Source organism: Pseudophaeobacter sp. 1A09344, assembly GCF_041008745.1.
In the GTDB taxonomy this organism is placed as follows: domain Bacteria; phylum Pseudomonadota; class Alphaproteobacteria; order Rhodobacterales; family Rhodobacteraceae; genus Phycobacter; species Phycobacter gallaeciensis_A.
In genome coordinates, this window is record NZ_JAXGFS010000001.1 from 229489 (window position 1) to 284182 (window position 54694).

57 protein-coding genes and 1 tRNA gene (2 of these 58 running past the window's edge) are annotated in these 54694 nt (G+C 62.9%); 27 read left to right on the plus strand and 31 right to left on the minus strand.

Annotated elements, in window-relative coordinates; genetic code table 11:
• Window positions 1–354 carry the 5' portion of a helix-turn-helix transcriptional regulator gene (locus SM765_RS01050; protein ID WP_274836787.1) on the minus strand. The gene continues 363 nt to the left of window position 1, outside the view, so 354 of the gene's 717 nt are visible here — the first part of the coding sequence; it begins with the start codon at window positions 352–354; the stop codon falls past the left edge of the window.
• On the opposite strand from SM765_RS01050, the gene SM765_RS01055 reads away from it, so the two are divergent.
• Window positions 353–583 carry a hypothetical protein gene (locus SM765_RS01055; RefSeq protein ID WP_274836788.1) on the plus strand — a complete coding sequence of 77 codons (231 nt, stop codon included), beginning with the start codon at window positions 353–355 and terminating at the stop codon, window positions 581–583. The two genes, SM765_RS01050 and SM765_RS01055, sit on opposite strands and share 2 nt — an antisense overlap.
• 144 nt (window positions 584–727) lie before the next feature.
• On the opposite strand, the gene SM765_RS01060 is transcribed toward SM765_RS01055, so the two are convergent.
• Both SM765_RS01060 and SM765_RS01065 read right to left on the minus strand, forming a co-directional pair.
• A complete protein-coding gene (locus SM765_RS01060) occupies window positions 728–1297 on the minus strand; it encodes a thermonuclease family protein (protein WP_065273219.1) in 570 nt (189 codons plus the stop codon).
• Between the two features lie 350 nt (window positions 1298–1647).
• Window positions 1648–1917: a DUF6455 family protein gene (locus SM765_RS01065; RefSeq protein ID WP_274828536.1), complete on the minus strand. Its 270-nt coding sequence runs from the start codon at window positions 1915–1917 to the stop codon at window positions 1648–1650.
• A gap of 791 nt (window positions 1918–2708) precedes the next feature.
• On the opposite strand from SM765_RS01065, the gene glnE reads away from it, so the two are divergent.
• From glnE to SM765_RS01085, 4 genes are all read left to right on the plus strand, one after another.
• On the plus strand, window positions 2709–5507 hold the full coding sequence (gene glnE / locus SM765_RS01070; RefSeq protein WP_368981398.1) for a bifunctional [glutamate--ammonia ligase]-adenylyl-L-tyrosine phosphorylase/[glutamate--ammonia-ligase] adenylyltransferase: 2799 nt from the start codon (window positions 2709–2711) through the stop codon (window positions 5505–5507).
• Entirely contained in the window at window positions 5500–5769 is a 270-nt protein-coding gene (locus SM765_RS01075) for a hypothetical protein (protein ID WP_274828934.1), read from the plus strand. The genes glnE and SM765_RS01075 overlap by 8 nt, the downstream gene beginning before the upstream one ends.
• A 79-nt stretch (window positions 5770–5848) precedes the next feature.
• Window positions 5849–7063 carry an RSP_2647 family RNA methyltransferase gene (locus tag SM765_RS01080; RefSeq protein ID WP_274836790.1) on the plus strand — a complete coding sequence of 405 codons (1215 nt, stop codon included), beginning with the start codon at window positions 5849–5851 and terminating at the stop codon, window positions 7061–7063.
• A 6-nt stretch (window positions 7064–7069) separates the two neighbouring features.
• Entirely contained in the window at window positions 7070–7612 is a 543-nt protein-coding gene (locus SM765_RS01085) for an RSP_2648 family PIN domain-containing protein (protein ID WP_274836791.1), read from the plus strand.
• A gap of 2 nt (window positions 7613–7614) precedes the next feature.
• Here the strand turns inward: SM765_RS01085 and SM765_RS01090 are convergent, their stop codons facing one another.
• The 7 genes from SM765_RS01090 to SM765_RS01120 form a co-directional block, all read right to left on the minus strand.
• Window positions 7615–8607, minus strand: coding sequence for an LLM class flavin-dependent oxidoreductase (locus SM765_RS01090; RefSeq protein WP_274836792.1), 993 nt, complete (start codon window positions 8605–8607; stop codon window positions 7615–7617).
• A 105-nt stretch (window positions 8608–8712) separates the two neighbouring features.
• On the minus strand, window positions 8713–9399 hold the full coding sequence (locus SM765_RS01095) for a M48 family metallopeptidase (RefSeq protein WP_065273224.1): 687 nt from the start codon (window positions 9397–9399) through the stop codon (window positions 8713–8715).
• Between the two features lie 31 nt (window positions 9400–9430).
• Window positions 9431–10873: an HD-GYP domain-containing protein gene (locus tag SM765_RS01100; RefSeq protein WP_274836793.1), complete on the minus strand. Its 1443-nt coding sequence runs from the start codon at window positions 10871–10873 to the stop codon at window positions 9431–9433.
• Between the two features lie 148 nt (window positions 10874–11021).
• Window positions 11022–12206, minus strand: a complete 1185-nt coding sequence (locus SM765_RS01105; protein WP_065273226.1) for a vWA domain-containing protein — start codon at window positions 12204–12206, stop codon at window positions 11022–11024.
• A 19-nt stretch (window positions 12207–12225) separates the two neighbouring features.
• Window positions 12226–12393 carry a hypothetical protein gene (locus SM765_RS01110; protein ID WP_165832664.1) on the minus strand — a complete coding sequence of 56 codons (168 nt, stop codon included), beginning with the start codon at window positions 12391–12393 and terminating at the stop codon, window positions 12226–12228.
• Between the two features lie 47 nt (window positions 12394–12440).
• Window positions 12441–13826: a DUF2927 domain-containing protein gene (locus tag SM765_RS01115; RefSeq protein ID WP_274836794.1), complete on the minus strand. Its 1386-nt coding sequence runs from the start codon at window positions 13824–13826 to the stop codon at window positions 12441–12443.
• 180 nt (window positions 13827–14006) lie between these two features.
• Complete coding sequence (locus SM765_RS01120; protein WP_065273228.1) at window positions 14007–14849, minus strand: AAA family ATPase; 843 nt, start codon at window positions 14847–14849, stop codon at window positions 14007–14009.
• A gap of 198 nt (window positions 14850–15047) precedes the next feature.
• Between SM765_RS01120 and dksA the strand changes: the two genes are divergently transcribed.
• A complete protein-coding gene (dksA, locus tag SM765_RS01125) occupies window positions 15048–15470 on the plus strand; it encodes an RNA polymerase-binding protein DksA (RefSeq protein WP_065273809.1) in 423 nt (140 codons plus the stop codon).
• A 99-nt stretch (window positions 15471–15569) separates the two neighbouring features.
• Entirely contained in the window at window positions 15570–16748 is a 1179-nt protein-coding gene (locus tag SM765_RS01130) for an FAD-dependent monooxygenase (protein ID WP_274836795.1), read from the plus strand.
• Between the two features lie 31 nt (window positions 16749–16779).
• Here the strand turns inward: SM765_RS01130 and xth are convergent, their stop codons facing one another.
• A complete protein-coding gene (xth, locus tag SM765_RS01135; protein ID WP_274836796.1) occupies window positions 16780–17586 on the minus strand; it encodes an exodeoxyribonuclease III in 807 nt (268 codons plus the stop codon).
• 396 nt (window positions 17587–17982) lie between these two features.
• Here xth and SM765_RS01140 point away from each other — a divergent pair, with 396 nt between their 5' ends.
• The 3 genes from SM765_RS01140 to SM765_RS01150 all read left to right on the plus strand — a co-directional run bounded on the left by SM765_RS01140 (window position 17983) and on the right by SM765_RS01150 (window position 20521).
• Window positions 17983–18342 (plus strand): DUF6749 family protein, encoded by a 360-nt coding sequence (locus SM765_RS01140; protein ID WP_274836797.1) that lies wholly within the window; start codon window positions 17983–17985, stop codon window positions 18340–18342.
• Between the two features lie 161 nt (window positions 18343–18503).
• Window positions 18504–19565: a DUF6902 family protein gene (locus SM765_RS01145; RefSeq protein ID WP_274836798.1), complete on the plus strand. Its 1062-nt coding sequence runs from the start codon at window positions 18504–18506 to the stop codon at window positions 19563–19565.
• A complete protein-coding gene (locus tag SM765_RS01150; RefSeq protein WP_274836799.1) occupies window positions 19565–20521 on the plus strand; it encodes a DMT family transporter in 957 nt (318 codons plus the stop codon). Before SM765_RS01145 ends, SM765_RS01150 begins: the two co-directional genes overlap by 1 nt.
• A 95-nt stretch (window positions 20522–20616) precedes the next feature.
• Here the strand turns inward: SM765_RS01150 and SM765_RS01155 are convergent, their stop codons facing one another.
• Window positions 20617–20940 (minus strand): HesB/IscA family protein, encoded by a 324-nt coding sequence (locus tag SM765_RS01155; protein ID WP_065273234.1) that lies wholly within the window; start codon window positions 20938–20940, stop codon window positions 20617–20619.
• 92 nt (window positions 20941–21032) lie between these two features.
• On the opposite strand from SM765_RS01155, the gene SM765_RS01160 reads away from it, so the two are divergent.
• From SM765_RS01160 to SM765_RS01190, 7 genes are all read left to right on the plus strand, one after another.
• On the plus strand, window positions 21033–22184 hold the full coding sequence (locus tag SM765_RS01160; RefSeq protein WP_274836800.1) for a deoxyguanosinetriphosphate triphosphohydrolase: 1152 nt from the start codon (window positions 21033–21035) through the stop codon (window positions 22182–22184).
• A 155-nt stretch (window positions 22185–22339) separates the two neighbouring features.
• Window positions 22340–24085: an arginine--tRNA ligase gene (gene argS, locus SM765_RS01165; RefSeq protein WP_274831987.1), complete on the plus strand. Its 1746-nt coding sequence runs from the start codon at window positions 22340–22342 to the stop codon at window positions 24083–24085.
• Window positions 24086–24178: 93 nt separating this feature from the next.
• Window positions 24179–25435, plus strand: a complete 1257-nt coding sequence (locus SM765_RS01170; protein ID WP_274836801.1) for an SPOR domain-containing protein — start codon at window positions 24179–24181, stop codon at window positions 25433–25435.
• A complete protein-coding gene (gene nagZ, locus SM765_RS01175) occupies window positions 25432–26439 on the plus strand; it encodes a beta-N-acetylhexosaminidase (RefSeq protein WP_274833690.1) in 1008 nt (335 codons plus the stop codon). The genes SM765_RS01170 and nagZ overlap by 4 nt, the downstream gene beginning before the upstream one ends.
• Window positions 26432–27229: a segregation and condensation protein A gene (locus tag SM765_RS01180; RefSeq protein WP_274833692.1), complete on the plus strand. Its 798-nt coding sequence runs from the start codon at window positions 26432–26434 to the stop codon at window positions 27227–27229. Before nagZ ends, SM765_RS01180 begins: the two co-directional genes overlap by 8 nt.
• A complete protein-coding gene (gene scpB, locus SM765_RS01185; RefSeq protein ID WP_274828519.1) occupies window positions 27229–27906 on the plus strand; it encodes an SMC-Scp complex subunit ScpB in 678 nt (225 codons plus the stop codon). Before SM765_RS01180 ends, scpB begins: the two co-directional genes overlap by 1 nt.
• A gap of 84 nt (window positions 27907–27990) precedes the next feature.
• Complete coding sequence (locus tag SM765_RS01190) at window positions 27991–28230, plus strand: hypothetical protein (RefSeq protein WP_065273241.1); 240 nt, start codon at window positions 27991–27993, stop codon at window positions 28228–28230.
• Window positions 28231–28258: 28 nt separating this feature from the next.
• Here the strand turns inward: SM765_RS01190 and SM765_RS01195 are convergent, their stop codons facing one another.
• From SM765_RS01195 to SM765_RS01230, 8 genes are all read right to left on the minus strand, one after another.
• Entirely contained in the window at window positions 28259–29344 is a 1086-nt protein-coding gene (locus tag SM765_RS01195; RefSeq protein WP_274831992.1) for a 2'-deoxycytidine 5'-triphosphate deaminase, read from the minus strand.
• A gap of 136 nt (window positions 29345–29480) precedes the next feature.
• Window positions 29481–29557 (minus strand) — tRNA-Pro (locus SM765_RS01200).
• 72 nt (window positions 29558–29629) lie between these two features.
• A complete protein-coding gene (locus SM765_RS01205; RefSeq protein WP_274836802.1) occupies window positions 29630–31237 on the minus strand; it encodes a MerR family transcriptional regulator in 1608 nt (535 codons plus the stop codon).
• Window positions 31238–31281: 44 nt separating this feature from the next.
• Window positions 31282–31584 (minus strand): integration host factor subunit alpha, encoded by a 303-nt coding sequence (gene ihfA / locus SM765_RS01210; RefSeq protein WP_065273243.1) that lies wholly within the window; start codon window positions 31582–31584, stop codon window positions 31282–31284.
• Between the two features lie 92 nt (window positions 31585–31676).
• Window positions 31677–32648 (minus strand): beta-ketoacyl-ACP synthase III, encoded by a 972-nt coding sequence (locus SM765_RS01215; protein WP_274833696.1) that lies wholly within the window; start codon window positions 32646–32648, stop codon window positions 31677–31679.
• A 21-nt stretch (window positions 32649–32669) separates the two neighbouring features.
• A complete protein-coding gene (plsX, locus tag SM765_RS01220) occupies window positions 32670–33779 on the minus strand; it encodes a phosphate acyltransferase PlsX (protein WP_065273245.1) in 1110 nt (369 codons plus the stop codon).
• Between the two features lie 39 nt (window positions 33780–33818).
• On the minus strand, window positions 33819–34025 hold the full coding sequence (gene rpmF, locus SM765_RS01225; protein WP_065273246.1) for a 50S ribosomal protein L32: 207 nt from the start codon (window positions 34023–34025) through the stop codon (window positions 33819–33821).
• A 238-nt stretch (window positions 34026–34263) separates the two neighbouring features.
• A complete protein-coding gene (locus tag SM765_RS01230; RefSeq protein WP_274831995.1) occupies window positions 34264–34800 on the minus strand; it encodes a YceD family protein in 537 nt (178 codons plus the stop codon).
• A gap of 98 nt (window positions 34801–34898) precedes the next feature.
• Between SM765_RS01230 and SM765_RS01235 the strand changes: the two genes are divergently transcribed.
• From SM765_RS01235 to SM765_RS01245, 3 genes are all read left to right on the plus strand, one after another.
• The gene (locus SM765_RS01235) at window positions 34899–35369 is read left to right on the plus strand and encodes an outer membrane protein assembly factor BamE (RefSeq protein WP_065273248.1); all 471 of its coding nucleotides are present in this window, start codon (window positions 34899–34901) and stop codon (window positions 35367–35369) included.
• A gap of 130 nt (window positions 35370–35499) precedes the next feature.
• Window positions 35500–36261, plus strand: a complete 762-nt coding sequence (locus SM765_RS01240; RefSeq protein WP_274836803.1) for a GNAT family N-acetyltransferase — start codon at window positions 35500–35502, stop codon at window positions 36259–36261.
• Between the two features lie 67 nt (window positions 36262–36328).
• Window positions 36329–38140: an ABC-F family ATP-binding cassette domain-containing protein gene (locus SM765_RS01245; RefSeq protein WP_425537291.1), complete on the plus strand. Its 1812-nt coding sequence runs from the start codon at window positions 36329–36331 to the stop codon at window positions 38138–38140.
• 156 nt (window positions 38141–38296) lie between these two features.
• On the opposite strand, the gene SM765_RS01250 is transcribed toward SM765_RS01245, so the two are convergent.
• Complete coding sequence (locus tag SM765_RS01250) at window positions 38297–39052, minus strand: SDR family NAD(P)-dependent oxidoreductase (protein ID WP_274836804.1); 756 nt, start codon at window positions 39050–39052, stop codon at window positions 38297–38299.
• 51 nt (window positions 39053–39103) lie between these two features.
• Window positions 39104–40045, minus strand: a complete 942-nt coding sequence (locus tag SM765_RS01255) for a GNAT family N-acetyltransferase (RefSeq protein ID WP_274831998.1) — start codon at window positions 40043–40045, stop codon at window positions 39104–39106.
• 48 nt (window positions 40046–40093) lie between these two features.
• On the opposite strand from SM765_RS01255, the gene SM765_RS01260 reads away from it, so the two are divergent.
• Entirely contained in the window at window positions 40094–40231 is a 138-nt protein-coding gene (locus tag SM765_RS01260; protein WP_165832663.1) for a hypothetical protein, read from the plus strand.
• Between the two features lie 160 nt (window positions 40232–40391).
• Here the strand turns inward: SM765_RS01260 and tyrS are convergent, their stop codons facing one another.
• Window positions 40392–41645, minus strand: coding sequence for a tyrosine--tRNA ligase (gene tyrS / locus SM765_RS01265; RefSeq protein WP_274836805.1), 1254 nt, complete (start codon window positions 41643–41645; stop codon window positions 40392–40394).
• Between the two features lie 142 nt (window positions 41646–41787).
• Here tyrS and SM765_RS01270 point away from each other — a divergent pair, with 142 nt between their 5' ends.
• A complete protein-coding gene (locus tag SM765_RS01270) occupies window positions 41788–42900 on the plus strand; it encodes an anhydro-N-acetylmuramic acid kinase (protein ID WP_274836806.1) in 1113 nt (370 codons plus the stop codon).
• Between the two features lie 122 nt (window positions 42901–43022).
• Here SM765_RS01270 and SM765_RS01275 read toward each other — a convergent pair whose 3' ends face one another.
• Entirely contained in the window at window positions 43023–43442 is a 420-nt protein-coding gene (locus SM765_RS01275) for a cupin domain-containing protein (protein WP_274836807.1), read from the minus strand.
• Between the two features lie 70 nt (window positions 43443–43512).
• Between SM765_RS01275 and SM765_RS01280 the strand changes: the two genes are divergently transcribed.
• A complete protein-coding gene (locus SM765_RS01280; RefSeq protein ID WP_274836808.1) occupies window positions 43513–44931 on the plus strand; it encodes a protein adenylyltransferase SelO in 1419 nt (472 codons plus the stop codon).
• 167 nt (window positions 44932–45098) lie between these two features.
• Here the strand turns inward: SM765_RS01280 and SM765_RS01285 are convergent, their stop codons facing one another.
• Window positions 45099–46007: a DMT family transporter gene (locus SM765_RS01285; protein WP_274838984.1), complete on the minus strand. Its 909-nt coding sequence runs from the start codon at window positions 46005–46007 to the stop codon at window positions 45099–45101.
• A 148-nt stretch (window positions 46008–46155) separates the two neighbouring features.
• Between SM765_RS01285 and SM765_RS01290 the strand changes: the two genes are divergently transcribed.
• Window positions 46156–46857, plus strand: a complete 702-nt coding sequence (locus SM765_RS01290; protein ID WP_065273257.1) for an endonuclease/exonuclease/phosphatase family protein — start codon at window positions 46156–46158, stop codon at window positions 46855–46857.
• A gap of 77 nt (window positions 46858–46934) precedes the next feature.
• On the opposite strand, the gene SM765_RS01295 is transcribed toward SM765_RS01290, so the two are convergent.
• On the minus strand, window positions 46935–48266 hold the full coding sequence (locus SM765_RS01295; RefSeq protein ID WP_274836810.1) for a DEAD/DEAH box helicase: 1332 nt from the start codon (window positions 48264–48266) through the stop codon (window positions 46935–46937).
• 364 nt (window positions 48267–48630) lie between these two features.
• On the opposite strand from SM765_RS01295, the gene SM765_RS01300 reads away from it, so the two are divergent.
• The 3 genes from SM765_RS01300 to eno all read left to right on the plus strand — a co-directional run bounded on the left by SM765_RS01300 (window position 48631) and on the right by eno (window position 51511).
• Window positions 48631–49044: a Fur family transcriptional regulator gene (locus tag SM765_RS01300; RefSeq protein WP_065273259.1), complete on the plus strand. Its 414-nt coding sequence runs from the start codon at window positions 48631–48633 to the stop codon at window positions 49042–49044.
• Between the two features lie 150 nt (window positions 49045–49194).
• Window positions 49195–50076 (plus strand): DMT family transporter, encoded by an 882-nt coding sequence (locus SM765_RS01305; protein ID WP_274836811.1) that lies wholly within the window; start codon window positions 49195–49197, stop codon window positions 50074–50076.
• A 160-nt stretch (window positions 50077–50236) separates the two neighbouring features.
• Window positions 50237–51511, plus strand: a complete 1275-nt coding sequence (eno, locus tag SM765_RS01310) for a phosphopyruvate hydratase (RefSeq protein WP_274832008.1) — start codon at window positions 50237–50239, stop codon at window positions 51509–51511.
• A gap of 71 nt (window positions 51512–51582) precedes the next feature.
• Here eno and SM765_RS01315 read toward each other — a convergent pair whose 3' ends face one another.
• The 5 genes from SM765_RS01315 to mazG all read right to left on the minus strand — a co-directional run.
• Entirely contained in the window at window positions 51583–51831 is a 249-nt protein-coding gene (locus tag SM765_RS01315) for a DUF2798 domain-containing protein (protein WP_274828503.1), read from the minus strand.
• 251 nt (window positions 51832–52082) lie between these two features.
• On the minus strand, window positions 52083–52358 hold the full coding sequence (locus SM765_RS01320) for a YMGG-like glycine zipper-containing protein (RefSeq protein WP_274832009.1): 276 nt from the start codon (window positions 52356–52358) through the stop codon (window positions 52083–52085).
• A 139-nt stretch (window positions 52359–52497) separates the two neighbouring features.
• Window positions 52498–52953, minus strand: a complete 456-nt coding sequence (locus tag SM765_RS01325) for a GNAT family N-acetyltransferase (protein ID WP_274836812.1) — start codon at window positions 52951–52953, stop codon at window positions 52498–52500.
• Window positions 52950–53891: a nucleoside hydrolase gene (locus SM765_RS01330; protein WP_274836813.1), complete on the minus strand. Its 942-nt coding sequence runs from the start codon at window positions 53889–53891 to the stop codon at window positions 52950–52952. Before SM765_RS01330 ends, SM765_RS01325 begins: the two co-directional genes overlap by 4 nt.
• 32 nt (window positions 53892–53923) lie before the next feature.
• Window positions 53924–54694: the 3' portion of a nucleoside triphosphate pyrophosphohydrolase gene (gene mazG, locus SM765_RS01335; protein WP_274836814.1), read on the minus strand. It continues 54 nt past the right edge of the window; only the last 771 of its 825 coding nucleotides appear in the window; its start codon lies beyond the right edge, outside the window; it ends in the stop codon at window positions 53924–53926.

Genomic DNA, 54694 nt, shown 5'->3' on the forward strand with positions numbered 1-54694 from the left:
GTCGCCCCGGTCATAGGCAAAGAAATCCATACCGTAGCACAGGCCATCTTGCTTCAGGAAATCGTTGTAGAACTCGGTCTTGACCAGCCGGTCGTGGCGCATCACTTCGCTGACCGGTGTCGCCTTCTTGCGCTTTTGCAGGGTTGGTGTGATCGGGTCGTTGAACTGAAAATAGCTTTCGTAGCGGCGCAGGTTGTCTTCGCTCATGTTGATCTGAACGCAGGACACGAACCTCTGCTCGGCATCATCCCAGACGTAAGAGGCGAAATAATCCGCCTTGAGAAGATCCAGCATCTTTTGGCCGACACGGCGACGGACCTCGCAATGGTCAAAGGCACCACTGAGGTCTCGCATGATCGAAAAGATCAGCTCGGTTTCTGTTTCGGTTAGCTTCACTGGCACCAGTCGAAATGGAACACGTCATTACTGTTGCAGAAAGAAACATCCACAACAAGAGGAGCGCGTTGCAAGGTCGAATCCCGATGCGGGCAAGGTGGGAAAATGGGCTGTATGGGAGGCTGCGCGGCTGAAGACCACGCAGTTTTATGTTCGGGCGCAACCGGAATTCGGCATCCCGTGCTGAATGCGAAAACTCCGCACAGACCGGGTGGCGCGACTGCAAGTGGCGTCCGCGGGCGTCAATAAGGGTGCTGTGCAAGTGTAAGGCCAGGGGCGCCCGGCAAAATGCGCTGGCCCCCGGTCCGGTCTGCATACGTGGTGAGAACGGTCAGTCCTGTTCGGCGTCCCAGTTCCAGGGCGGAGCGGTTTCGGCCTGCCAGATGCCGCGCGCATTGGCCTGCGCGATCGAGGCCTGCGGGACATAGCGGCCGTCGTTCTCATGCGCCCAGGCCAGTCCTTCTTCGACCAGCAGGGCCCCGACGTCGACCCCATCGGCATCGCAGGTGGCCAAGTGTCGGCCATAGTGATCCTGATCGGTGCTAAAGCATTCCACCCGCTCAGCTTCGTTCACAATGGAGCGCACCCGTTGGCGCGCCTGGGCGGCGCAATCCCAATAGGACCCGTCCGGCGTGTTGCAGCGCTGCACCGCGAGCGGCGCATCAATATCGACGAGGCGGATGTTCAGATCGCCCATAGCCAGCGAATCGCCATCGATAACCCGAAAGTCCCGGCCCGGCGCCGACACCAGCGGCACGACCTCACCGGCCAGTTTTTCGATGCTGTGCAACTGCAGGAAGATCTTTGCGGAAATGGGGTCGCCGGGCTGCAGATCGGCAGACATGGCAGCGCTGGCGGCAAAAGTAAGGGCGATACGGGCGGCAAGGTGTTTGATTTTCATCGGCGTGGCTTCTCTGATGATATTTGTCAGGTGGTGCTGATGGTTAAAAACTCGAATGAGCAGGATCATGCCCTCAAACAGGCCAATATTTGGTTAATGGCGGTGCAGACAGTGCCAGAGCGGTTCATCAGGGGTCCGCATGGCACGCCGTTGGGGCGCCGTATTCTCCCCAAGAAATCATACCGCTATGCCCCGCATCTGACCCTGGCCGAGCGGGGGGGGAATCCGGGGAAGCCGCCCCGGGCAGTCTCAGGTGTTCAGGCTGCAGGTCTGCAGAGAGGCAGGACAAGGGCCCTTGTGGGCCGCGCCGCAGTTCGGCTGCCACAAGGCTGCGGGCATAGGTGTCGGGATTAGGGTTTCAGCCGCTCAAGAATTTCCAGGTTGGCGCAGAAGGAGGGCGCAGCGGTCGCATCGGGTTCTGCGTTGCGCCAGTGTTCGCATTGCCGGGCGCAGTTGGAGGAATTGCAGCGATGCACCATGGTGGCATAATCCACTGCGGTGATGTCACCTTTCTTCATGGCGGCGCCAAGATCGACACCGGCAGCTCTGGCGGCGGTGGACATCAGGCCGATGGATTTGCTGAGGTACCCCGGCCTTGTTAGTTTTTCTGCTGTACTCATCAAAAAAGTGTCTCCGGCCCACGCCAAAGGCGCGGCTGCTGTTGGTTCGTCGCGTGTTCAAGGCGACCATTCATGTCGAGACCGGCGGAGGAGCCGACCACGTCATCAGTTGCGTTTCCAATCTGACCGACAGCGACAGTTAAGGTGAAGAACGCGGCACGAATGGGGCACCAAAGCGCCAATCGGTAAGTTTCCGTAAAGACTAGTTACGATTTTATTCGAGCTGTCCTTATGGCGGTCACGCGACACGGCCTGAGAGAGAACCAGAGGATGGTACTCTCGCGCTCTCGGCCCGGTCTGTCCGTGTTCGGAGCAGGGGGTGTTTCTTGGACTTTTACGCCACGATGGGGGCGACCAGCCTGGTCAATGGGCGTTGCAAATGAGATAGGCTTTTCTTGCGCGCTGCCCGCCCATTCCACCGGCGCGGCCATGCTCATCGATGGTCCGGTTTGAACGACGGCCACTCGGTACGATACTCGCTACATCCGAAAGCCAAACCCTTTGGGAAGGCCCCAAAGGTGGGCATTTGGCTCTGGTTCCTGACAACGGGATACTGATTACTGGCACATTCGGGCAAGGGAGAGGAGCACAGCCACACCTCACTATAACGTGATACAACCCTGGGTGGTTATGGGGGTATTCCAGACCTCTGCGTGGTTTGCTGCTCCGCTTGGTCGTTGGCGCCAGATTACCGCGCCCTTATGACCTGGTTCAGCGGGCCGGGGAGAGGGTGGGCAGGCGCCGCCAAAAGGCGCATTGACGCCGGTTTCACGGCAGCACAGAGTCCCGATATGAATGCTGCCTTTGACATCACCCGCCTGCCGCGCCCCTTTGATTCCGAACTGGGTGCAGAAACCCGTGCTCTGGTGCCGTCGGCTTCGGTCGAAGTGGCTGAGCTTCTGGCCGGGACCGGCGGCTCCAGCCCCTATCTGAAAGGTCTGATCACGCGGGAGGCAGCCTGGCTGCCCGAAGCCCTGGCAGATCCTGAGGCGGCGCTGGAGGCCGTGTTTGCCGACTGCCGCGCCATGGCGCCCGATCAGCTGAAACCGGGGCTGCGTCAGGCCAAGCGCCGTGTGGCCCTGCTGACGGCGCTTTGCGATCTGGGCGGTGTCTGGCCGCTGGAACGGGTGACTGGCGCGCTGACCGATTTCGGTGCGCTTTGCGCCGATGTGGCGATCAAGTCGGAAATTGCGGCGCTGATCCGGCGCAAGAAGCTGCCGGGAATGACAGAAGCAGATGTGGAAACGGCAGGCGGGTTGACCATCCTCGCCATGGGCAAGATGGGCGCGCATGAGTTGAACTACAGCTCTGACATCGACATGATCTGCCTGTTTGATGAAACCCGGTTCGACCCGGATGATTTCTACGAGGCGCGTCAGGGCATGGTGCGGGCCACCCGCAATATGTGCGCGTTGCTGAGTGACAAGACCGGCCATGGTTATGTCTTCCGCACCGATCTGCGCCTGCGCCCGGACCCTTCGGTGACGCCAGTGGCGATGGCGATGGAGGCGGCGGAGCGGTATTATGAGAGCCTCGGGCGCACCTGGGAACGTGCCGCCTATATCAAGGCGCGCGCCTGCGCCGGGGACATTGCCGCAGGCGAGCGGTTCCTTGCGGCATTGCGGCCCTTTATCTGGCGCCGCCATCTGGATTTCGCGGCCATCCAGGACGCCCACGACATGCGGCTCAGGATCCGTGAAAACAAGGGCACTGGCGGTGTGATCACCGTGCCGGGCCATGACATGAAACTGGGACGTGGCGGTATCCGCGAGATCGAGTTCTTCACCCAGACCCGGCAATTGATCGCGGGCGGGCGCGATGAAAGCCTGCGCCTGCGTGGCACGGTCGAAGGTCTGGCGGCGCTGGCGGCGCGGGACTGGATCCCCGCCGATGTCGCTGCAACCCTGACCGATCACTACCGATTCCACCGCGAGGTCGAGCATCGCATTCAGATGGTGCATGACGCCCAGACCCACCGGATGCCGCAATCCGAGGATGGCATTGCCCGCGTCGCCTGCCTGATGGGGCGTGATCCGGCTGAGCTTCAGTCGGAAATCCGCGACCGGCTGACCGAGGTCCATACCCTGACCGAAGGCTTCTTTGCGCCGGACGCAAAACCGGCGGCGGCGCCTGCGCTGCCCGAGGGGCTGGATGAGGCGGTGATTGCCCGCTGGCCCACCTATCCGGCGCTGCGCTCGGCCCGGGGGGCGCAGATCTTTGACCGGCTGAAACCGGATCTTCTGGCGCGGCTGGCGCGCACCGCAAAACCGGCTGAGGCGCTTTTGGCGCTGGATGGTTTCCTTGCTGGTCTGCCCGCCGGGGTGCAGCTGTTTTCCCTGTTCGAGGCCAATCCGCAGCTGCTGGATTTGCTGGTGGATATCGTCGGCACCTCTGGTGAGCTGGCGGCCTTCCTGTCGCGCAACGCGGGCGTGTTCGACGCGGTGATCGGCGGCTCCTTCTTCGATCCCTGGCCGGGCGGCGCCAAGCTGCAGCAGGATCTGGAGGCGCTTCTGGCCGCCGAAGGGGATTATGAAACGCAGCTCGACACCACCCGGCGCTGGTGCAAGGAATGGCATTTCCGCATCGGGGTGCATCATCTGCGCGGTCTGATCGATGCCGAAGCCGCGGGCGTGCAATACGCCGAATTGGCCGAGGCGGTGATCGCCGCATTGGTGCCCTGCGTCGAGGCGCAGTTTGCCGAAAAACACGGCGCCGCGCCCGGGCGCGGCGCGGCAGTGGTGGCGATGGGCTCGCTTGGGGCCGGGCGTATCAATGCGCAGTCCGACCTTGATGTGATCGTGATCTACGATCCGCAATCGGATGAAGGATCCGGAGGCAAGCGACCGCTGGCGACGCGCCCCTATTTTGCCCGGCTGACGCAGGCACTGATCACCGCGCTGACCGCACCGATGGCGCAGGGGCGTCTTTATGAGGTCGACATGCGCCTGCGCCCCTCGGGCAATCAGGGGCCGGTGGCGACCAGTCTCGCCAGTTTCACCAACTACCAGCAGAACGAAGCCTGGGTCTGGGAGCATCTGGCGCTGACGCGGGCGCGCAGCATCGCCGGGCCTGCGGATCTGATCGCCGATATCGAAGACCTGCGTAGCGCGGTGCTGAGCCGCCCGCGTGAGCGGCTGCAGATCCTCACCGAGGTGGCCAACATGCGCGCCCGTATCGCGGCGGCCAAGGCCCCGGCGGGGGTCTGGGATGCAAAGACGGGGCCGGGCAGGATGATGGATATCGAACTCGTCGCGCAGGCTGGCGCGCTGCTCTCTGGTTCTGGGGCGCGGGATGTGGCGACTGGCCTGGACGGCGCCGTCGCATGTGGCTGGCTGGATGCCGCAGAAGGTACCAGACTGGCGCAGGCCTATCGCCTATTCTGGTCAGTGCAGACGGCGGCGCGGCTGCTGTCGGCCAAGGCGCTGGATACCGCAGCAATCGGTGAGGGCGGCGCGCAGTTCTTGTGCCGCAGCACCGGATTTGAAACGCTGCAGGGTTTGGAGCGGGACTTGGAAGACAGCTATGCGGCCTGTCGTGCGATGATCGACGGGGCGCTTGATCGGGAAGGTGCAAATGGCGCAGATGAGTGAGCAGGACCAGATGGACCCCAAGGGGCTGATCCGGGAATCCTTCCGGATCGACGGGATCGACATGTCGCAGTGCCGCAGTATCTTTCTGGACTGGGCGCTGAGCCTGCCCGGAGGGATTGATAACCGCGATGCGATGCAGCGCCTGCTTGCCAAATATGAGGACGGGCAGCCGGACCACCCGATGGTCACCGTTCTGCGTGAGGGGCTGGCCGAGGTCGTGAAGCCGCGTCGGCGCGGCGGCTGGCGCAGTCGGGATCGCTAGGCGTTCGGCACTGCGCGCTATTGCCGACTGGCGCGCTGCGGCCTCTTCCCCTCTATCTGCCTTGCAGCTATGAGGGGGCATGACAGACACAGCCTCCGCGCCGCAGCGCCCCCGCGTAAAACTGAAGCCCAAGGCCAATGCCCGTGCGATCCGGCATGGGTTTCCCTGGGTTTATGCCAATGAACTGGTCACCGACCGGCGCACCCGGAAACTGGCGCCGGGCACTTTGGCGGTGCTTGAGGATGAGGCGATGCGGCCGCTGGGGCTGGTCTCGGTCAATCCCGACAGCAAGATCATCGGCCGGATGCTGGACCGCAACCCTGAGGCACAGATTGATCAGGCCTGGTTCGAGGCGCGCCTGTCGCGGGCGCAGGAAATGCGGACACAGCTATACGATGCGCCCTTCTATCGACTGGTCCACGCCGAGGCAGACGGGTTGCCGGGCATCGTAATCGATCGGTTTGGCGACACTTGCGTGGTGCAGCCCAATGCGGCTTGGGCCGAAGCGCATCTTGAGGAGCTGACCGCCGCACTGGCCACTGTCACCGGTGCTGAGGTGATCCTGAAGAATGCCTCAGGGCGCACCCGGGGGCTGGAGGGGCTGGACGATGTCAATGCCACCCTGCAGGGCGAGACGCCGCACGCTCCGGTGCCGGTTCAGATGAATGGTGCCACCTATATGGCGGATCTGACTGGCGGGCAGAAAACTGGCCTGTTCTTCGATCAGCGCGAAAACCACGCCTTTGCTGCCCGGCTGGTGGCACCGGGCGCGCGCGTGCTGGATGTGTTCTCCCATGTCGGTGGTTTTGGTCTGGCCATGCTGGCGGCGGGCGCTGGGTCGGCGACCTGCGTCGATGGCTCGGCAGCGGCGCTGGACCTGGCGGAGCAGGGGGCTGCGGCCGCAGGTTGGCAGGACCGGTTTACCGCACGGCAGGGCGATGCCTTTGATGTGCTCGCGGCACTGGGGTCCGAGGGCGCAAGGTTCGACGTGGTAATCTGCGATCCGCCCGCCTTTGCACCGTCCAAGAACGCGCTTGAGGCGGGCCTGCGTGCCTATGAACGGGTGGCCAAACTGGCCGCGCCGCTGGTCGCGCCGGGCGGCTATCTGGGGCTTTGTTCCTGTTCGCACGCGGCGGATCTGACCCGCTTCCGCAACGCCTCGGCGCGCGGGATCGGTAAGGCCGGGCGGCGGGGACAGCTCATCCACACCGGATACGCCGGGCCGGACCATCCGCAGATGCCACAGCTGGCCGAAAGCGGTTACCTCAAGGCCGTGTTCTTCCGGCTGGACTGATCGCGCGTGAAACTGCTCCTTGATACTTGCGTTCTTTATCCCACGGTGATGCGGGAGATGCTGCTGGGCGCGGCCCGGCTGGGGCTTTATGCGCCGCTCTGGTCCGAGCGTATCCTGGAGGAATGGCGCCGCGCGGCGCTGAAACTCGGCCCCGAAGGGGCGGCGCAGGCCGCGTCCGAAGTTGCGCTGTTACAGGCGAACTGGCCCGGTGCACTTGTGGCGCCCGCACCGGGAGTGGAGGCGCGGCTGTGGCTGCCGGATGCGGCGGATGTGCACGTGCTGGCCGCCGCCATTGCGGGGCATGCCGATGGCATCGTCACCATGAACGCCAAGGATTTTCCGCGCCACACCCTGTCCGAGGAAGGGTTGAAACGCATCGGCCCGGATGAGCTGCTTTATGATCTGTGGCTCAAGGAACAGGCCGGGATGCAAACGGTCGGCACGGCCGTTCTGGATGAGGCCAACCGCCTGTCCGGCGGCGGCTGGCAGATGCGCCCCTTGCTGAAAAAGGCACGCCTGCCACGGCTTGCCAAGGCGCTGGCGGGCTGAACCTAGATCTCTTTCAGGATTTCTGCGGCGATCTCGAACGAGTGCATCCGGGCCTGATGGTCGTGGATCTGGCCGGTCACGATCACCTCATCGGGCTGATACCGTCCAATGATCTCCGATAGCTGGCTGCGCACACTCTCTGGGCTGCCCACGGCGGTGATGCGCAGTGCCTCGTTCACACCTGCCAGCACATGCGGCTCCAGGTGCGCATTGATGTCATCCACCGGGGCGGGCAGCTTGCCCGGACGGCCCAGCCGCAGCCGGGCAAAGGCCTGCTGCATGGTGGTGCGCAGCCGGATGCCTTCGGCGTCACTGTCGGCGGCAAAGACGTTTATCGCCATCATCGCGTGCGGCTTGTCCAGGAAGGCCGAAGGCTGGAAAGAGCGCCGGTAGACCTCCAGCGCCTCCTCCAGCGCCTGCGGCGCGAAATGGGAGGCAAAGGCATAGGGCAGGCCCAGATGCGCGGCGAGCTGCGCGCCATAAAGGCTGGAGCCGAGGATCCAGATCGGCACATTTGTACCCTGGCCCGGGAAGGCGCGCACCGGCGCCTGCGGGTCCTCCGGCGCCATGAAACCGATGAGGTCAATTACATCCTGCGGAAAACTGTCGCCACTGGCAGCAGCCCCCATGCCGCGGCGCAGCGCACGGGCGGTCTGCATGTCGGTGCCTGGCGCCCGGCCCAGCCCCAGATCAATCCGGTCACCATAGAGGGAGGCCAGAGTACCGAAGGCCTCCGCCACCATATAGGGCGCATGGTTCGGCAGCATGATGCCGCCCGCGCCGATACGCATGGTGCTGGTCTGGCTGGCGATATGGCCGATCAGAACGGCAGTCGCGGCGCTGGCGATGCCGGGCATGTTGTGATGCTCGGCCAGCCAGTAACGGTGATAGCCTAGGCTTTCGGCCTTTTGCGCCAGTTCGGTGCTGTTCTTTAGCGCCTGCGGAATGGCAGAGCCTTCCGGAACCGGGGCAAGATCGAGCAGGGAGTAGAGCATGAGAACGGCCTTGTGATCGGGTGTTTTCCAAGATGTGGCGCCTCTTCCTGCGGGGCGCAAGGCGTGTGGCAGAGCAGGGAGGCACAAAGGCGGTATGACCTTCCGTCAGGCCTTGGCCCAGTCCGCCTCCAGCCGTTCGATGGCGGCGATGCGCTGTTCGGTCTTGGGGTGGCTCATCAGCCAGGCTGGTGCCATGCCCGCGCGCGACTGGGTCAGTTCCTCAAGCTTGCGGAATAGACTTTTTTGCGGTTCGACCCCGATGCCTGCCTTCATCAGCAGGGCGGCTGCATATTCATCCGCCTCGTATTCATCGCCACGCGACAGCCGCGCAGCCAGAAGATTTGCCAGAAGGCCGGCAATCCAGGGGCCGACAAAAGGGATATAGCGCCCGAGGATCATCATCAACGCGGTCCTGAGGGCGTTCTGGCCGGAAAAGTCGATGATGCGTTTCTTTGAATGCCCCAGCGCCACATGGCCCAGTTCATGCGCGATGACCGAGGCGAGCTCTGCATCGCTGACATCGCCCGCCTGATACTTCGCGTAGAACCCGCGGGTGATGAAGATACGTCCATCGGGGGCTGCAAGACCGTTCACCGGGTCGACCTCGTAGATGAAGACGGGGATATCCGCGACCTCCAGCGCCGCCGCCATCTGGTCGGTCAGCCGTTTCAGTTTCGGGTCCGCAAGCCGGGTTGAACGGGCATCAAGTTCGCGGTGGGTCCGCCAGACCGAAATCCGGTAGGAGACGAGGCCATAGAGCACGGCCAGCAGAATGGGAGTGAGACGCAGCATTAGGTAGATATGGGGCGGGCAAGCCCCGCGCTCAAGCGGATTGTTGGCCGCTTTTCGTGGAAACCTGCGCGAGGCTATCCCATTCGCAGTCGCCCTGCAGGGACGTCGCAGGCCAGCCGCTGGCCGTGATCGCATCCTGTAGCGCGGCATAGCAATCCGGATCGATACCGGTGCCGGACATCTTGTCCATGATCTTATAGGCTTCCTCCAGCGGCATCGCATCGCGATAGGGGCGGTCGGCGGTCAGCGCGTCAAAGACGTCGGCAACGGCCATGATCCGCATGTCCCGCGTCAGCGCCTCTCCCTGAAGCCCATAGGGATAGCCCTTGCCATCGGGGCGTTCGTGGTGGGCCACGATCACTTCGGCCATCCGCCGGAAGGCGCCAACCCGGCTCAGCACGTCATAGCCCCAGACCGGATGCTTGCGGACGATATCCATCTCGTCCATCGTCAGCTTGCCCGGCTTGTCCAGAATGGTGTTCGAAATGCCCAGCTTGCCAATATCATGCAGGAGCGCGGCGCGGGTCATCCATCGGGTGTGGCAGGCCGCCAGTCCCAGCTGTTCACAGATCATGCGGGTATAGCGGGCGACGCGTTGGGAATGGCCGTGGGTAAAGGGGCTTTTTGCGTCGATCACCAGCGAAAAGGCATGGCTGATCTCATCAAGGTAGTCCTCGTTCACCTCTGCCGTGTGCAGGGCATGGGCGCAGGAGAACACCTGTTGCTCCAGTTCCGGTGACAGCAGGTCATGGGCGAAGCCGGGGTCACGGATCAGGCTGGTGAAGACGCGGACCAGATCGGGGTCGAACCAGACGCCCGCGCGGTTTTCCATCTCCCGCGCGGCAGCTTCGGCGCCGAAATCCAGGGTAAAAACATCCGTCACCTGCGCCATCAGGGCGATGCGCGACAGGAGCGGGATCTGATCGCCCTGCAGGCCCAGAGGCCGCCCACCGCCGTCCCAATGTTCATCAAGTGAGGCGATCGCCTCGGCCACCTCTTCGGAAAACCGCATGCGGCGGGCGATTTCCGCCCCGCGGCCGCAGCGATTGCGGACCAGCTCCTGCCCGATTTCGTCCCGGTGTCCGATTACATGGCGCAAAGTCTTCAGCCGCGTCAGCGGCGACGTCCCCCGGGCTGTGCTGCGCAACACGAAGGGCATGCCTTCACGGCAGCCTTTGACGCGTTTGAAAGTCCGTTTGAAGGCCAGATCATCCATCATGTAGAGTTCGTTGATCCGGGCCGCGTTAGAACTGCAACCGGTGTCTTTCATCAGCAGGGTGAAATACAGATCGGTGCGCATTTGCTGCGGCAGGTCCAGCGCCTCGGCCACCTGCATGCCGATCCAGGCGCAGCGGATGCAATGGCCCTTGGGCTGGCCTTCGGTCATATCCAGCGCGTGGCTGAGCGCGCCAAGGACTTCTCCAAGACGAAGCTCCGGCCCGGCGGTGCCGTCAAAGTTTGTGCCAGTGGTCATTAAATGGCTGTACTCGATAGGGATGCAGAACTGGGCATCGACGCTAATCGCGCGTGTTTGACGATTGATTAACGGTTTCCCGCGTCCGAAATCAAAATACGCAGGAATTTATTTAAGTTGGTATGAAGTGCAGCCTGCAAGCCGGAGCTTACCGGGTCAGCTCGCGCATGCCTTTTTCCAGCCCGTGCAGAGTCATCGGCACCATGCTGTCCTCGAAAATCTCGCGGATCATGCCGATGGAATGGGTATGGTCCCAGTATTTCTCTGGCACCGGGTTGATCCAGAGATTGGATTTCCAGTGTTCGCGCGCGCGTTGCAACCACACCTGTCCAGCCTCCTGGTTCCAATGCTCATTGGCGCCGCCCGGATAGGCGATTTCATAGGGCGACATCGAGGCATCGCCGACGAAGATGCATTTGTAGTCCGGCCCATAGGTGCGCAGCACCTCGTGCGTCGGCGTCTGTGCATCCCAGCGGCGGCGGTTGTCGCGCCAGACGCCTTCGTAAAGACAGTTGTGAAAGTAGAAGTATTCCAAGTGCTTGAACTCAGACCGCGCGGCCGAGAACAGTTCTTCCACCACCTTGATATGCGGATCCATCGAACCGCCCACGTCAAGGAACAGCAGCACCTTCACGGCGTTGTGCCGCTCGGGCCGGGTTTTCACGTCCAGATAGCCATGTTCGGCGGTGGCGCGGATGGTATTGTCGAGATCAAGCTCTTCTTGCGCGCCTTCGCGGACCCAGCGGCGCAGGCGCTTCAGGGCGACCTTGATGTTGCGGGTGCCAAGCTCCACGTCGCCATCGAGGTTCTTGAACTCGCGCTTGTCCCAGACCTTTACCGCGCGGCGATGGCGGCTTTCCTTCTGGCCGATGCGCACCCCTTCGGGATTATAACCATAGGCGCCAAAGGGCGAGGTGCCGGCGGTGCCGACCCATTTGTTGCCGCCCTGATGGCGCCCTTCCTGTTCCTTCAGGCGCTCTTTCAGGGTTTCCATCAGCTTGTCAAAACCGCCAAGCGCCTCGATCTCAGCCTGTTCTTCTGGCGAAAGATGCTTTTCCGCCATCTTGCGCAGCCAGTCTTCGGGGATGTCCACGGCGTCCAGCACGGCTGAGGCAGGCAGTGCCTCCAGCCCTTCGAATGTGGCGGCAAAGGCGCGGTCGAACTTGTCGATATTGCGCTCGTCCTTCACCATGGCGGCGCGCGCCAGGTAGTAAAAGGCGTCAAGATCGTAGGTCACCAGCCCCTTTTTCATGCCTTCCAGAAAAGTCAGGTACTCCCGCAGCGAAACGGGGACCGAGGCCTGGCGCAGGTTTTCGAAAAAGGGTTGAAACATCTGGGACCTTTCTGGGCAGTTACACCGCCATCCGGTGAATGATCAGGGTGGCGAGCATCCCGACAATACCAAAGGCAATGGCATAGACAGCGCCATATTGCAGCATGTCGGCGAGATTGCCGTTACGTTTCCGGGCCGTCAGCGCGCCTGTCAGCGCCCCCAGCAGCAATGCAGCGATTACGATCATCTTGTCAGTCCGCCTGTGTCATATGTTCCATGGATCCCCGGCCGGTCTTAGTGCGGGCGCAGATTTGCGACCTCCCGCAGCTTGGCCCGGACGGCCCAATCCGGGCCGAACCCGTAGCGTGCCCATCCAAGGCTGTCCAGCCTGACCGCGGAGGCGGCGTCGAATTGCCCCGCAAGGTCTAGCGCTTCGGCCTGCATCATCAAGGCCGTGGACAGCAGCGCGGCGTTTTCATAGCGGGCTGCGATCTCGGGAACAGGTTCCAGCAGCGTCAGGGCCGCATCGGGCTGGCCCCGGGCGATGGCGTAGGCCGCCATGCGTGGGCGGATGCGGGCCTGGTGCAGCTCCGTGCCGGGCTGACCGCGCAGGATTTCCATTGCGGAGGCAAACAGGGTCTGGGCGCTGTCCGGGGCATCGGCCTGTATCAGGCGGCCCAGAACATAAAGCCCCTGCGCCTGCCTATGGTCCCGCCAGCCACTGGCGCGGCCGATTTCCACGGCGGTGCGGGCCGCCAGCCTACGCTCTGACAGGCGAGTGTCGGGGCCAAGCGCGGTTTCGATGGCGGCGATCCAGCGGCGCGGCGTTGCGGGCAGCGGGCGGGGCGGGATGCCCTGGCCGCGTGGGTTGAGCCGTGCCAGGATGCCGGGCAGGCGGGCGGTGACCTCGGCACGGGTCATACCTGTCCTCAATTCCGGCGCATAGGTGGCGCGCAGGATCAGCATGTCAAAGCCGGTCAGAACGGTGTGCACATTGTCATCGTTAAAGACGGAATCCGACAGCCGGTACAGATCGTTCAGCGGGCCAAGCGCCTGCGCCAGCTCTTCGTGCAGGCAGTCGCGCAGCTCTTGCGGGCTGACGTCGCTGGGCAGGAACAGCGCCAGATTGTCCCGCTGGCGCATCCGGGTCCAGTCGGTGTCCGGGCTGCGCCGCTTACGGCGGAAATCCCTCAGCGATGTGACGTTAGGTACCACGAAACAGGCCGCCTTGGGCAGAGCCTTGCGGATCGCCTTGCGAGAGACGGTTTCGATTGTGATCCGGGCGCTGTCACCATTCACCCGGGTGATGTCGATCCCGGCCTCATTGCGCAAGCGTGCCAGAAGGCGGGTCAGTTCGTGCTCGAAACCGGGGGGCGGGGCGCCTGTTACCCGCAGCGTGATGGGGCCGTCAAACCGGGTAAAGACGGGCAGGGTGCCGCCGCCTTCGAGATTGAAATGCAGATCCAGGAAATCCCGCGCGATATCGCGGTTTGCCCGTTGTGGTGGCTGCGGGTGCGCGGCGGCGAATGCCTTGGCCGGGGGCAAAGTGCTGTCGGCGATGGCGGCGCGGCCTGGCTGGCTGCCGTCAAAGGTGCCGGTGCAGCCCACAAGCGCAGCGCAGGCGAGGGCAAGCAGGACCCGGGGCGCCCGGGCAGTGTCACGATGCGTTCTTCTGAACAAAAACGGCGGTCTCCGGAAAAACGGGCTGGCGGGATGCTGCGGTGCCATCAGGCGGCGACGCCCCGGCAAGGATAAGCTATCGCGAAAATAAGTAAACGCAGCATCAAAACGCAGGAACGACCGCCGCTACTGCCGAAATGGGCGGCAGCGGTGAGGTCAAGAGTGGTGCCCTGGTAAGCGTCAGCCTCGGCGCCCGCGTGCCATGAAGGCCAGCCGTTCGAACAGATGCACGTCCTGTTCATTCTTCAAAAGCGCCCCATGCAGCTTAGGCAGCGCATCGGCGCCGTCGCGCGCGAGATCCTCGGGGGTCAGATCCTCGGCCAGCAGGAGTTTCAGCCAGTCGATGACTTCGGAGGTCGAAGGCTTCTTCTTCAGACCCGCGGTGTCGCGGATTTCGTAGAACTGGGTCAGCGCCGTGGTCAGCAGGCTTTCCTTGATGCCAGGGTGGTGCACTTCGACGATCTTTTTCATCGTCTCGGCATCGGGGAAGCGGATGTAATGAAAGAAACAACGGCGCAGGAAGGCGTCCGGCAGTTCTTTTTCATTGTTCGAGGTGATTATCATGATCGGGCGCTGCTTGGCGCGGATCGTCTCGCCGGTCTCGTAGACGTGGAACTCCATCTTATCGAGTTCCTGCAAGAGGTCGTTGGGGAATTCGATGTCGGCCTTGTCGATCTCGTCGATCAGCAGCACGACCTTCTCGTCGGCCTCAAACGCCTCCCAAAGCTTGCCCTTCTTGATGTAGTTCTTGACGTCATGCACGCGTTCATCGCCCAGCTGGCTGTCGCGAAGGCGGCTGACGGCATCGTATTCATAAAGACCTTGTTGCGCGCGGGTGGTGGATTTCACGTTCCACTCGATCATCCGCAGACCCAGAGCGTCCGCCACCTGTTTGGCCAGCTCGGTCTTGCCGGTGCCCGGCTCGCCCTTGACCAGCAGCGGCCGCTCCAGCGTGACGGCGGCGTTGACCGCCACTTTCAGGTCATCTGTTGCAACGTAATCCTTGGTGCCCTGAAATTGCATGTCTGTCCTGCGTCCTCTGGTTACTCTGTGCCCGTTTCCGGGCTGCAATGATGCGGTTTGGTCGCTTTTAACCCGGCTGGTTTACTATTGTGTAGTGACAATCTGCGCGGCAGGGGATAAACGCTGCGGCATGGGGAGCCGCAATGTTTGGAACGATTTGAAGAGACCAGCATTATGGGCCAGACCGAAGGAGCCGAGATGAAGCAAGAAATGTTTCTGCCGGAAGACTATCGTCCGGCCGAAGACGAGCCTTTCATGAACGAAAGGCAATCTGAATATTTTCGTCGTAAGCTGCTGAACTGGAAGCACGAGCTGCTTGCAGAGAGCCGCGACACTATCGAAGGATTGCAGGACAACACCCGAAACATTCCCGACGTTGCAGACCGCGCAAGCGAAGAGACGGACCGTGCTCTTGAACTGCGCACCCGCGACCGCCAGCGCAAACTGGTCGCGAAGATCGACGCGGCCATCCGGCGCATTGATGAAGGCGAATACGGTTATTGCGAAGTAACCGGCGAACCGATCTCGCTGAAACGCCTGGACGCCCGCCCCATCGCCACCATGAGCCTGGAAGCGCAGGAACGCCACGAGCGCCGCGAAAAAGTTCACCGCGACGACTGATCGTCTCTCGGCGAAGGCAGAAACATTGACGTCGGGGCCTGTGGCTCCGGCGTTTTTCGTTTAAGGGAAACCGGACCGGAGAATCTGCGTAGGCGACCCATGGAACTGACGGATAAGAAAATCACCATTGTGGGCGCTGGTATTGGCGGTCTTGCGGCGGCGGTCGCCCTGCGCCGCAAGGGTGCGCGGGTCACGGTTCTGGAGCAGGCCGAGGCGATTTCCGAAGTGGGCGCCGGGTTGCAGATCACCCCAAACGGTCTGGCGGTGCTGCAGGCGCTGGACCTGGCCGAGGATCTGGCCTGGACTGCCCCGCGGGCCCGCGCTGTGGTGCTGCGCAGCCATGCCAAAGGGGCTGAGGTTCTGCGCCTCGATCTGGAGCAATACGCGGCGGATCTGCGATACTATTTTGTGCACCGGTCGGATCTGATCGGCCTTCTGGCGGATGCCGCTCGGCAAGAGGGCGTGAAGGTGCGCCTGTTGCAAAAGGTCGAACGGGTCGAGCCCGGTCCGGAGCCGATGGTGCATCTGGCCAATGGGGCGGGCTGTGGCGGTGATCTGGTGATCGGCGCAGACGGGCTACATTCGCGGGTGCGCGCGGCACTCAACGCCCCGCAGCAGCCGTTCTTCACTGGGCAGGTCGCCTGGCGCGCCATCGTGCCGAACCATATCGGCCTGACGGCTGAGGCGCAGGTCTTCATGGGGCCGGGCCGCCATCTGGTGGCCTATCCGCTGCGGGACGGCTCCATCGTCAACCTTGTCGCCGCGCAGGAGCGGCGTGGCTGGGCCGAGGAAGGCTGGAACCTCAAGGACGACCCGGACAATCTGCGCCGCGCCTTTACCGGATTTGGCGGCGATGCAAAGGATCTCTTGGACGCGGTCGAGGATGTGGCGCTCTGGGGGCTGTTCCGGCACCCGGTGGCAGAGCATTGGTATGGCGACTCCATGGCGCTGTTGGGCGATGCCGCCCATCCGACGCTGCCCTTCATGGCGCAGGGGGCCAATCTGGCGCTTGAGGATGCCTGGACGCTCTGCGCCGCGCTGGAAGAGGCCCCTGACATGCAGACCGGTTTGGCGCTTTATCAGAACCGTCGCCGCGCCCGCGCGGAGAAAGTGGTGGCCGCCGCCACCGGCAATGCCTGGAAATATCACCTGCGCCCGCCGCTCAACTGGCCTGCGCACCAGGTGCTGAAACTGGCTGGACGGCTGGCGCCGCAGATGATGGTGGGGCAGTTCGACTGGATCTACCGCCATGATGTGACTGCGCCGCAGCCGGGCTGATCCGGCTGGGCTGAGCCGCCGCGCCGCGGCCTCAGATGTCGAGTTCGACCCAGACGGGAACGTGATCCGACGGCTTTTCCCGCCCGCGCACGTCCTTGTCGATCTGGCAATCCGTCAGCAGATCCGCCGCCTGCGGGGTCAGCAGGAAATGGTCGATGCGGATCCCGTCGTTACGGTTCCAGGCGCCTGCCTGATAATCCCAGAAGGAATAATGGCCCGGCCCCTGATGGCGGGCGCGGAAGGCTTCGGTAAAGCCGAGGTTGACGATCCGCTGGAAGGCGGCGCGGCTTTCGGGGCGGTGCAGGGCATCCTCGGCCCAGGCCTCGGGGCGTTTGGCATCCTCGGGCTGGGGGATGATGTTGTAATCCCCGGCCATCAGTGCGGGCATCTCATCGGCCAAGAGGGCCTTGGCGCGCGCTTGCAGCCGCTCCATCCACGCGAGTTTATAGGCATATTTGCCGCCGGGCACCGGGCTGCCATCGTCGGTCAGCTCCACCGGGTTGCCGTTGGGCAGGTAAAGCCCACAGATGCGGATTGCCTGTTTGCCGACCACGGTGGCCTCGATCCAGCGCGCCTGCTCGTCACTGTCATCGCCGGGCAATCCGCGGCTGACATCTTCGAGCGGCAGTTTTGAAAGGATCGCTACGCCGTTGAAGCTTTTCTGACCATGGGTTTCGACGTTGTAACCACGTTCTTCGAAAATCTCGCGCGGGAAGGCCTCGTCGACCGATTTGATTTCCTGCAGCAGAACAACATCCGGCTGCGCCTCATCGAGCCAGTCAGGCAGGGCATTGGCGCGGGCTTTGATGCCGTTGATGTTGAACGTGGCGATTTTCATGTCGGATCTCCAGGCGCGCCCGGCGACCGCAGGGGTGCGGGCGGGGCATTTGGGGTTGCCGATCTATCGCCCAAACAGGGGGCCAGAGCAAGGGCTGGCCACGGAGGGGCGAATCACTTATGCGGGCTGGCGCTGACGGGTGAAAGGCTCGTTTTGCGACTTTGCATGTATCCACCTAGGGTTGTTGTTTTTGGTCTTGCAGGACTGCCTTTGTGGATAAGGTTTCGCATAAGGTGTGTATGGTTTTAAATACCTGTAATTAAACGGTTATTTGAAATTCAAAGTTAAAGTGATTGTCGCGGAAAAAGCAACCTGAAATTGCAGATTCCGGTTTTGGAATTGCCAACTCCGTGCCAGCGTTTTGTTGGCGATAATGCCCAACACTCGGAGGTTTCCATGACTGCTTTGCTCAAGAAAAATGACGTTCAATCTGCCGCTACTTCATCCGTTGAGGCTGCCGATGCCAGCCTGTTTGGCGGCGAAGCTGTCGAGATGTTTTCGTCCGGATCGGCGCCCTCTGCAGACCTGATGACAGGCGGCGGTGCGGAGATGTTCAGCTCCGGTTCCGCGCCGTGTGCCGCGGATAGTTTTGGCGGTGAGGCGGTTTCTCTGTTCAGCTCGGGCTCTGCACCGGTTGCGGATGGCAGCCAGTCCAGCGGCGCGCTGACCGGTCTTTTTTCCTCTGGCTCGGCGCCGCAGGCCCGGGCGCGCACCGATCAGGGGGATGTCACCGGCCTGTTTTCCTCGGGCAGCTGAGGCAGGTGCCCCTATAAAAACCGCACCATAAACAGGGGCGATGATCATGACCTGATCATCTAAAAGCGGGGGCACCGCCGATCCGATCCGGGGGTGCCCGCAATACTGATCCTTCTACTGCCCACCACCCACTGCACAGCGCACAAAAGGAGCTCGCCTCCATGGCACAGGTTCTTGCCTTTCCGACAGATCGTATCCGGCCCCCGGGGGGCAATGTGGCTGTGCTGAGCGATACCTTTGCGGGGCAACGGCGCAGCCGGGAGAATGTGTTCTGGCTGAAGGAAAACGCCGAGTTGCTGAATATTCTCGAATGCACGGGGGCAGAGGTGCCGGTCGCGGCACTTGCACCTTTCGAGGCGTTTTACGAAACAGCGGAGCGGCGATTGAGTTTCTTCCGGCAATACTACCGCTTCATTCTGTCCATCTGTCTTGATCTGGAGGATCTGGGAGTGGATGGCGGCAAGGGTGAAGAGATGGCTGCCTGGGTTGAGGGCAGCGATCTGGTGGGCGCCGAATTGTCCGACCTGCAACGGGCCGAGGCGCGGCGGCTGCTGGCGCGCCGGGGGATCATGCTGGAGCTGCCGGGGCTGGATCAGCGTCTGCATGATTTCATCGAAACCTCGCAAACCTTCGCGCTGCCGAACAAGAAGGCGGGATATGAGCTGACCCACATCGTGTTCTACCTGTCCGAATATGGCCGCCGGGATCCGGGGCTGAGCCGGGCAGCGCTGCGCAGTCTGGAGTATGCCGGGGTGGTGTCCTTTCTCGATCAGGATGCGGATCTGCTGGCCGAGGTCTGCATCGCGCTGCGCTATGCCGGGGGAGAAGTGCCTATGATCTGGGAGGACTGGCTGGCCGCGCAAACCGATGGTTTCGCCGTAATACAGCAGGGCTTTACCGGCGGGGGCGATGACTATCACTGCTATTTTGTCTGCAACTGGCTACGCGCCCTGACTGGCGGGAAGGCCTTTGACCACCGTCTGCCGCAGGGCGCGACGCACCTGAAGGCGCCTGAGGGCGCCGGGGTTCTGCGCAGCCTGTCCATGGCTCTGTATGAGGCAGACGTGGCGCGCGGCGGGGACTGGGCGTTGGCACGGGACAGGCTGGCGTCAGGGTTGGATCCGGCGCAGCGAAACGTACTGGCGCAAGCCGAAAACAGCTGTGCCTGCTTCGGGCAGTTCTTCGAAGGCTTCCTGCGCAGCGGCCATGCGGGGCGGGCGTGATGGGATTGCCCTTTGCCCTGACCGGCGCGGTGTTCGCTGTCCTTTATACCGGGTTCATCGCTTCGGCCGATGGCATTACCAAGCTGTTGGCAGGCGGCTATGCCCCGGCGCAGCTTTATGCTCTGTCCGGCGCCGTTGTTGCGGGGCTTTGCGCCGCGACCACCTTCATCCGCGGCGGTGCCCGGTCGCTACCGGACGGGCTGCGCACGGACTGCCGCTTGGCCATGGCGCTGCGGTCCGCGGCCACGGTGGCGGCGGCCTTGTGTTTCTTCTATGCCTTTCGCCTGCTGCCCTTTGCCGAGGTGTTCTTCTTCATCGGGCTGATGCCGCTTCTGGCCGGGCTGATGTCGGCACCGATCCTGCGCGAGCGGGTGCGTCCCGGCGTCTGGCTGGCACTGGCGGCGGGTTTTGGTGGGGTGATCTGCGTCTTTCCGGGCGGTCTATCCAGCCTGACAGCGGGCCACGTGGTGGCGCTGGGGGCCTCTGTGCTGGGGACGCTGTCGATCACGCTGTCACGCTATATCGGTCGGCATGAGCAGAACGTGCTGGCGCAGGTGTTCTATCCCAATCTGGCGCTCAGCCTTGTCATGCTGCCGGTGCTGCCCTTTGTCTGGCTGCCGATGCCTATGGCGGATGTGGTCTGGGCGCTGAGCTATGCCGGTCTGCTGTTCGGGGCGCGTTGGCTGCTGGTGGCGGCGCTGAGACGGTTGCCATCCTATGCGGTGACGCCGCTGATGAACCTGCAATTCGTCTGGATGGTGCTGATTGGCGCCCTTGGGTTTGGCGAACTGCCGGGGCAGGGCACCTGGATGGGCGCCGCAGTGATTGCCGCCTCGGGGATCTATCTTGTCTGGGATCAGCTAACCCCGGGTGGCAATGTCTGGAGCAAGTCGATGATTGATGCGCGTCGGCAGGTCCGGCACCGCGCAGGTGTTGCAATGCGCACGGACCCGTAATCCGGTCGTCGCCTGCCAGATCTTTCCGAGGCGTGGAAATAGTCTTTAACGATCGGGGCACCGACGCGAGCGTGGCGATGCCCCGATGAGGAGATTTACATCGAGAAGGAGGTGCCGCAGCCGCAGCTGGAAGTGGCATTCGGGTTCTCGATGGTGAAGCGCGCACCGATCAACTCTTCGGTGAAATCGATAACCGCGTTTTCCAGAAACGGCAGCGAAACCGCATCCACCACAACCTTTTCACCGCCGCCTTCGAGCACCAGATCCTCGGGCGTCGGGGTGTCGAGGCCGATCTCATACTGGAAACCGGAACAACCGCCCCCTTCGACGGCGACCCGCAAGGCCTGGCCCTGACCGGCGGCGCCGATCTCGGCGAGGCGCGCAAAGGCGCGTTCTGTGACTTTTGGGGGCAATTGCATATATTTTCTCCCAAATATGTGGTGCCGCGTGCTAACCCATATATAGAAAGTCCTGGGCGGGCGACAAGATTTGCGAAGGATAAAGATCAGAAATGAATGCGTCTTTTGCGACGATGCCAAATCGGAGCCGTGGCCGGTTGGTCGCCGAGGAAGAAAGCTACTTCCGCTCTCCCTTTCAACGGGACCGTGACCGCATCATCCACGCCAGCGCCTTTCGCAGGCTCAAGCACAAGACGCAGGTCTTTGTCGAACACGAAGGTGACAACTACCGCACCCGGCTGACCCATTCGATCGAGGTCGGGCAGGTGGCGCGGACGATTGCCGGGGCGCTGGGGCTCAATCAAGAACTGACCGAGGCGGTCGCGCTGGCGCATGATCTGGGGCACACGCCCTTTGGCCATACGGGCGAGGATGCGCTGCATGCGTTGATGGCACCCTATGGCGGCTTTGATCACAACGCGCAGGCGATCCGCATCGTCACCAGCCTTGAACGCCACTATGCCAATTTCGACGGGCTGAACTTGACTTGGGAAACGCTGGAGGCCATTGCCAAGCACAATGGCCCGGTCACTGGCCCGCTGCCCTGGGCGCTGGCCGAATTCAACGCCACAATGGATCTCGAGCTCAGCACTCACGCCAGCGCCGAAGCGCAAGTGGCGGCGCTGGCCGATGATATCGCCTATAACAACCACGATCTGCACGATGGTCTGCGGGCAGAGCTGTTCAGCGATGCGGAAATCGCCGAACTGCCCATCGTCGCACAGGCCTATCGCGAAGTTGATCTGCAGTATCCTGGGCTTGAGCAGAACCGGCGCCGACACGAGGCGCTGCGGCGGGTCTTTGGCGTGATGGTCGAAGATGTAATCGCGACCTCTCGCGGCCGGTTGCAGGAGGCCGGGGTGCAAAGCGTCGAAGATGTGCGTGCGCTGGGCGCGCCGGTAGTGGCCTTTTCCGACGGGTTGTGGAGGGATCTGAAGGAGATCCGTGCGTTCCTGTTCCAACGCATGTACCGGGCGCCGAAGGTGATGAAGAAACGCGCCGAGGTCGCGCAGGTGGTCGAAGCGTTGTTTCCCTACTTTCTGGCCAACCCTTACCAGATGCCGGAGCGCTGGCACGCCGAGATCCGCGCTGCGGGCAGTCAGACCATTCTGGCGCGTCTGGTGTCGGATTACATTGCGGGCATGACGGACCGATTTGCCCTGCAGGAACATGACCGGCTGATCCTGGGGGACCCCGCGGCCTAGGGAACGTGGCTGGGCGGCCTATGGAGGCTATTCGGGTTCTTTGGGAGGGTTTGTGGCGCTGAGGTGCGCTGCGACAGGCCTTGTGGCGGCCTCTGATGGTTGACCCCTGACGCAGGCGTGGGTATCCGCTAGGTCAAACCAATAGGACGCCCGATATGAACCTCTTCAACGATATCCGCTCGCTTGTGATCGACAGCCTGAACGCGTTGACCGCCGACGGCACGCTGCCCGAGGGGCTTTCCTTCGACAACGTGGCGGTGGAGCCGCCCCGCGATCCGGCGCATGGGGATATGGCGACCAATGCAGCCATGGTGCTGGCGAAACCGGCCAAGAAAAAGCCGCGCGACATTGCCGAGGCACTGGCGGCACATCTGGCGCAGGATGATCGGATCACCTCTGCCGAAGTGGCCGGTCCGGGCTTTTTGAACCTGCGTCTTGCACCGTCCGTCTGGCAGGGGGTGCTGGGTTCCGTTCTGGCGGATGGCACGGCCTATGGGAAGTCCGAGCTGGGGCAGGGCAAACGGGTCAACGTGGAATATGTCTCCGCAAACCCGACCGGCCCGCTGCACGTGGGGCACACGCGCGGTGCGGTCTTCGGCGACGCGCTGGCCTCGCTGCTGGCCTATGCGGGTTATGACGTCACCCGCGAATATTATATCAACGATGGTGGCGGTCAGGTCGATGTGCTCGCCCGCTCCGTCTACCTGCGCTATCTTGAGGCGCACGGTCAGGAAGTGGCGTTCGAGGATGGCACCTATCCCGGCGATTACCTGATCGAGGTCGGTCAGGCGCTGAAGGACAAGGTCGGCGATGCCTATGTCGGCAAAGGCGAAGAGGTTTGGCTGCAGGAAGTGCGCAATTTCGCTACCGACGCGATGATGGATCTGATCCGCGAGGATCTGAAGCTGCTCGGCATCGAAATGGATGTCTTCTTCTCCGAAAAATCGCTTTATGGCACCGGCAAGATCGAAGCCGCGCTGGAAAGTCTTGATGCCAAGGGGCTCATCTACCAGGGCGTGCTGGAGCCGCCGAAAGGCAAGAAGCCGGAAGACTGGGAGCCGCGTGAGCAGACCCTGTTCAAATCCACCGAACACGGCGATGACGTGGATCGTCCGGTGAAGAAATCCGATGGCGCCTGGACCTATTTCGCCCCCGATATCGCCTATCACTATGACAAGGTGGAGCGTGGCTTTGACGAGCTGATCGACATCTTTGGTGCCGATCACGGCGGCTATGTGAAGCGCATGAAGGCCGCCGTGTCGGCCCTGTCCGACGGCAAGGTGCCGCTGGATATCAAGCTGTGCCAATTGGTGAAGCTGTTCAAGGACGGTCAGGAATTTAAGATGTCCAAACGGGCAGGGACGTTCGTCACCCTGCGCGACGTGGTCGAGGCCGTGGGTCCGGATGTGACCCGTTTCATGCTGCTTACCCGCAAGAACGATCAGGGCTTTGACTTTGATCTCGACAAGGCGCTGGAGCAGTCCAAAGACAACCCGGTCTTTTACGTGCAATACGCCAATGCGCGGATCTGCTCGACCCTGCGCAAGGCGGAAGAGGCGGGAATCGCTTCTGATGATGCGGCCCTAGCCGATGCGGATCTGTCGCTGCTGGCCGCTCCGGCGCAGCTGTCGGTGGCTCGCAAGCTGGCGGAATGGCCGCGCTTGGTGGAAATTGCTGCCCGCAGCAACGAGCCGCACCGCGTAGCCTTCTACCTCTACGATCTGGCTTCGGATCTGCACGGCCTGTACCATCTCGGCAAAAGCGACAAAAGTTTACGATTTGTTAACGAGAGCAGCCAATCGGCAACACATGCCAATTTGGCACTTGCACGGGCCGTTTCCATTGTCATTTCCGCTGGTCTTGGTATTCTTGGCGTGACCCCGGCGGAAGAGATGCGATAAAAATACGCACAGACCGCCGGAACGAGGCAGTTCAAGAGACCCGAAAATGCGGCGCAGGTGATGTGGCGCATGAAACGGGCAGTGAGGCGGATAATGGCGTATTTTACGCAGGCGGGCACGCGCCCGGCCTATGACCAGAGCGGAGTCGCAGATGGCGATTCTGCCGGTGGTGTTCAGTATCAGCGACAGCAGCAGTTCGGTGCCTATGACCCGTCGGTCCAGCCGCAGGCACAGCAGAGTTTTGTTCCACCCCAAGCCACCGCAGCCCCTGCCGCGTCCTATGCACCGCAGGGTTTTGGTGGCTTTGATCCGGCGCAGGCCGATGGGACCGGCTATGAGGCAGATGCCTATATGGCCGATGATTACGGCTATGCCGAGGATGCTGCGCCTGCCGGGCGGGCAGGATTTGGCCGGATGGCCGGAATGCTCGGTGCGGTCGCTTCATTGGCGCTGGTCGTCGGGATCGGCGTCTGGGGCTACAAGCTGGTGATGCGCGATGTCAGCGGCGTGCCTGTGGTGCGCGCGGTCGAAGGGCCGATGCGCGTGCAGCCGGAAAACCCCGGCGGCCGTCCGGCAGACCATCAGGGGCTGGCAGTGAACGCCGTGGCCGCAACCGGCACTGCCGAGGATCCAGCAGAGCGTCTGGTGCTGGCGCCGCAACCCATTGAGCTGACCGAGGACGACCGGCCGATGTCGGAACTGGCGCAGCAGGCCGAACAGAACCGCGCCGACCGCGAGGCGCCCGCAGTTTCCGATCAGTCTCTGGCCGCCTATCAAAGCGGTGACATCAACGCCCTGGTGGCTGAACTTACTGATGGGGTAACGCCTCTTGGTGCAGAGCCACCGGATGCAGCGCCGGAGCAAGTTTCCAATGCCTCTGTCGCGGCCCCCGAGATCGTACAGCCGCAGCCCCTGAAACCGGTTGAAATCGCCGCTGTTTCATCCGCGCCGCAACCCTCTGCCGCGCTGTTGAAGGCCCCGGGCGTCAAGGTTTCGCTGCGCCCGAACCTGCGGCCTGCGCGGTTCACCCCCGCAGCTGCCCCGGCCGCAACTCCCAGCTCTGCTGTCGCGATCGAGGTTTCTGCCGACAGCCTGCCCGCAGGCACGCGCCTGGCACAGCTTGGCGCTTATGAAAGCGCAGAGGTCGCCCGCTCCGAATGGGACCGCATCTATGCGCAGTTCGACGACTACCTTGCCGACAAGAAACGGGTGATCCAGCGCGCCGAAAGCGGTGGTCGCACCTTCTACCGTCTGCGGGCCATGGGCTTTGACGGGCTGTCCGATGCCCGCCGGTTCTGCTCTGCACTGGTGGCAGGCAATGCCGACTGCATCCCCGTGACCACCCGATGACAGGATTTGGCGCGACCATTCTGGATGCAGAGGGGCTGCGCCTCACCCAGAATGAAAAGGCCCTGTTCCGCGATGCGGATCCTTTTGGCTTTATCCTGTTTGCCCGCAATATCAGCTCTGCAGATCAGGTCCGTGCCCTCTGCGGAGAGCTCCGCGATTCCGTGGGCCGCGATTGCCTGATCACCATTGATCAGGAAGGCGGCCGGGTGCAGCGCCTGCGCCCGCCACTGGGGCGCGACTGGCTGCCGCCGATGGAACACGCGGTTCAGGCTGGTGACGGCGCCGAACGGGCCATGTATCTGCGCTATCGCCTGATTGCGCATGAGTTGCACGCGCTTGGCATCGACAGCAACTGCGCCCCGATTGCAGATATCGCCTCTACCGACACTCACCCGTTTCTGCGCAATCGCTGCTATGGTGAGGCTTTGCCAGATGTGACCGTACTGGCTCGCGCGGTGGCCGAGGCGCATCTTGATGGCGGCGTGGTGCCGGTTCTGAAACATATTCCCGGCCATGGCCGCGCGGTGGCGGACAGCCATCTGGACCTTCCGCATGTGGCCGCATCCGCTGCCGATTTGGAGGCAACGGATTTCGCGGCCTTCCGGGCGCTGAATGACCTCCCGATGGCAATGACGGCGCATATCGTCTTTGACGCGCTTGATCCGCGCCCCGCGACCCTGTCGCCCCCGGTGATGGAGCGGATCCGCAAGGACATAGGCTTTGACGGGCTGATCATGACCGACGATATCTCGATGAAGGCCCTGCAGGGCGCACCGGCAGATATCGCCGGGCAGTCCCGCGCGGCGGGCTGCGATATCGTTCTGCTGTGCAATGCCGATCTTGCCGTGCGTACGCAGGTGGCAGAGGCTGCCGGAACCCTGGATGAGGTGGGGCAAAACCGCGCCCTGCGGGCCATCGCGGCGCGCAAAACCCCCGCTGCGCTTGACATAGAGGCTGCCGAGGCCGAACTTGCTGCCCTGATGGGCGGAAAGGTTTATGTCTGAAGAGTCACTTTTTCCGGAAGAAGTTCAGCCCTCGGTCGAGGATCGGCTGGCGGCTGAGGCGCTGATTGTCGATGTCGACGGCTATGAGGGGCCGCTCGACCTGTTGTTGACGCTGTCGCGCACCCAGAAGGTGGATCTGCGGCGTATTTCGGTTCTGGAGCTTGCACGGCAATACCTAAGTTTCGTGGAGCGTGCCAAGGAGCTGCGGATCGAACTGGCCGCTGATTATCTGGTGATGGCGGCCTGGCTGGCCTTCCTAAAATCGCGGCTGCTGCTGCCCCCCGACCCTGAAGAAGAAGGCCCCTCGGGGGAGGAACTGGCGGCGCATCTGGCGTTCCAGCTGGAGCGGCTTCAGGCCATGCGCGATGCGGCGGCGCGGCTGATGGGGCGTGACCAGCTGGGGCGGGATTTCTTTGCCCGTGGGCAAAGCGAAACGGTCGAACGTATCCGCACCGTGACCTATAGCGCCAACCTTCTCGACCTGATGCAGGGCTATGCCAGGATCCGCACCCGCGACGATTTTCGCCCCTTCGTGATGGACCGGGATTCGGTCTTCACCATGGAAGAGGCGTTGGAGCGGATGCGCGGTCTCATTGGGTTTACCGGAAGCTGGACCGATATGCTGAGCTACCTGCCGGACGGCTGGCACAGTGATCCCGTGAAACGGCGCTCGGCCACGGCGGCGACCTTTGCCGCCTCCCTGCAGCTGGTCAAGGAAGGCCAGCTGGAAATCCGACAGAACGAGACCTTTGCGCCGATCCAGTTGCGCCACCTGAACGGGAACACCTGATGGAAGATTTCAGCAACCAGGAGCCGGAAAAGGCGCAGCAGGAGTCGGACAGCCTGTTCGATGCCCCGCCCATGGCCGAACAGGAGCGCATGGTCGAGGCGGTGCTGTTCGCCAGTACCGAGCCTGTCACCCTCCGTGATCTGGAGGCCCGCATGCCGCATGGCTGCAACCCGGGCGAGGCGCTGGAATACCTGCGCAAACGCTACGAGGGGCGCGGTGTCAGGGTGGTGCGCGTGGGCGATGCCTGGGCAATCCGCACGGCGCCGGACCTTGGCTTCCTGATGCAGAAGGAAATCGTCGAGACGCGCAAGCTGAGCCGGGCGGCAATCGAAACCCTGGCTATCATCGCCTATCATCAGCCGGTGACGCGGGCCGAGATCGAAGAGATCCGCGGCGTATCGGTGTCCCGTGGCACCATTGATCAGCTTTTGGAAATGGAGTGGATCCGCCTTGGTCGCCGCCGTATGACGCCGGGCCGACCGGTGACATTCGTGGTAACACCGGTGTTCCTGGATCACTTCGGTCTGGAAAGCGCCCGCGACCTGCCGGGGTTGAAGGAACTGCGCTCTGCCGGGCTGCTGGAAAGCCGCCCGCCGCCGGGCAGCTTCCCGACGGGGCAGGGCGGTGACGACGGGGACGAGGATCCCGAGGAGCAGCCAGAGCTGTTCGAAAGCTGACGATTTCGTGTGCGGGGGCAGCCTGCCAATAAATCGTCCCATTCCGATGTCACAATGGCATGTGAACGGAACCGGAGCCTAATGATGAACGTCGAATCCATTCTCAACATGATCATGCGCCGCCTTGTCGGGCGGGCCGTCAACTCTGGCGTGGATGCGGGGCTCAACGCGCTGTCGGGGCGCAGCGGAAAACGCGGGCGGGGCGGGCAGGCGGAAAACCGACCCGAGACACCGGCAGAGGCGGAAGAACGCGCTGAACGCGAAAGGATCCGCGAGATGCGGCAGGAGCGGCGTGCGCGGCGCGCCCAGCGGGACAACCGCTGAGCTTTTCCGCCTAGGTAGGCTTCCGGCGTCAGCTAGATTGTGGCTGTTTGAAGTGCTTGGACAGTTTCAGTCCCTGTCCCTGATAGTTGGAGGCTATGCCCGCGCCATATAGCTGCTGCGGCACCTCGGCCATGCGTTCATACACGAGACGCCCGACGACCTGCCCGTGTTCAAGCACGAAAGGCGCCTCGTGGCAGCGCACCTCAAGCACGCCACGCGATCCCGCTCCGCCGACTGAGGCGTGACCGAAGCCGGGATCGAAAAAGCCCGCGTAATGCACCCGGAATTCCCCGACCATGGCCAGATAGGGCGCCATTTCGGCGGCATAGGCGGGCGGGATATGCACGGCCTCACGGCTGACAAGGATGTAAAAGGCGCCCGGGTCCAGAATGATGCGGCCCTTGGTGGTGCGCACCTCTTCCCAGTAATCCTGCGGATCGTATTCGCCGATCCGGTCCAGATCGATCACCCCGGTATGCGGTTTGGCCCGGTAGCCCACTAGATCGGTACCTGGCAGTTGCAGGTCAACGGAAAAGCCCAAGCCATCCTCGATCACCGCCTCGCCATCCACCAGCGGGCTTTCTGCGTGCAGCGCGCTGAGTTCCTGATCGCTCAGTACCGCCTGACCGGTGCGGAAGCGGATCTGATTGAGCCGCATGCCGGGGCGCACCAGCACGGAGAAGGAACGCGGGCATATCTCGGCATACAGCGGCCCGGTGTAACCCGGCTTGATGCGGTCGAATTCCTCGCCGCCATCGGTGATGGTGCGCGTGAGCAGGTCCAGCCGCCCGGTTGAGCTTTTGGCATTGGCCACGGCGGAGACGTCCTGCGGCAGGGCCAAACCTTCGAGGAGCGGCACCACGTAGACGCAGCCCTTTTCCAGCACAGCGCCGCCATCCAGATCAATGCGGTGCATTTCAAATTCAGAGAGGCGATCAGCGACCGTGTTGCCGTGTCCAGAGAGGAAGGAGGCGCGCACGCGGTAAGCCACATGGCCCAGCCGCAGATCCAGACTTGCAGGCTGGATTTGCCCGTCGATCAAAGGCTCGGACAGGGTGATCTCGCCCTGCTGCAGCATGGTTTCCAGTGTCTGGCTGGGTAAAACGCCTGTCATTGTCTTTCTCCCGTCTGGCCGGGCATCCGCCCGGTCGGGCTGCTGTTCAAGACGACCCAGATGATGGTCCCGATCTGTAACCCCAGGCTACACATACACAAAACGCCTGGGTGCGCAAACACCCAGGCGTTTTGTATGGTCGGGCTAGCAGGACTCGAACCTGCGACCTTCCGTCCCCCAGACGGACGCGCTACCAGGCTGCGCCATAGCCCGTTGAAGCGCTTTCTACCGTTTTTCCCGGCGGGGGCAAGAGGCATTGCCAAGTTTTTCCGCTGCTTTGGAAAATTAATGTGCTTCCAGCCATTGGCGCAGCTCGGCGGCGCATTCGGCAACTTCGGCGCGCACTTCGGGCCGCAGTTCCGTTGTCTGCGACAACAGGGCCAGAACACCGGGACGCAGGCTGACCTGGGCGGCCAGATTTTCGTCGGGCACGGAAATGATTCGCGGCTTGGATTCCTCCATCGGGAGATCCCCGGTCGGGGGAAAGCCTGCTTCGGGCGCATCGGTTGCAGCGTCCTGCTCCGCATTGTCCGGCAGGCCCGGAGGCGCAAATCCTTCCCGCGGTGCATCTGCATCCATGGCATCCTGCAGGGCTGCATCTGCGTCGGATTCGGCCAGGTCCTCGCCCAGTTGCTCTGAGAGTTCCTCAGGCAAGAGGGCTTCGACAGGGGCTTGCTCGGATGCGGGGTCAGGCTCGTCTTGCTCCGTAGCCATAGCCTCAGTCGGCGCTTCCTCGGCCATCAGGTCGGCGTGGGCGTCGCCCAACTCGGCGGGCTCGCTCTCACCCAATGGCGTGGGAGCGTCGAGGTGGCTGGTGAGCGGCACAGCAGGGTCAAGCGGCGCGGTCGGCGGCTCGGTCTCATCCGGTGCGAAGCTGACCTCGAAGGCAGGCTCCGCCTGATCGTCGGTTGGCACAAGCGCTTCTGCATCCGGATTCGGTGCCGACTGGACCTCGCTGTCGGTGTCATCCGTGGTGCTGTCCGCTTCGCCTGTGAAGGGGGCCGGTTCGGCTGCTGCCTCCGGCGCGGCGGTTTCCTCGATCACGGGGTCTGCCTCGCATTCCGGGGCAGGGGCGTCGTGGCCGCCAAGGTCCATCATGATCTGTGCAGGTTCCGGCTCTGTGGAGACGGGCTGCACCTCGTCGAAAGGCAGGCCTTCTTCGCCGCTCAGGTCGTCTTGTGGCGGGGGAAGCTCTTCCGACAGGTCAGAGGCAATAGGTTGATCCGCCGATGTGTCAGGCTCCGCATTGGGGGCCTCGGACAGGGCATCGTCGGCCTCCGCCTGCACCAGTGGCGACTCATCCTGATCCAGTTCCGAGATGGTCTCTGGAATGCTCTCAGCTTGCGATGCACTGGGCACGGCGCCCGCCTGGCTTTCGTCAGCGACCTCTGCAAAGGGATCAAATTGTTCCTGTTCGAAAAACGGCAGATGGCTGGCGGGGCGCGGCGAGTCTTCTTCCGCTCCTGCGCTTTCGCTCGTGATCACGGGGGCGCCCTCGACGCTGTCCCCTGGCGTTGCGCCAGCGCCGGGATGCGCTGCGGCAGATTCTGTGGCTGCATTGCTCTGGGCGAACCCACCGCCGGATCCGGTTCCGTCCGGTTCTCCGGGGGAGGCCGTATCAAGGCTATGGGACATCTCGGAGACATGGGTAATGCCAAGGTCGCGCAGAATTGCCTGAACTTCCTTGATGGACATGCCATCGTCATGCAGCAGCTTGCGAATGCCACCCAGAAGCAGCATGTCCGCAGGGCGATAGTATCTGCGCCCACCGGCTCGCTTGACCGGTTTTACCTGGGTGAATTTGCTTTCCCAGAAGCGCAGGACATGCGCTTGCACCCCCAGCCATTCCGCCACTTCGCTGATGGTGCGGAAGGCGTCTGGTGATTTGGACATGGGTATTGATTCCGTTGGTTCTGGACCGGTCGGGGCAGCCGTCTTCAGCTGCGGTTGCCGTCAGCGACTCGGTCTTTCATCAGATGGGAGGGCCGGAAGGTCAGCACACGGCGTGGCTGAATCGGAACCTCTTCACCGGTTTTGGGATTGCGCCCCACACGTGCCGTCTTGTCCCGGACGCTAAAGGTGCCGAAAGAAGAGATTTTCACCTGCTCCCCGCGGACAAGGGCGTCTGACATGTGCTGCAGCATGCTTTCAACCAGTTGCGCGCTTTCATTGCGGGAGAGGCCAACCTCGCGGAAAACGGCCTCGCTCAGATCCATTCGCGTCAGAGTTTTTTCGCTCATACCAGTCCCCGTTGTTTGCTCAAGCATAGGGGGTGGGGAATTTCACTGTCAATATCAATGAATTGCGCGCTGCGAGATTGCGCTGGCCCGTGCTACCAGCGCAGCACGACCGCGCCCCAGGCCAATCCGCCGCCGATCGCCTCGGTGACGATCAGATCCCCGGGCTTGATCTGACCGCGTTCCTTGCCGACCGACAGGGCCAGTGGAATCGACGCAGCAGAGGTGTTGCCGTGGTCCTGAACGGTCACCACAACGTTATCGAGGCTGAGGCCCATCTTCTTGGCGGTGCCCTGAATGATGCGGATATTGGCCTGATGCGGCACGATCCAGTCCACGTCTTCGGCGCCAAGGCCCGCGCGTTCCAGCGCTGTGGTTGCGGTCTTGGCCAGTTTCTCCACGGCATGGCGGAAAACCTGGTTGCCCTGCATGCGCAGATGGCCGGTCGACTGGGTGGAAACACCGCCGTCTACATAAAGCAAATCCTTGTAGCGCCCGTCAGAATTCAGATCGGTGGCCAGAATCCCGCGGTCATCGCTGGTGCCCGCGCCGGTCTGTGCCTCAAGAATCAGTGCGCCGGCGCCATCACCGAAGAGCACGCAGGTCGACCGGTCGGTCCAGTCCATGATGCGCGAGAAGGTTTCGGCGCCAATCACCATAACCCGGTCAGCCTGACCGGAGGCGATCAATGCGTTTGCGTTGCAGAGCGCATAGACGAAGCCGGCGCAGACCGCCTGCACGTCAAAGGCAAAGCCGCGGGTCATTTCCAGCTGCGCCTGCACCATGGTGGCCGCCGAAGGGAAGGTCAGGTCGGCAGTCGAGGTGGCCACGATGATCGCGTCGAGGTCGTCGGCCACAAGACCGGCATCGGAGAGCGCGGCCTTGGCCGCTGCGGTTGCCATCGAGGAGGTGGTTTCGCCCTCTTCGGCGAAATGGCGGCGTTCAATCCCGGAGCGGGAGCGAATCCATTCGTCCGTGGTGTCCAGGGTGGCTTCGAATTCCGCGTTTTCGACCACGCGTTTAGGGAGATAATGGCCGGTGCCTACAACTACTGCACGTCGCGTCATTCTGTGACTGCCTTCTTGGTCTTATTTTGTTGAGATCCGGTCGTCGTCGTCGGAGCCTGCGGCATCTTGGGTAAGCTCCACGGCGGATGCAACCCGCGCGGCCAGTTTTTCGGCAAAACCCTGCTCGGCCAGACGGAAGGCCAGTTTTACTGCGGCCGATACCCCGGTGGCATCGGCGCCGCCGTGGGATTTTACCACGGTGCCGTTTAGGCCCAGAAACACGCCACCATTGGCGCGCCGCGGATCGATCCGTTTTGCCAGCCGCGACAGAGAGGTATAGGCCAGCAGCGCCGCGATCTTGGACAGGAAGGAATATTCAAAGGCCTCGCGCAGGGCCGAGCGGACCAGGCTGGCGGTGCCTTCACCGGTCTTGATCGCGACGTTTCCGGTAAAGCCGTCGGTGACGATGACATCTGCCACATTGCCGGGGATATCGCTGCCTTCGACAAAGCCGACAAATTCATAATCGGCGATCCCGGCATTTTCGGCGATCAATGCATGGGCTTCTTTCAGCTCGGCGCGGCCCTTGTGTTCCTCGGTGCCGACGTTGAGCAGGCCAACCCGGGGGCGGGCAATGTCCATGGAATTACGAGTATAGGAGGTGCCCATCAGCGCGTATTGCAGCAGATCCTGCGCGTCGGCGCGCACATCGGCGCCCACATCCAGCATCACGTTGAACCCCTGGGGGTTGCGTGATGGCCAGAGAATCGCAATCGCGGGGCGGTTGACGCCCGGCACCTTGCGCAGGCGCAGCATGCTGAGCGCCATCAGCGCGCCGGTATTGCCGCAAGAGACGACCCCGGCGGCTTCGCCGTTCTTCACGGCGTCCAATGCGGACCACATCGAGGTGCCCTTGCCATTGCGCATGACCTGGCTGGGCTTGTCGTCCATGGTGACAACGCTGTCGACATGACGAATAACGACGCGATCCGCCAGGATGCGCCGTTTGGCAACCAAGGGTGCCAATTCGTCTTCGGGGCCATGTAGAATGAATCCGATATTCGGGTTCTTCTCGGCGGATTTCGCGATACCGGCCACCACTACGGCAGGGCCGGCATCTCCGCCCATGGCATCGACAGAAATCACAATTTTACCAGTCTGCGCTTTGGATTGATCGGGTTTGCCCGTCATAGGTAAAGCCTGCCTGGCGTTATGTGATCAAAGGAGGGCTTACGCCGCGTCCTCATCCATGTCGATTTCGTCGTTCGCTGCAACGATTTCTTTATCGTCGTAGTGGCCGCAGGACGGGCACACGTGGTGCGGACGCTTCAGTTCGCCGCAGCTGGAGCATTCGTTCGGGTTTGCAGCAACCAGGGCATCGTGCGCGCGACGGTTGTTGCGGCGCGATTTGGATACTTTGTTCTGTTGGACGGCCATGTCTCAACCTTTGTCTGCTTGGCGCCTTGGGGCCATCCCCGCCGCGCGATTTCATTGTTTTGTCGTGATCGGTGTGACGTGCGTGTAGGCCGCAGCCTCTCCGATGTCCAACCAAAAATTCCGATGAGCGCGCGAAAATACTGCGAATCCTCTGCGGCGCAAGCGGTTTTTTAGGGCAGGCGGGGCGTCAGTACCAGCAGGAAGTTCACCATACGGTATTTTTCCGCCTCATTTACCGTCAGTCGTCGCCTTTCAACTGTTCCTTGAGAGCCGAAAGGGCGGCAAAGGGGCGGGTGTCTTCGTCGCGCATGGGTTTAACACCCGGTTCAGCGAACACTGCTTCGCCCAGTTCCTGGCCTTCTTTGCGCGGGTAAGCGGGAATCGCCAGGGTCAGTGCCTCAATCATTACTTCATAGGGATCGATGCTGCTGCCCAGCGGTTCGATGGTTTCATCCTCGGTCATTTCTGCTTCGGCGTCTTCCGGCTCCTCGTAGGATGCCATGTACTGTCGCCGCACCTTCTGGTCGATACGGGTGGTGACCGGATCCAGCGTGACCACGCAGTCCTGCACCACCGTGGCGCCCAGGGTGGCGGTCAGCACCCAGTCCCGGCGCCCGCTGGCGCGGATCTCGCCTTCGAACCGCAGCTTGCGCAGGCTGTTGACCTCCAGATCCCGCGCCAAGTCAGCCAGGGCATCGGCATCGGCGCGGATATCAAAGGGCGTCGGGGCGTTCTGCGGCAGATCCGCGACCCGGAAAGCAGTGCTGTCAGCCATTTTGCAAACTTTCGTTTCTTGAACCAGAAGGCTGCATTAGGTAATCGGGATGGGCGGCGTAATCAAGCCGGGGTCGCGGCAGTCTTTCGGGGGGCATCATGGGTGCACAGTCAATCAAGCTGAAATCAGCGGCAAAGCTGGCGGCGACACTGCTGCTGTGCGGATCCTTGACCGCCTGCGCGGCCAGCTATCGCAAGCACGGCTATGTGCCATCCGAGGAAGATCTGGCAGAAGTGGTCGTCGGCGTGGACAGCCGGGACTCCGTTGCCGAATCCATTGGCATCCCGTCTTCTTCGGGTGTTTTGAACGAAAGCGGCTACTACTATGTGTCCACCCGGATGCGCCATTATGGCGCTGCAGAGCCCAAACCGGTGTCCCGCGAACTGGTTGCGGTCAACTTTGACACGCGCGGCGTTGTTAGCGGCATCCAGCGTTTCGGGCTTGAGGATGGCCGGGTGATCCCGCTGCAGCGCCGGGTCACATCCTCCAGCATCGAAGATAAGACCTTTCTGCGTCAGTTGATCGGCAACCTGGGCAACTTCTCCCCGGATGCAATCCTCGACCAGTAAACAGGGGGTGGCCATGGGCTGCGGTGTCTGTCGTGCGGTTGTGATCAGGCGATGCTAGCCTGACTGCGCCCTATGGAAACGCAGGTGGGGTGCCGGATGAGAGGTCTGGCCGCCACATGGGGGATCGGCAATGGCGCAGTCTGCAACGCTCCTGACGGAAACACTCCTCAGCAAAGGCCGTTATCTGGCCCGGTTCGCAGGGACAGATGCGGATCTTCACGCGGCGCAAGAGTTGCGCAGCCAATGCTTTGGTACTGTGAAGCCGGATCGTGATCCCTATGATTCCCGCTGTCGCCACATACTGATCGAAGAGCGGGACACCAGGGCACTGATTGGGTGTTTCCGGATGCTGACGCTGGAGAGCGGTCAGGACATTCCCAAAAGCTATGCAGCCCAATACTATGACCTGTCCCGGCTCAGTTCCTATGAGGGGCGCATGGCCGAGGTCGGGCGGTTCTGCATTCGGGAAGGCGCCGGGGATGCAGACATCCTGCGCATCGCCTGGGGGGCGATCACCGCCCTGGTGGACGCCGAAGATATCCGGATGCTTTTCGGGTGCAGTTCCTTCGCAGGTACGGAAGCTGCGCCCTATCTCGACACTTTTGCCCTGCTGAGGCAGCGCCATCTGGCGCCGGGCATGTGGCAGCCTGTGATCAAGGCGCCGCAGGTGGTGCGGTTTGACTGCCTCCCAGCGCGCGTGCCCGACCAGAAGGTGGCCCTGCGCCATATGCCGCCTTTGTTGCGGACCTATCTGTTGATGGGAGGCTGGGTCAGCGATCACGCGGTCGTGGATGAGGAGCTCAATACGCTGCATGTCTTTACCGGCGTCGATGTTGGTGCCATCCCGGAGACGCGCAAACGCCTGCTGCGCGCTGTGGCAGCCCCGGTGTAGCCGATTTCCACGGCTCCCAGCCGTGGTCGGCGTTGACGGCGCGCGCGGGCCGGTTTAGCTGGCTTTCATGGCACGAATTCCTCTTTTGCAGATGTCCGGCATATCGCTCACCTTTGGTGGCGATCCGGTGTTTTCCGATCTCGACCTCGTGGTGCAACCCGGTGACCGGGTTGCTCTTGTGGGCCGCAACGGCTCGGGTAAATCCACCCTGATGAAGGTGATGGCGGGTCTCGTCGAACCGGACCAGGGCAGCATCGTGGTGCCGCCAGGTAAATCGGTGGGCTATATGGAGCAGGACCCGCAGATGACCGGGTTTGCGACGCTTGGTGATTTCGCCGCCAGCGCTTTGGAGCCGGGCGAGATGTACCGGGTGGAGCGCGCGGGCGAGGGGCTGAAGTTTGATCCCGCGCGCCCGGTGGAGACTGCCTCGGGCGGCGAACGGCGCCGCGCGGCCCTGGCCAAGCTGATGGCCGAAGCGCCCGATCTGATGCTACTGGACGAGCCGACCAACCATCTGGACATCGAGGCGATCACCTGGCTCGAAGGGGAGTTGAAATCCACCCGCGCGGCCTACGTGCTGATCTCTCACGACCGGGCCTTTTTGCGCGCGTTAACCCGCGCCACCCTGTGGGTCGACCGGGGGCAAGTGCGGCGTCAGGAAAAGGGATTTGACGCCTTCGAGGCCTGGCGCGACAAGATCTGGGAAGAAGAAGACCAGCAGCGGCACAAGCTGAACCGGTTGATCAAATCCGAAAGCCGCTGGGCCGTCGAAGGTATTTCGGCTCGGCGCAAACGCAACATGGGCCGGGTGCGGGCGCTGCAGGACCTGAAGGCCGAGCGCGCGTCGCAGATTAAACGCCAGGGCGCGGCCGAACTGGCGCTGGATGCCGGACCCAAGTCAGGCCGCAAGGTGATCGAAGCCGAGGGCCTTTCCAAGGCCTTTGATGATAAGACCATTGTCTCGAACTTCTCGCTGAAGGTGCAGCGCGGCGATCGCGTCGCCTTTGTGGGACCCAACGGCGCGGGCAAGACGACGCTGCTGAAGATGCTGCTTGGGCTGGAAGAGCCGGACGCGGGCAGCGTTACCCTTGGCACCAATCTGGAGATTGCCCTGTTCGATCAGACCCGCGATCAGCTCGATCCCGATGCCAGCCTCTGGAAAAACCTGACAACGGATCCGGCGCTGGGAATTTCCGGCAAGGCCGATCAGGTCATGGTGCGGGGACAGCCCAAACATGTGGTGGGCTACCTCAAGGAATTCCTGTTCGATGAACGGCAGGCGCGGGCGCCGGTGCGCTCCCTGTCAGGCGGGGAAAAGGCGCGGTTGTTGCTGGCCCGACTGATGGCGCGGCAAAGCAACCTTCTGGTGCTGGACGAGCCGACCAACGATCTCGATGTGGAAACGCTGGATCTGCTGCAGGAGCTTTTGGACGCTTATGACGGCACGGTGCTGCTGGTCAGCCACGACCGGGATTTTCTGGACCGTGTTGCCACCACCACCATCGCCATGGAGGGCGACGGGCGCGCCACGGCTTATGCGGGCGGCTGGAGCGATTACCTGTCCCAACGGGCGCCAAAAGAGGCGGAGGAAAAGGTCGAAAAGTCAAAACCTTCCAAGCCAAAGCCCAAGCAGGAGGCGGCGCCGAAGGAAGGTCTCAGTTTCAAGGAAAAACACCGGCTTGAGGCCCTGCCGGATGAGATCGACCGGCTGGAGCAGGAGATCGCCAAACTGGAACAGCTGATGGCAGATCCCGAACTGTTCACGCGTGAGCCGGTGAAATTCAAGAAAGCCACCGAAGCCCTTGTAGAGCGCCAGGAAAAACTGGCGGCTGCAGAGGAAGAGTGGCTGGAGCTGGAAGAAAAGGCGGGCGATGCCTGAGCGGATTTGTTTCGTGCGCGAAACATTATCTAAAATCAGTATCTTATCGTTAACTGTTCATTCAGGGATGCGGTGACTAGACTGCCACAAGAAAAGGGGCGCCTGATACGGCGCCCCTTTAATGTTTTAGATTAACGTATTGTTAATCCGCTATTTTTAGCGCATGCGCAGGGCGCCGTCGATGCGGATCACTTCGCCATTGAGGTATCCCATCTCGACGATGAAGCCTGCGAGGCGGCCGTATTCCGCCGGATCGCCAAGGCGCGGTGGGTTCGGCACATCGGCGGCCAGTTGCTGTTGCACTTCTTCGGGCAGACCGGCCAGCATCGGGGTCATGAAGATGCCCGGTGCGATGGTCATTACCCGGATGCCCGAGGACGCCAGATCCCGCGCCATCGGCAGGCACATGCCGACGACACCGCCCTTGGAAGCGGAATAGGCAACCTGGCCTTTCTGGCCGTCAAAGGCCGCGATGGACGCGGTGTTAATGATCACGCCACGGGCGCCATCGGGCTCGGGGTCGTTCTTGGCGATCTCTACCGCGGCCAGCCGTGCCACGTTGAAGGTGCCGACGAGGTTGATGTCGATGGTGCGCTTGTAGGCATCCAGCGGATGCGCGCCGTCCTTGCCGACGGTCTTGATGCCATAGGCGATGCCGGCACAGTTCACGCAGGCGGAGATCCGGCCCATCTTCTCGGCAGCAAAGGCAATCGCTGCGGCAACCGAGTCTTCGTCGGTGACATCGGTCTGAACGAAAAAGCCGCCAATCTCGGCCGCAACCTTCTCGCCGCGCTCGGCGTCGCGGTCAAGGATTGTAACCTTGGCACCGCCTTCGGCAAAATGGCGGGCAGTCGCCTCGCCAAGGCCGGATGCGCCGCCGGTGATTACCGCGCATGTCTGGTCAAGTTTCATGAGCAGGGGTCCTCCCAGTATCTGAACATGTGTTCAAATAAACATGGGGGATCAGATCTGTCCAGCGGTACCCGCCGTCATCATGCGCCGGTCCAGCCGCGCCAGTGGCGCCAGCAGGCGGCCCATCGGCGGCCAGTAAATCCAGGTGCCGCCAAGACGGTGCAGATCGGCGCCGGTGCCAAGTTTGAACCGGGCAAGGCCAGGCGCGTCTTCGGTGTTGATAACGCCAAGATCCAGCGTTTTGCAGCCCTGGGCGGACAGCCAGCTCATCGCTTCCCACATCAACAGGTTATGGGCCGACAGCTGTTTGCCGCGGTCGCTGCTGTGGGACAGGTGGTAGGTCGCATGCTGCCCGTGGCGCAGCACCAGAATCGCCGCCACAGGCTCTTTGCCCTCGAAGGCCTGAAACAGTTTCGCCGTGCCGGGATTGGCCTGCGCATAGGCCAGAGTCAGGCCGACGGGCCAGCTGCGATAGCCGCGTTCGGTTTGCTTTGCCTGATCGGCCGCAAACAGCCAGTGAGTCGGATCCACCGGCATGTTCTGCCGCGTCAGGCGCAGGGATTGAGATTCACCGTGTTTCAGCCGGTTGCGCCATTTCTGATGAAGTGCGGCGCGGCGGGCATCGGGGCAGGGCGCCAGCCCAAGCCGGGCGACGCTTGCGGGGCCCATCAGAGGCACCGCGCCGTGGCGGGCCAGTTCGGGTGTGGGGGTTTCCGGTGACAGGATCACCGGCGTGCGGCGCAGGCCTTCTTCTTGCAGCATTTCCAGCAGGCGCAGGGGTTTGTGCACCGTGGCCCGGTTGACCATGGCGACGTCGATGCGGCCCCAGAACCGTTGCCGCAGGACGGTGGTATTGTTCATCCGCTCCAGGACCAACGGATCCTGCCCGGTCGCTTGCAGCGCGCGCAGAAATTCTTCGGATTGGGGCAGGGTGTCGTGCCGTCCGGGCTGGGTCGAGGTCTGGGCCGTTCCGGCAGGAATGAAATCAAACATGCCTATATGTTTACCGAGTGGAAACCTAATTCAGGGTTAATGGGGCGCATGAAAAAACAGTCCCAAGTTCTGGGCCGATGCGCCCCCAGCCCCCGGATCACCAAGACCGCAGCCCTTCTTGTGGCGACGGGCCTGTCGGTTCCGGTCTTCATCCTGCTGACGCTGGCGGAGTTTCTGTTCTTCTAGCCCTGCCGCCGGGTGCGGTGTGCTCTGCGCTCAATAACGGGGCACTCCCACTCCTGTTAGGAGAAGGGCCGACACGGCAGGCAAAGCAGCGCAGGCAGCAACAAAAAAGAGGCAGGAAGCCCAGCCTCTTCAATGTTCTTCATCACATAGCCAGTGGCGCTTAGTCCGCCAACTGCACCAGCGCGTGGCGTTTTTTGCCCGCGCTCAGCTTGATCGGAGAGGCCAGTGCGCCCGCGTCGATCATCAGGCCTGCATCGCTCAGCGGGCCATCGTCGATGCGCGCGCCATTCTCGGAGATCAGCCGCTTGGCCTCCTTGCCGGATTTCGCCAGACCCGATTTCACGATCAGCTGCACGATCGAGATCCCGTCACCCAGATCGGCGGGCGTCAGGGTCAGGGTCGGCAGATCGTCCCCGACGCCGCCTTTCTCGAACACCTCGCGTGCGGTGGCCTCGGCAGCGGCGGCCGCGTCGGCGCCGTGCAGCAGGGTGGTCACCTCATTGGCGAGGATCACCTTGGCCTCGTTGATCTCGGACCCGGCCAGCGCGCCCAGACGCTCGCATTCGTCCAGCGGCATCTCGGTGTAAAGCTTGAGGAACCGGCCTACGTCCGCATCGGTGGTGTTGCGCCAGAACTGCCAGAACTCATAAGGGGAGAGCATATCCGGGTTCAGCCAGACCGCGCCGTTCTGCGACTTGCCCATCTTCTTGCCGTCCGAAGTGGTCAGCAGCGGCGAGGTCAGACCGTAGATCTCGTGGTCCAGCACCCGGCGGGTCAGGTCGATACCGTTGACGATATTGCCCCACTGATCCGAGCCGCCCATCTGCAGGATGCAGCCATAGCGGCGGTTCAGCTCCAGGAAGTCATAGGCCTGCAGGATCATGTAGTTGAATTCGAGGAAGCTGAGCGATTGTTCCCGGTCCAGCCGCGATTTCACGCTTTCAAAGGACAGCATCCGGTTGACCGAGAAATGCCGCCCGATGTCGCGCAGGAACTCAAGGTAGTTGAGATCGCTCAGCCATTCGTCGTTGTTGATCATCATGGCGCCATTCGGGCCGTCGCCATAATCGACATAGGCCGAAAACACCTTTTTGATTCCGGCGATATTGTCGTCGATCTGTTCGGGCGTCAGCAACGGGCGTTCATCGGCACGAAAGGACGGATCGCCCACCTTTGTGGTGCCGCCGCCCATCAGGGTGATCGGCTTGTGGCCGGTCTTTTGCAGCCAGCGCAGCATCATGATCTGGATCAGCGATCCCACGTGCAGCGATTTCGCGGTGGCGTCAAAGCCGATATAGCCGGACTGGCCAGGGGTCATCAGCGCCTCGTCCAGACCTTGATAGTCCGTACAGTCGGCGAGAAACCCGCGCTCCATCATCACGGTGATGAAATCCGATTTGGGATGATAGGTCATGGCATGCCTCGGCTTGTCTATTGCGACGTGGTGTATAAAACGCAAAAGGGGCACATGGAACCTGCTTTTGCGCAGAAAATCCATGCGCGTTGGGCAGTCTGCAGGCAGGCGGGCCCGGTTGATCTGGCTGAAGGGCAGGGAAATGACACGAGCGATTGCAAAAACCGGTAGGGTGATCGCGCTTGGCGCCATGAGTGGCACCTCGCTGGATGGCGTTGATGCGGCGCTGGTCGAGACCGACGGAGAGCGGATCTTTGCTTTTGGTGACAGTGGTTACCGCCCCTATTGCGAGGCGGAGCGCGCGGTGCTGCGCGCGGGGCTCGGCCATTGGTCAGGGCCAGAGGTTGAGGCCGCGGGCGCGCTGACCGATCAGGTCCATGCCGAGCTTCTGTCCGGGTTTCCCACGGCTGAGATCGTCGGCTTTCACGGCCAGACCCTGGCCCATGCGCCGCGCAGACAGGGCACGCTGCAGGTGGGCGATGGCGCGGCCCTGGCCGAGGCTTTGGGACGGCCCGTGGTCTGGGATTTCCGCTCTGATGACGTGGCCCTGGGCGGTGAGGGCGCGCCGCTGGCGCCATTCTTCCACTTTGCCTGCGCCAAATACATCGGCGCGACGCGCCCGCTATGCTTTCTGAACCTCGGCGGGGTTGGCAATCTCACCTATGTGGACCCGCGGTTCGAGCGGCCCGAAGATCCCGGCGCGCTCTTGGCCTTTGACACCGGGCCAGCCAATGCGCCGCTCAACGATCTGCTGCAGGCGCGGCTGGGGTTGCCGTTTGACAAGGATGGCGCGATTGCCCGCAAGGGGCAGGTCGAAGAGGGCGCACTGGAGTTGTTCCTGGCTGAGGGGTTCTTTGCAAAGATGCCGCCGAAGTCGCTGGATCGGAACGATTTCTCCGAAATGGTAGAGCTGGTCGGGGAGCTGAGCGATGCGGATGCCGCAGCGACGCTGACCGCCATGTGTGCCGCCGCCGTGGCGCAGGGGATGGAGCATTGCCCCGAAGGACCCGAAATGGTTCTGGTCACTGGTGGCGGGCGGCAGAACCCGGTGCTGATGGAAATGCTGCGGGTCTCTCTCGATTGCCCGGTCAAGCCGGTCGAGGACGTCGGTCTTGATGGCGATATGCTGGAGGCGCAGGCATTTGCCCATCTGGCGGTGCGGGTGGCGCGGGGCATGCCGACCTCCTGTCCCGGCACCACAGGCGTGCGCGCCTGCGTCGGGGGCGGTGTGGTGAGCGTGCCGGGCGAGGGGTAGGTGGCCTTCATGTAGAACGAAGGGGCGGGCCTGACCCTGGGAGGGGGCGAATGCGCCCTCCCGTGGGGAGGGTCGGGCGCGACCCGGCCTTGCGGCCGTGTCAGAGGGGGCGCGCCAAAGGGTTATGCGCGCGGAATATCAAACTCTGGCGCGGCCAGCTCGAACCCTTCGAACTGGAACCCAGGAGACACGGTGCAGCTGACCAGCGTATAGTCTCCGGTTGTGCGCGCGGCCTGCCAGTGACCTGTGGGCACGATCAGCTGCGGCGCTCCCTTGGTCAGATCCGGGGTCAAAAGGCGATCTGTGGCGGGGCCTTCATCTGTTTCGGACAGCGACAGGACCAGCGGCGCGCCTGCGTGATACAGCCAGATCTCGGCCGCATCGACGCGGTGCCAGTGACTGGCCTCCCCCGCTTTGAGCAGGAAATAGATGCAAGTGCCGGTGGGGCGACCCTCGTTCTCGGCAACCCAGGTCTGCCGGTACCAGCCGCCCTCGGGGTGGGGTTCCAGTTTCAGCTTTTCGATGATCTGGTCCGCCGTCATTCGCGCCTCTTTCCTGCTGTCTGTGCCTGTTTGATCTGGCAATCCGTGGCTTGCCGCATATGTTTGGGCCATGACATTGCACATCCCCTTTGACAACACATACGCGCAGCTTGCGCCTCAGTTCTACAGCAAACAGGCGCCGGAAGCGGTGTCCGCGCCGCGCCTGCTTGCCTTCAACAACGATCTGGCACAGCTCATGGGTATCACCCCGGGCGATCTGCCGGAGATGGCCGAGGTGTTCGGCGGCAACCGCATCCCCGAGGGGGCCGATCCGCTGGCGCAGCTTTATGCGGGGCATCAGTTCGGTAACTTCAATCCGCAGCTGGGGGATGGGCGCGCGATCCTTTTGGGCGAAACCATCGGCAGCGATGGCAAGCGCCGGGATATCCAGCTCAAAGGCTCAGGCCGTACGCCCTATTCGCGGCAAGGCGACGGGCGCGCCTGGCTGGGGCCGGTGTTGCGGGAATACGTGGTGTCCGAGGCGATGCATGCGCTTGGCATCCCCACCACCCGAGCGCTGGCTGCTGTGGAAACCGGCGATCCCGTCTGGCGTGAAGGCGCCAAGCCCGGCGCGGTCTTGACGCGGGTGGCGGCAAGCCATCTGCGGGTGGGAACCTTCCAGATCTTTGCTGCGCGCGGTGATGTCGCGGCGCTGCAGCGGCTGACGCAATACGCCATTGATCGCCATTATCCCGACGTGCAGCGTCCCATGGGCCTGTTGCGCGCGGTGCGCGATGCGCAGGCGCGGCTGGTGGCGCAGTGGATGTCGGTGGGCTTTATCCACGGGGTGATGAATACAGACAATTGCGCCATCTCGGGCGAGACGATCGACTATGGCCCCTGTGCCTTCATGGACGTTTACAATCCCTCGCAGGTTTTCAGCTCGATCGACCGGATGGGGCGCTATGCCTATGACAACCAGCCGGGAATCATCGTCTGGAACCTCGCGCAGCTGGCCACGGCGCTGATCCAGCAGCTGGACGATCCGCAGGCAGGCGTCGAGGAAGCCACCGAAATCGTGCATGCCATGCCCGGAGTGATCGAGCGCGAATGGCTCAGTCGCTTTGCCGCCAAGATCGGCATCGCCACGCCGCAAGAGGGCGACATGGCGCTGATCGAGGATCTGCTGGAGCGCATGGCGGCGGGTCAGGCGGATTTCACCAATGCCTTCCGGGCATTGGCGGGTGATAATGCCCGTGACCAGTTCCTTGACCCTGCGGCCTTTGACAGCTGGGCGATGGGCTGGCGCCAGCGGTTGGAGACAGAGGAAAACCCCGAGGCGCTGATGCGGCAGGTCAACCCGGCCTGCATCCCGCGCAACCACCGTATCGAAGAGATGATCGCGGCCGCGGTCGATGGCGACATGGCGCCGTTTGAACGGCTCAATCTGGTGCTGGCGCGCCCCTATGAGGATCAGCCAGAGTACGCGGAGCTGCAAAACCCGCCGCGCCCTGAAGAGGTGGTCGCAGCAACTTTCTGCGGCACCTGAGGCAGAGAAGCAGGGGCAGCGCTCCCGCGCGGGCTCGGCCTCCTTGCGGAGGCGCTCTCCCCCTTGGGCCAGGCGCCGTGCTGCGCACGGCGCGCGCGACATGGCGCGCCAGACCCAACGGGAGCGGATGCATCCGTGATGCACCCGCGACGGGCGGGAGAGCTTGCTTATCCGATTGTGGTGCGTTTGTCGGGGCGGTTGATCAGGAAGACGCCTGCCGCCACCAGGGCCAGCGCCAGCCAGACCTCATATGACAGTCTCTCGCCAAGGATCAGCCAGCCCATCAGCACGGCAAGCACCGGCGACAGGAAGCTGAAGGAGGCGACAGACCCGGCCTTGTAGATGGTGAACAGCCAGAACCACAGCAGGTATCCGAGGCTGGCAATCGCAATCGCCTGAAACAGCACGCCTGCGATATGGATCGGCTCGGGTGCGCGCAGCAGCGGCCCGAAAAGCGGTGACAGCGCCAGCAGCAGCACGGCCGAGACGGCCAGTTGGTAAATCAGCTGCGTCACCGCGGGCACCCGCGACAAGGGCGTTGCCCGCACACAGAAGGCAAGCCCGGCCCAGCACAGGGTCGAGATCAGCGCCAGCACGTCGCCCAGAACCGAAGCGCCGCTGGCGTCCCGATCCAGCACCGCCAACACCACACCGCCCATGGCCAGCACCAGGCCAACAACGCGCAGCCCGCTCAAGCGCTCTCCCGGCAGCCACAGATGCGCGGCCAGCGCCAGCCACACGGGCATCGAGTTGAAGATGATCGTCACCCGCGACACGGATGAGACATCCAGCGCCCAGAACAGGCAGATGAATTCACCGGTAAACAAGAGGCCCACCACGATGCCCCAGCCGTGGACCCCCGCTGGCATGCCGCCTTCGGGGCGCAGCCTGGAGCGGCGCAGCCAGACCCAAATGAGGATCACCGCCAGCGCGATAAGCGAGCGCAGCCCGGCCTGGAACACCGGGCCAAAGCCACCGTTGGCGATCTTGATAACAACCTGATTGAAGCCAAGAAGGGCGGCAAAGCCGGTCAGGGCAAGGGCGCCCGCGGCGTCCATGGATCTTTTTTCTGTCATGGGCGCATCAGCACCGGGAGGTAACGGACTGTCAAGCAAGACGTTTCGCCAAAATCGGCTGCAATCGTGCGCGCCTTGACGCAGGCAGGGCGATCTTGGCTTGCACCGGCTGTGCGGGCGATGAACACTGGCCGGGAAAGGAGCCCCCATGCCCGAGACCACCCTGCGTCTGGCCAGTTACAACATTCAGAAATGCGTTGGTCTGGACCTGCGCCGCCAGCCACGCCGTATCCTGAACGTGCTGGAGGACATGGGCGCGCGGATCGTGCTGTTGCAGGAGGCGGACAAGCGTCTGCCGCCCCGGCCCGCGGCGCTGCCGCATTTCGTTCTGAACGAGGCGGGTTGGCAGGATGTGGATCTGGGCGGGGCCGGATCGCTGGGCTGGCACGGCAATGCGGTGATTTGGAAAGGCCAGGGAATTTCCCTGCGCGACAAGGGGCATATCGACCTGCCGGGTCTGGAGCCGCGCGGCGCGGTCTGGGCGGCCTTTGACACCCCCATCGGCCCCCTGCGAGTGGTAGGCGCGCACCTGGGTCTCACCGGGCGGGCGCGGCGGGCGCAGGTGCGGCATCTGGCGCAGCACAGCGCGAAATGGACCGATATGCCGACGGTCTGGGGTGGTGATTTCAACGATTGGTCGCGCAGCTCTGTGCTGGACCGGCTGGCGCCGATGATGCGGTTCCTGCCGCCTGCACCCAGTTTTCCGGCGCTGCGACCGCTTGGCGCGCTGGACCGCATTGCCCATAGCACAGGTCTGGAGGTGGTGCGGGCTGGGGTGCATCAGGCGCAGCCAGCGCATATCGCCTCGGACCACCTGCCGGTCTGGGCGGACCTGCGGCGCGCCGGTTAGGCATCCGCCGCACAAAAAAAACCGCCACGCAATGGCGCGGCGGTTTCCGATTTTTCTGATCTGTTAGCAGCTTTGGCTTAGCTGGAGCGACGGCGCTGGCCGCCTTGTCCGTTGCCCTGGCCGCTGCCACCTTGACCGCCGCTTTGACCCTGGACACCGCGGCCTCCGCCGCCGCCACGACGCCGACGGTTGCCACCGGGGCGTCCGCCGCCGCCGGGTTTGCCGCCGCCACCCGGGCCGCCACGACGCCCCTTGGGCGCTGCCGGATCGGGCAGCACTTCCCACGGGCGGCCCGAGGCGACCGGAATGGTGATCTTCATGGTCTTCTGGATCGCCTTCAGCTCATCCATCTCGTCCGGTGCGCAGAATGCGACGGCCTGACCGTCCTTGCCCGCGCGTGCGGTGCGGCCGATGCGGTGCACATAGGCATCCGGCACATTGGGCAGTTCGTAGTTGTAGACGTATTTCACGTCTGGGATATCCAGACCCCGCGCGGCCACATCGGTGGCCACCAGCACTTTGATCTCACCGGATTTGAAGGCGGCAAGGGCACGTTCGCGCTGACCCTGGCTCTTGTTGCCGTGGATTGCGGCAGCGGCGAAACCGGCCTTGTCCAGCACCCGCATCAGCTTTTCCATGCCGTGTTTGGTGCGGCCAAAGACCAGCGTGCGCTCGTCCTTGTGCTCGGTCAGCAACTCTTTCAGCAGGCTCAGCTTTTCCGCCTTGGCGATGAAATGCACCGATTGGGTGACCTTGGCCGCCGGTTTGCCCGGAGGGGTCACTTCGATGCGCACCGGGCGCTGCAGGTAGGAGTTGGCGATCTCGTTCATCTGTTTCGGCATGGTGGCCGAGAACAGCATGGTCTGGCGCTCTTCCGGCAGAAGGGCCGAGATCTTGCGCAGGGCGTGGATGAAGCCGAGGTCCAGCATCTGGTCGGCCTCGTCCAGCACCAGGAAGTCGCAGGAGCCAAGATCCAGCGCGTTACGGTCCAGAATGTCCAGCAGGCGGCCGGGGGTGGCCACCAGAATGTCGGTGCCGCGGGCAATACGCTGGATCTGCGGGTTGATCGAAACACCGCCGACCACCAGGCCGATCTTCATCGGGGAGCCTTCGGTCAGCCCTTTGAGGGTCGCGGCGATCTGGTTGGCCAGTTCGCGGGTCGGCGCCAGAACCAGACCGCGCACGGTCTTGGCCGCTGGTTTGCGGCCATAGTCCTGCATGCGGGTGATCAGCGGAATGCCAAAGGCGGCGGTCTTGCCGGTACCGGTCTGGGCCAAACCCAGTACGTCCTCGCCGTTCAGGGCATGGGGAATGGCGCGCGCCTGAATCGGGGTCGGATCCTTCAGACCCATGTCATCAAGGCGGGCGAGAAGCTGCTGCGGCAGCCCCATAGTCGAAAATTCAGTCACTTGTCGTCCTTTCGCGGCCTTTGCATCATGCAAAAGACCGGTGCCGCAGCTCCGGGACCGCGTCCCGGATTGCGGAGATGGGTGGGGCAGGGACCTCGGGCGGGGGCTGGCCGGATGCCAGGCCGCTGGCCTCTGCAAACGCCCCACGCGTGATTTTGGGAACACGGGCATATCACTAAGACGCCGGGAAATGCCTGCACCTCAGGTGCAACCGGGCCGTCTCTGCTCACGCGGCAGGGATGGATGCCTGACGCCCAAATGGAGGCCCCGGCTCGGAATGTCAATGGGCACGACAGGTGATTTGACGGTTTGCGCCCCGAGCTTGGTTCGTTACACAGGGAGCCCAGAAACGGAGAGGACTGCGATGGCAGAATCGATTATCGCCCGCTGCGAGGCCAAGGGCCTGCGTATGACCGGCCAGCGCCGTGTGATTGCGCGCGCCCTGCAGGACAGCGATGATCATCCGGATGTGGAGGAACTCTACGCCCGGGCCAGCGCGCTGGATGCCGGGATTTCGCTGGCCACGGTATATCGCACGGTAAAGCTGTTCGAAGAGGCCGGTATTCTGGACCGGCTGGAATTTGGCGACGGCCGCGCCCGTTACGAGGACGCGGACCGTGAACATCACGACCACCTGATCGACATCAACACTGGCGAAGTGATCGAATTCTGCGACCCAGAGATCGAGGCGCTGCAGGAAAAGATCGCGGCCAAGCTTGGATACCAGCTGAAGGGGCACAAGCTGGAACTTTACGGCGTGCCGACAAAAAAGAGCTGACAAGCCGCATTCATCACGATGCGTGATGATTAACATCACAACATGTTGCGTCATCCTGTCGCGAAACCGCTTGCCGGTGGCGGCAATGCTGGGCATGCCCGGATTTGCAGGGCGCCTATCGCGGGGGCCGGGCACAGGAAGGGCGCGCGCATGAACAACATCAACGGTATTCTTCTGGTCATCGGAGCGATGGCAGCCTTCACCCTGGAGGATATGTTCATCAAGACCCTGTCCGAGGGGCTTCCGGTGGGGCAGATCCTGATCCTTCTGGGGCTCGGCAGCGGCAGCGTCTTTGCAGTTCTGGCGAAATTGCAGGGGCACCGGATCTTTGCCCCGCGCGCCTGGCGCCGGATGCCGGTGCTGCGCGCCCTGACCGAGGCGCTGGCTGCGGTCAGCTTTGCCACATCGCTGGCGCTGGTGGATATTTCCGTTGTGGCCGCCGTGTTTCAGGCAACGCCTTTGGTCATCACTATGGGCGCGGCGCTGTTTCTGGGTGAGCAGGTCGGCTGGCGGCGCTGGAGCGCGATCCTTGTTGGTTTCGCTGGGGTTCTTATGATTATCCGGCCGGGGCTCAGCGGATTTGAGCCTGCTGCCCTGCTGGTGCTGGTCTCGGTTGGGGCGGTTGCCGCGCGGGATCTGCTGACACGGGTGATGGACAGTGCCGTGCCCTCCACCGTGGTCAGTTTTCAGGCCTTTGCAGCCGTCATTCCGGCGGCGGCGCTGCTGCTGGTGCTGACGCCCGGAGAGGCGCGGGCGCTGGAGGGGGGCGAAACGCTGATGATGCTGGGCGGCGTTCTGTTCGGTGTGTTGGGTTACTACGGTATCGTTTCGGCGATGCGGGTCGGGGATGCCTCGGCTGTGACGCCCTTCCGCTATACCCGGCTTGTCTTTTCGCTGCTGGCGGGCGTCATCATGTTCAACGAACGCCCCGATGCCATGACCCTGGCCGGGGCCGGGCTGATCATCGCCTCTGGCCTTTATACCTTCCTGCGCGAACGTCGACTGGCCCGCGCCGTTCCGGCGGCGGCCTGATCAGGCACATCGCCGCAGCTGCAAAACTGTTGGCGCAAACAGCGAATTGTTAGCCCTAACCGGTGAAATAAAGGCGCGTTAGCGATAACGGAAACGGTTTACAATCTGCCCTCGGCTGCTATGACGCTGGCAACCAATTGCCACAGTCAGGAACCGACCGATGAGCACCATTATCGACATTCACGCCCGCGAAATCCTTGACAGCCGGGGCAACCCGACCGTCGAGGTTGATGTGATCCTCGAAGACGGCACCATGGGCCGCGCCGCTGTCCCCTCGGGCGCGTCGACCGGCGCCCATGAAGCGGTGGAAAAGCGCGACGGCGACAAGAGCCGTTACATGGGTAAAGGCGTTCTGGAGGCCGTGGCCGCCGTCAACGGTGAGATTGCCGAAGAGCTGGTCGGCTTTGACGCGACCGAGCAGGTTGCCATCGACAGCGCGATGATCGAGCTGGACGGCACCGCCAACAAGGGCCGTCTGGGCGCCAATGCCATTCTGGGCGTATCGCTGGCCGTGGCCAAGGCGGCAGCCGATTTCACCACCCAGCCGCTGTTCCGCTATGTGGGCGGCACCTCGGCGCGGATTCTGCCGGTGCCGATGATGAATATCATCAACGGCGGCGAACATGCCGACAACCCGATCGACATTCAGGAATTCATGATCATGCCGGTGGCCGCGGAGAACATCCGCGACGCGGTGCGCATGGGCGCCGAAGTGTTCCACACCCTGAAGAAAGAGCTGACCGCAGCGGGCCTTAACACCGGGATCGGCGACGAGGGTGGCTTTGCGCCCAATATCGCATCGACCCGCGAAGCGCTGGATTTCGTTCTGAAGTCCATCGAGAAGGCAGGCTACCGCCCGGGTGAGGACATCTATCTGGCGCTCGATTGTGCTGCGACCGAATACTACAAGGATGGCAAATACGTCCTTTCGGGCGAAGGCAAGACCCTGTCGAGCGATGAAAACGTCGCTTACCTGTCGGCGCTCGTGAACGATTACCCGATCATCTCGATCGAAGACGGCATGGGCGAAGATGACTGGGACGGCTGGAAAGCCCTGACCGACGCCATCGGCGACAAGGTGCAGCTGGTGGGTGACGATCTGTTTGTGACCAACCCGGCGCGTCTGGCCGAAGGCATCCAGCGCGGCTCGGCCAACTCGATGCTGGTGAAGGTGAACCAGATCGGCTCGCTCACCGAAACCCTGCGGGCCGTCGACATGGCGCATCGCGCGGGCTTTACCAACGTGATGTCGCACCGTTCGGGCGAGACTGAGGATGCCACCATTGCTGATCTCGCGGTTGCTACCAACTGCGGCCAGATCAAGACCGGCTCGCTGGCGCGTTCCGACCGGCTTGCGAAATACAACCAGCTGATCCGCATCGAAGAAGTGCTGGGCGAAGTGGCCGAATACGCAGGCCGTTCGATCCTGAAGTAAGGATCAGGCGACAGATCTGATGAAAGGCCCCGTCGGTATCGGCGGGGCCTTTTGCGTGTCCTGCGGGCGGTTCACCCGGCGCTGCGTGACAGCGTCAGGAGGCGGATCAGGCGGCTGGCCAGGAAAAAGGCGAGTGGGCCGACGCCCAGCGACAGGACAAAGGCGATGGGCATCGCGATCACGAACCGTCCCAGCCAGAGGCCAACCCATCCGGGCGCAAAGCCGGTGGGAAAGGCGGTGAAGATACCGGTCATCAGAAAGGCCATCATCAGCGCGATGAAGAACTGGGCGAGGATGACTGTCGTTTTGGGGTGAGGCATGAATGCACTCCGTTTTCTATCTGTGTAAACGGGATGCGACGGGTCATTTCTCGATATACCGCAGCACCCCGGTGACGGGGACTGCTGCGGGTTCAGGCAGGGATGTCCAGCCTGACTAACTCTTGCAGGCGCCGCTTTAGGGCGGCGTCCCGCAAGGGCCGGGATAACCGGACCGACCCTGCGTTTTTCAGCGTAAGCCTCGCTAGCACCCGGTCAGGGCGCGGGTCAAGGCGCGCGGTGTCAGATTGCGATCAGGGGCAGGGCGCTTCGTAATAGGTGCCGTCGCCGCGGGCATAGGCGCAGGTGTTTGTAGCCTGGTTCTGGGCCACCACGGTGCCAGCTGCCGCACCGGCAAGGGCAGCGATGATGCGCCAGTTCTTGTTGGCATCCAGCGCCTCGGCGGCGATCAGACCGGCAGCGGCGCCGCCGGTGACGCCAACGACAGTGCGTTGTTCGGTGGTCAGGTTCTCGCAGCCGGTCAGGGCTAGAACGGCAGCAGCGGTGAGTGCGGTGAGTTTTGCTTTCATCGGACATCTCCTGTCAGTGGTCTGAGGGGGAGTATTGCGCCGATTTCAGCGCCCCGATCTGTTCTGGATCAACTTTTGGGAAAAATCCGAAGGACACGCCCAAAGTGGCGAAAACCTGCCTGATGCGCTGTTTAGGGCCTCAGGGGATGAGTCTCTTGCTCATCAGCATCTCGCCTTCGCGCGGCTGAAAACGGGCGCGGGCGTAAAGGCGCTGTGCCTGCTCATTGGCCTGATCGACGGAGAGGTGCAGCGCCGTGATCCCGGCTTCGGCCAGGGTTTTGGGCAATTCTGTCAGCACTTCGGTGGCAATGCCGCGGCCGCGTACGGCGGGGCGGATGTAGATCTCATCCACCATGCCGTCCATGCCGCCAAAGGCGACCGACCAACTGAAGGTGACCACGATATAGCCAATCGGCGCACGGGTGGGGCCGATGATATAGACTGCGCCATAAGGCATGCCCTCCAGCAGCGGCGCGATTGCCGCCTCGCGCTGCTCGGCGCTGCTGTCGATGCCCATCTCCTCATGGCAGGCTGCGACCAGCGGCAGGAGCTTGCCCAGATGCTCGGGCTTGGCGAGATGCAGGGCGGCGCTCATAGCCGGGCCAGACGGTCGGTGATCAGGGCGAAAAAGCCGTCCGCGTCCACATCGCCCATGAACATGGCATTGGGGGCATGGTCGGTGACGCCCCACCAGTCGGCGACGGTCATGCCAAGGGTCAGCTCCGATCCGGTTTCGACCTGAACGTTCACGTGACGACCGGAGAACAAATCCGGTTGCAGCAGATGCGCGATGACGCAGGGATCGTGCAGCGGTCCGCCTTCAGAGCCGTATTTGGCCACATCAAACCGTTCAAAGAAATCCAGCATATCGGCGGTGAAATGACCGGCGCGGGTATCGAGTGCGCGGATCGCAGCGACCCGAGGCCGGGTTGCCAGCGCCTTGTGAGTGACATCCAGCGGCATCACCACCAGTGGCACGCCGGAGGTAAAGACGGCTTCGGCCGCCTCGGGGTCGACGTAGATGTTGAATTCGGCGGCGGGGGTGACATTGCCTACTTCGAAATAGGCGCCGCCCATCAGCACGATTTCCTGCACCCGGTCGATAATGTCGGGTGCCTTCCTGAAGGCCGTCGCGATATTGGTCAGCGGCCCCAGCGGGCAGAGGGTGACCGTGCCGGGGGCATGGCGACGCAGGTTGTGGATGATGAAATCCACTGCGTGCCCGTCGGTCAGCGGCAGTTGCGGCTCCCACAGCTGGGGGCCATCGAGGCCCGTCTTGCCGTGAACATGTTCCGCTGTCACCAGCGGCCGGGCCAGTGGCGCATCGCAGCCGGCCAGCACCGGCACATCACTGCGCCCGGCGACTTCGCAGATCATGCGAGCGTTCTTCTGGGTCAGCGCCAGTGGCACGTTGCCAGCGACGCAGGTGATGCCCAGCACCTCCAGCTCGTCCGGGCTGGCCAGCGCCAGCAGCAGGGCAACGGCATCGTCCTGGCCGGGATCCGTGTCGATGATGATCTTGCGTGCGGTCATGAAAGGTCTTTCTGTATCTCTTTTGGTCACGGTCAGGTGGCTTTGGCGCGCTGGGCTTCCTTTTCGGCATCCCACAGGGCGTCCATCTCTTCAAGCGTGCTGTCCTCGGGGCGTTTGCCCAGATCGGCCAGACGCGCTTCGACGCCTTCGAACCGGCGGATGAATTTTGCGTTGGCGCGGCGCAGGGCGGCCTCGGGCTCCACCCCCAGATGGCGGCCGAGATTGGCCATCACGAACATCAGATCGCCGAATTCCTCTTCCACCGCGTCCTGTGTCAGCTCGTCTCGCGCCTCCACCAGTTCGGCGGCCTCTTCCTGGATCTTGTCGATCACGTGGCTGGCATCGGGCCAGTCGAAACCCACCCGGGCGGCGCGTTTTTGCAGCTTATGCGCCCGCAGCAGTGCGGGTAGACCGACAGCGACGCCATCCAGCGTGCCCTGTTGCGCTTTGCCCGCGCGTTCTGCGGCCTTGATCGCCTCCCAGTCGCGGGTCTGCTGCTCGGGGGATTTATCACGCGATTCGTCACCAAAGACATGCGGATGACGGCTGACCATCTTGTTGGACATGGTGGTGACCACGTCTTGAAAGGTGAAATGCCCGGCTTCCTCGGCCATCTGCGCGTGAAAGACGGATTGGAACAGCAGATCGCCCAGCTCTCCCTTCAGCTCATCCCAGGCTTCGCGCTCGATCGCATCGGCGACCTCATAGGCCTCTTCGATGGTATAGGGCGCGATGGTGGCGAAATCCTGCGCCACATCCCAGGGGCAGCCCGTTTCGGGATTCCGCAGGGCGCGCATGATTTC

Excerpts from the sequence above, each read along its gene's own strand:
- SM765_RS01055 (WP_274836788.1), top strand. The coding sequence starts at position 353 with ATGATCGAAAAGATCAGCTCGGTTTCTGTTTCGGTTAGCTTCACTGGC.
- SM765_RS01060 (WP_065273219.1), bottom strand. The coding sequence starts at position 1,297 with ATGAAAATCAAACACCTTGCCGCCCGTATCGCCCTTACTTTTGCCGCC.
- SM765_RS01065 (WP_274828536.1), bottom strand. The coding sequence starts at position 1,917 with ATGAGTACAGCAGAAAAACTAACAAGGCCGGGGTACCTCAGCAAATCC.
- glnE (WP_368981398.1), top strand. The coding sequence starts at position 2,709 with ATGAATGCTGCCTTTGACATCACCCGCCTGCCGCGCCCCTTTGATTCC.
- SM765_RS01075 (WP_274828934.1), top strand. The coding sequence starts at position 5,500 with ATGAGTGAGCAGGACCAGATGGACCCCAAGGGGCTGATCCGGGAATCC.
- SM765_RS01080 (WP_274836790.1), top strand. The coding sequence starts at position 5,849 with ATGACAGACACAGCCTCCGCGCCGCAGCGCCCCCGCGTAAAACTGAAG.
- SM765_RS01090 (WP_274836792.1), bottom strand. The coding sequence starts at position 8,607 with ATGCTCTACTCCCTGCTCGATCTTGCCCCGGTTCCGGAAGGCTCTGCC.
- SM765_RS01095 (WP_065273224.1), bottom strand. The coding sequence starts at position 9,399 with ATGCTGCGTCTCACTCCCATTCTGCTGGCCGTGCTCTATGGCCTCGTC.
- SM765_RS01100 (WP_274836793.1), bottom strand. The coding sequence starts at position 10,873 with ATGACCACTGGCACAAACTTTGACGGCACCGCCGGGCCGGAGCTTCGT.
- SM765_RS01105 (WP_065273226.1), bottom strand. The coding sequence starts at position 12,206 with ATGTTTCAACCCTTTTTCGAAAACCTGCGCCAGGCCTCGGTCCCCGTT.
- SM765_RS01110 (WP_165832664.1), bottom strand. The coding sequence starts at position 12,393 with ATGATCGTAATCGCTGCATTGCTGCTGGGGGCGCTGACAGGCGCGCTG.
- SM765_RS01120 (WP_065273228.1), bottom strand. The coding sequence starts at position 14,849 with ATGCAATTTCAGGGCACCAAGGATTACGTTGCAACAGATGACCTGAAA.
- dksA (WP_065273809.1), top strand. The coding sequence starts at position 15,048 with ATGAAGCAAGAAATGTTTCTGCCGGAAGACTATCGTCCGGCCGAAGAC.
- SM765_RS01130 (WP_274836795.1), top strand. The coding sequence starts at position 15,570 with ATGGAACTGACGGATAAGAAAATCACCATTGTGGGCGCTGGTATTGGC.
- xth (WP_274836796.1), bottom strand. The coding sequence starts at position 17,586 with ATGAAAATCGCCACGTTCAACATCAACGGCATCAAAGCCCGCGCCAAT.
- SM765_RS01140 (WP_274836797.1), top strand. The coding sequence starts at position 17,983 with ATGACTGCTTTGCTCAAGAAAAATGACGTTCAATCTGCCGCTACTTCA.
- SM765_RS01145 (WP_274836798.1), top strand. The coding sequence starts at position 18,504 with ATGGCACAGGTTCTTGCCTTTCCGACAGATCGTATCCGGCCCCCGGGG.
- SM765_RS01150 (WP_274836799.1), top strand. The coding sequence starts at position 19,565 with ATGGGATTGCCCTTTGCCCTGACCGGCGCGGTGTTCGCTGTCCTTTAT.
- SM765_RS01155 (WP_065273234.1), bottom strand. The coding sequence starts at position 20,940 with ATGCAATTGCCCCCAAAAGTCACAGAACGCGCCTTTGCGCGCCTCGCC.
- SM765_RS01160 (WP_274836800.1), top strand. The coding sequence starts at position 21,033 with ATGAATGCGTCTTTTGCGACGATGCCAAATCGGAGCCGTGGCCGGTTG.
- argS (WP_274831987.1), top strand. The coding sequence starts at position 22,340 with ATGAACCTCTTCAACGATATCCGCTCGCTTGTGATCGACAGCCTGAAC.
- SM765_RS01170 (WP_274836801.1), top strand. The coding sequence starts at position 24,179 with ATGGCGTATTTTACGCAGGCGGGCACGCGCCCGGCCTATGACCAGAGC.
- nagZ (WP_274833690.1), top strand. The coding sequence starts at position 25,432 with ATGACAGGATTTGGCGCGACCATTCTGGATGCAGAGGGGCTGCGCCTC.
- SM765_RS01180 (WP_274833692.1), top strand. The coding sequence starts at position 26,432 with ATGTCTGAAGAGTCACTTTTTCCGGAAGAAGTTCAGCCCTCGGTCGAG.
- scpB (WP_274828519.1), top strand. The coding sequence starts at position 27,229 with ATGGAAGATTTCAGCAACCAGGAGCCGGAAAAGGCGCAGCAGGAGTCG.
- SM765_RS01190 (WP_065273241.1), top strand. The coding sequence starts at position 27,991 with ATGAACGTCGAATCCATTCTCAACATGATCATGCGCCGCCTTGTCGGG.
- SM765_RS01195 (WP_274831992.1), bottom strand. The coding sequence starts at position 29,344 with ATGACAGGCGTTTTACCCAGCCAGACACTGGAAACCATGCTGCAGCAG.
- SM765_RS01205 (WP_274836802.1), bottom strand. The coding sequence starts at position 31,237 with ATGTCCAAATCACCAGACGCCTTCCGCACCATCAGCGAAGTGGCGGAA.
- ihfA (WP_065273243.1), bottom strand. The coding sequence starts at position 31,584 with ATGAGCGAAAAAACTCTGACGCGAATGGATCTGAGCGAGGCCGTTTTC.
- SM765_RS01215 (WP_274833696.1), bottom strand. The coding sequence starts at position 32,648 with ATGACGCGACGTGCAGTAGTTGTAGGCACCGGCCATTATCTCCCTAAA.
- plsX (WP_065273245.1), bottom strand. The coding sequence starts at position 33,779 with ATGACGGGCAAACCCGATCAATCCAAAGCGCAGACTGGTAAAATTGTG.
- rpmF (WP_065273246.1), bottom strand. The coding sequence starts at position 34,025 with ATGGCCGTCCAACAGAACAAAGTATCCAAATCGCGCCGCAACAACCGT.
- SM765_RS01230 (WP_274831995.1), bottom strand. The coding sequence starts at position 34,800 with ATGGCTGACAGCACTGCTTTCCGGGTCGCGGATCTGCCGCAGAACGCC.
- SM765_RS01235 (WP_065273248.1), top strand. The coding sequence starts at position 34,899 with ATGGGTGCACAGTCAATCAAGCTGAAATCAGCGGCAAAGCTGGCGGCG.
- SM765_RS01240 (WP_274836803.1), top strand. The coding sequence starts at position 35,500 with ATGGCGCAGTCTGCAACGCTCCTGACGGAAACACTCCTCAGCAAAGGC.
- SM765_RS01245 (WP_425537291.1), top strand. The coding sequence starts at position 36,329 with ATGGCACGAATTCCTCTTTTGCAGATGTCCGGCATATCGCTCACCTTT.
- SM765_RS01250 (WP_274836804.1), bottom strand. The coding sequence starts at position 39,052 with ATGAAACTTGACCAGACATGCGCGGTAATCACCGGCGGCGCATCCGGC.
- SM765_RS01255 (WP_274831998.1), bottom strand. The coding sequence starts at position 40,045 with ATGTTTGATTTCATTCCTGCCGGAACGGCCCAGACCTCGACCCAGCCC.
- SM765_RS01260 (WP_165832663.1), top strand. The coding sequence starts at position 40,094 with ATGAAAAAACAGTCCCAAGTTCTGGGCCGATGCGCCCCCAGCCCCCGG.
- tyrS (WP_274836805.1), bottom strand. The coding sequence starts at position 41,645 with ATGACCTATCATCCCAAATCGGATTTCATCACCGTGATGATGGAGCGC.
- SM765_RS01270 (WP_274836806.1), top strand. The coding sequence starts at position 41,788 with ATGACACGAGCGATTGCAAAAACCGGTAGGGTGATCGCGCTTGGCGCC.
- SM765_RS01275 (WP_274836807.1), bottom strand. The coding sequence starts at position 43,442 with ATGACGGCGGACCAGATCATCGAAAAGCTGAAACTGGAACCCCACCCC.
- SM765_RS01280 (WP_274836808.1), top strand. The coding sequence starts at position 43,513 with ATGACATTGCACATCCCCTTTGACAACACATACGCGCAGCTTGCGCCT.
- SM765_RS01285 (WP_274838984.1), bottom strand. The coding sequence starts at position 46,007 with ATGACAGAAAAAAGATCCATGGACGCCGCGGGCGCCCTTGCCCTGACC.
- SM765_RS01290 (WP_065273257.1), top strand. The coding sequence starts at position 46,156 with ATGCCCGAGACCACCCTGCGTCTGGCCAGTTACAACATTCAGAAATGC.
- SM765_RS01300 (WP_065273259.1), top strand. The coding sequence starts at position 48,631 with ATGGCAGAATCGATTATCGCCCGCTGCGAGGCCAAGGGCCTGCGTATG.
- SM765_RS01305 (WP_274836811.1), top strand. The coding sequence starts at position 49,195 with ATGAACAACATCAACGGTATTCTTCTGGTCATCGGAGCGATGGCAGCC.
- eno (WP_274832008.1), top strand. The coding sequence starts at position 50,237 with ATGAGCACCATTATCGACATTCACGCCCGCGAAATCCTTGACAGCCGG.
- SM765_RS01315 (WP_274828503.1), bottom strand. The coding sequence starts at position 51,831 with ATGCCTCACCCCAAAACGACAGTCATCCTCGCCCAGTTCTTCATCGCG.
- SM765_RS01320 (WP_274832009.1), bottom strand. The coding sequence starts at position 52,358 with ATGAAAGCAAAACTCACCGCACTCACCGCTGCTGCCGTTCTAGCCCTG.
- SM765_RS01325 (WP_274836812.1), bottom strand. The coding sequence starts at position 52,953 with ATGAGCGCCGCCCTGCATCTCGCCAAGCCCGAGCATCTGGGCAAGCTC.
- SM765_RS01330 (WP_274836813.1), bottom strand. The coding sequence starts at position 53,891 with ATGACCGCACGCAAGATCATCATCGACACGGATCCCGGCCAGGACGAT.